Source organism: Eikenella sp., from assembly GCF_057315495.1.
Genome location: NZ_DBHKXY010000002.1, coordinates 1 through 56983 on the forward strand (window position 1 = coordinate 1; position 56983 = coordinate 56983).

The following is a 56983-nucleotide window of genomic DNA, read 5'->3' on the forward strand; positions in this document are numbered from 1 at the left end:
CCTTGCAGGATAAGGCTTGCGGGGGGGCTTTAGCACCTTTTTTGTTACTTATGCCAACCATTCCATAAAATATATCCTGAGATGTTTTAGTCCAACAAAGATCTAAACTTAGTTCGGCTAGGCTAGCACCGTAATCCGTTGCCCCTTATGTTTTCAGGTAGCCGTTGAGGCTACCTGAAAATGGATAATGCAGATTTATATGCGGTTCAACTCGGTATGCTTAATGGCTGCAGCCGCAGTTGTGGCCATGTTCGTGCCCGTGGTGTTCTTGTTCGGGCTGGTTCTCGCCGCCGTGTTCGTTTTGGAAGAATTGGTGCGCTTGGCGGGCAGCTTGGCTGCCGAGATCTTCGATCATGAGGGAGACGTATTCGGGGAAGAGGTAGCGGCCGCCGAGTTTGGCGCATGCGGCGTCGGTTTCGGGGGCGAGGCTGGGGATGGGAGTGGAGAGGTCGACTTGGCCGTCCCATTCGATGGCGAAGCGTTTGTCGGCAAAGCGGATGGGGGTGAGCTCGGCTTCTTTGTGGCGGTGCATCAGGCACAGGGCTTGGCGGCTGAATACGTCGTAGAGCCAGGCGTCGCCTTGGTCGGTGTTGAACAGGAGGTAGGCGCTGGGGGTGGCAGTATCAAAGCCGGTGGCGGTTACGTAGTCTTGGCCGGCACGGGTGTGCTCGACTACGGTGTGGCATTCTTCGGTGAGCGGGGTGCGGCCGAAGCGTTCGCCGGCCTGGTGGCAGATTTCGGCGTGGCGCCAGCTTTGGTATTTGGCTTCTTGGGCGGCGCGGTTGAGCAGCTCGGCGATTTTGCCGCCTTGTTTGTTTTGGCGTTTTTTGGCCTGCTGGCGGAGGTGTTCGAGGGTGTCGGCGGTGGTGTGGATGTATTTCATGCTGGATCTCTTTTTAATTTGATGTGAGGCTACCTGAAAATGTTTTCAGGTAGCCTTTCGGGTTTATTGAGCTGCGCCGGAGGCTTCGCTGGCGGCCGGAGTTTCGGCAGCGTCGGCGGGGTTTTTCAGCCAAGCGGCGGTATCTTTTGCAATGGTGTCGGTTACGCGTTCGAGCACGGAGCAGGAGCTTTTAAACATGCCGCCCATGCCGCCGAGGGAGCGGCGGGAGAGCTCGGTGGTGGCGGTTTGCTGGCCATTTTCGTAGCGGGTGAGGCGGATGTGCATGGATTTGTAGTGGCCGGTGAAGGCGCTGCCGTAGCTGCGGGCGTCGGTAATCTGCACTTCGAGGCGGTTGGGCTGCCCGGCGAGGTTGTCGGCACCGGTGGCCTGCAGTTCGATGCCGTCGGCTTTGGCTTGCTCGATGATTTTGCGGCTGAGGTTTGCGCCTAAATCGGTGCATTCTTGGCGGATGCGGTCGGCCACTTTGGCTTCGGGGGCGTAGGGGATGGTGTCGGCGATAAAGCTTTGGGCGTAGGTTTGGCCGGCGATGAGGAGGGCGGCGATGGCGGTTAGGCGGCGGAGCATGGGAGTCCTTTTCAGGTTGGATGTGGGTTGGGAAACTCGGGGTAATGATTGTGTAGCGGGTTTTAAGTTTTCAGGTAGCCTCTGCAAGCAAAGGCTACCTGAAAATTTTACTCTGCTTTACGCATCAATGTTTTGTGCAATCAGGGCGTTGGTTTCGATGAACTCGCGGCGGGGTTCGACTTCGTCACCCATGAGGGTAACGAATACTTTGTCGGCGGCGATGGTATCTTCGATGCGCACTTTTAAGAGTCGGCGCACTTCCGGATCCATGGTGGTTTCCCACAGCTGTTCGGCGTTCATCTCACCCAGCCCTTTGTAGCGCTGGATGGCCATGCCTTTTTGCGCACCGGCGAGCAGGATGTCGATGGCCTGCTCGAAGCTGTTGACGGGTTGCGGCTCGGCTTCGCCTTTGTGGAGCAGGGCGCCGGGCTCAACCAGGCCTTGGAGCTGTTCGGCGGTGCGGCTGATGGTTTGGTAGGCTTTGCTGTCGATGAATTTCTGATCGAGATAGGAAACCATCACGTTGCCGTGCAGCTGGCGGGTGATTTTGATGAAATGGCCGCCTTCGTGGCCGTCGAGGCGTTCCAGCGCCACTTCTTCTTTGGCCAACAGGGGGGTGAGGGCGGCGATGGCGGCATCGGTGCTTTCGGCGCTTTCGAGCGAAATGGGCGTGGTGTCGAGCAGGGCACGCAGCACGAGGCCGTCGATGATGCGGCTTTCCTGTTCGATGGTGCTGCGGGCGCGGAGGAACTGCTTGGCGGAGCGCTCCAGCTCGGCGCCTTCCAGCGTGCGGCCGCCGGAAACGATTTTGGCTTTATCTACGGCGAGACCGAGCAGGAATTCGTCTTTTTCCGAGTCGTCTTTCAGGTAGCGTTCCTGCTTGCCGTATTTGGCCTTATAAAGCGGGGGTTGGGCGATATAAATGTAGCCGCGTTCCACCAGCTCGGGCATTTGGCGGTAGAAGAAGGTGAGTAATAATGTCCGGATATGCGCGCCGTCCACATCGGCATCGGTCATGATGATGATGCGGTGGTAGCGAAGTTTTTCCAGATTGAATTCTTCTTTGCCGATGGAGGTGCCCAGCGCGGTAATCAGGGTGGCCACTTCTTGGCTGGCGAGCATTTTTTCGAAGCGGGCTTTTTCCACGTTGAGAATTTTGCCCTTCAGCGGCAGGATAGCTTGGAATTTGCGGTCGCGGCCTTGTTTGGCAGAGCCGCCGGCAGAGTCGCCCTCCACCAGATACAGCTCGGATAGGGCCGGGTCTTTTTCTTGGCAGTCGGCCAGTTTGCCGGGCAACCCTAAGCCGTCCATCACGCCTTTGCGGCGGGTGATTTCACGCGCTTTGCGGGCAGCTTCGCGGGCGCGGGCGGCATCTACGATTTTGCTGCAAATGATTTTGGCATCTTGCGGATTTTCTTCCAAAAATTCGTGCAGCGCCTGGCTGAGTACTTCGTTCACCACGGGGGCGATTTCGCTGGAAACCAGTTTGTCTTTGGTTTGGGAGGAGAATTTCGGGTCGGGCAGCTTCACGGAAAGCACGCACACCAGGCCTTCGCGCATATCGTCGCCGCTGGTGTCCACCTTGGCTTTCTTAGCGATTTCGTTGGCTTCGATATATTGGTTGATGGTGCGCGTCATGGCGGCGCGCAGGGCGGTGAGGTGGGTGCCGCCGTCGCGCTGCGGGATATTGTTGGTGAAGCATTGCACGGATTCTTGGTAGCTGTCGTTCCACTGCATGGCGCATTCCACCGTCATGCCGTCTCTTTCGCCGAGGGTGTAGAAGATTTTGTCGTGCAAGGGTTTTTTACCGCCGGTGGTGTAGCGCACAAAACCGGCCACGCCGCCGGATTCGGCGAAGTTTTCGTGTTTGCCGTCGCGTTTGTCAAACAGTTCGATTTTCACGCCGTTGTTCAGAAAGGATAATTCGCGGATGCGTTTGGCCAGGGTTTCAAATTTGTATTGCACCAAGCCGAAGGTTTCTTCGCTGGCCATGAATTGCACGCGCGTGCCGTGTTTGTCGGCCGGGCAATCGGCTACGGCTTTGAGCGGGGCAACGGTTTCGCCACGGCGGAATTCGACAAAATGCTCTTTGCCTTCGCGCCAGATGGTGAGTTTCAGCCAGTCGGAAAGCGCGTTCACTACGCTCACACCTACGCCGTGCAGGCCGCCGGAGACTTTATAGCTGTTGTTGTCGAACTTGCCGCCCGCGTGCAGGATGGTCATGATGACTTCGGCGGCGGAGCGGCCTTCTTTGGGGTGGATGCCGGTGGGGATGCCGCGCCCGTTGTCTTCGATGGTGATGGATTCGTCGGCGTTGATGGACACGGTGATGTTGTCGCAGTGGCCGGCCAGCGCTTCGTCAATGGCGTTGTCGAGCACTTCGAACACCATGTGGTGCAGGCCGGAGCCGTCCTGCGTGTCGCCGATATACATGCCGGGGCGTTTGCGCACGGCCTCTAAACCTTCGAGGACTTGGATGCTGTCTGCGCCGTATTCTTGTTGGGTTGGTTCTGTCATGGTTGTTTTGTTGTGATGAGAATGAGTTTGAGGCTACCTGAAAAAATGGCAGCGCAAATTAGGATGTTTAACCGGCAGCCGATTAGGCCAGTAGGGAGGCCTGGCCGACGATTTCGCCAGCGGGTGTGCCGTGCACCACCACGGCAGTTTCCAGTCTAGCCATGAGTGCGGCGAATAATTCATCTGCCTCAACGCGAGGCAGCCAAAGCCGGCGGAAGGCTTCGGCCTTGATGCCGCCGATGATAGTGATCATCAAAAGTTTGGCCTCTTGGCAGGGCATCAAAAGCTGGCTGAAAACGGCCTGCTGCACTTCGGGCACGAATGCCTCTGCTTCTGCTTCGTTGTTGATATTGCAGGCGATAAATAGGGCTGGGGTTTCTTGGCCGTTTTCGTTTTCCAGGATTTTGTAGCTGATGTCGGCGATTTCGTTTGGCATGGGGTGGTGATGAAAGGTATTGTTATATTGGGAAATGATGTGTGCTCAATGCGATTTCAGGCTACCTGAAACCTAACGCGCGATTATAACACATTACCTAAGTCATTTTGGCCTGAGAAAGAACAGGCTTCCGTTTAGGAAGCCTGGTTTTCATTTGATTGAAGCAGATAATTTTCAGGTAGCCTGTTCTGCCTTTTCGCGGCGCATGGTTTGGATGCCGTGATACAGCATCACGATGATGCTCGCCCAAATCAGGCTGTGGCTTACCATGGCCACCCAGTCCAAATGTTCGCCCAGCACAAACACCGAAAGCAGAAACAACAGTGCCGGCTCCAGATAGCTCAGCATGCCGAACAGCACCACCGGCAAAAGCTCGTTGGCTGTGAGGTTTACCTGCATTGATACTGCGCCGTTAAGCCCCAAGAGCACGGCAAACAAAAGTAGAATCGGCTTGGCTTCGATCATGGCTGGGCTGGGTGAGTACATCACCAAATACCAAATCACAAAAGGCAGCGCCAAAATCAAATCCAGCAAGAGCCCGAGCAGCGGCGGCACGCCTTGCCAGCGGCGCATGATGTAATAAATCGGGAAGGTGGCGAACACGGCAATGGTTACCCAGGAAAACGTGCCGCTGTTCCAGATTTCCAGCGCCACCGCCGCCGAAGCCAGCAGCACGGCAATCAGCTGCAAGCGATCAAGCCGCTCGCGGAACACCATCACCCCGCCCAGCATCATCGCAAGCGGGAATAGGAAGTAGCCCATCGATACGTCCACCCCCTTGCCGTTTACCGGCGCCCACATATAGAGCCAAATCTGCCCGATCATAATCGGCGCGGGCAGCAGCACCAGTGCCCAGCGGCGAAGATTGCCGCCGATTTCGCTCAGGAATCTGGCCGCATCGCGTTTGGCCGAAGTGAGCAGCATAATAGAGAGCGCGCAGGTAAACGTGCCCACGATACGCCAGGCAAACACATCTGTGCCACTCATCGGCCGCATCCACGGGCCAAACATAAACAGCGAGCCGAACAGAATATTGGAGACCACGGCCGCAATAATCCCCTTGGCCATTCTCGACATATACAGCCTTTCGGAATTAAAGATATTTAACATTATAAACGTCTTCTCGCTGCTTGGCACGTTTTGGCAGCTTTTGCCCAAATAGCCGTGGGTAAAGAGAAACAGGACAATGATTTGCTTATTTGCGCCGTGGGTAAAGGCTACCTGAAAGATTCCGGCGGTGGTTTGTGTGAAGTTGGGTTAATTAAGATGGAAAGGATTTGGGTTGCGTGGGTAAGACGATTTTTCAGGTAGCCTTCTGCGCACTCAAAGGCTACCTGAAAAATATCGCGGCGCCTCAGGTAGCCTCTCTTGTTGATTAAACATTGCCCGGTTTGTCTTTCTCTTGTACTCTGCTGCCTCCCTGCAATCTTGTTTTAAGGAAGCTGAGATGTCTGTTTATGCTAAAGCCCTTCTGCTGCTGCTGTTGGCCGCCTTGTGTGCCTGTCGTGTGGATGTGGGCCACCATGATGGCGAGGCTGCCAGCCAGGCCGCTGCCGCTGCGCCTGTTTTGCAAAGCGTGGAAGTGGGTAAAACCACGCTAGAACAGGCGTTGACACTATATCCCGATTTACAGCAGTTTAATAACGGGTTCATCAGTTTCGGTAATCGGATACTTACCAGTGATTCTGGAATGATTGAAGTGTATGGACGTGAAATCTTGAACAAATCCCCTCAACAAATCTTAATCTTCGATAGTGACAGTAAAGTACTACAAATGGTAGTGTTGTCACGTGTGGATAAGGATGTTACCCCGTTTGTGCGAGAGCTGGAAATTATTGGATTTACGTCGTATCCACAGCTTACGGAACAGGAGTTTGCTATTTTAAACAGCGGGGTGTTCGTTACTGCCGAGGAACGGCAAAAGGTTTTGGGTGCGCTAGGCGTGCAGCAATTTAAGCGCGGTGATGTGTTTGCCATGATCGTGCCGGCCAGAGAGGATAATGGTACTGCTTTACTAGTTGTAACAAACCTTGCCTACGAGCCGGAACACCGCGCCAAATGGCAGCGGCAGGAGGCCGCCAAACAGCAGGCGGGGCAGCAATAGCCCGCCGCAATTGGGTTTTATGCAAACTTTTTAATATGCGTTTTCAGGTAGCCTTCTTGTGTGAAAGGGGCTACCTGAAAAACAATGGGGCGGCATTTGTGCCGAGTTGCGCGGGGGCGGTCTGAAAATCGGTTTTCAGGTAGCCTAAACCGTGCAAACGGTCTAAACTTCCCGCCTTGTTTATTTCCAACCCGAATTCCCATGCCCGAACTGCCTGAAGTTGAAACCACCCGCCGCGGCATCCAGCCTTATATGCAGGGCAAAACCGTGGCCGGGGTGGTGGTGCGCCAGCCGAAATTGCGCTGGCCGGTGCCGCCGGATTTGGCGCGGCAGCTGGTCGGCAGCCGTATTGTGCACATCCGCCGCCGCGCCAAGTATTTGCTGTTTGAATTTGCCCACGGCGTGATGCTGCTGCATTTGGGCATGTCCGGCAGCCTGCGCGTGTATCCCGACGGCAGCGCGCCGCCGCCGGAAAAGCACGACCACCTCGACATCGTTACAGACGGCCAAACCGTGCTGCGCCTGCGCGACCCGCGCCGTTTCGGCGCTGTGCTGTGGTTTGCCGGGCCGGCAGAGCAGCACCCGTTGTTGCAGCATCTGGGCCCCGAGCCGCTGCAGGACGAATTTACCGCAGGCTACCTGAAAACCGCGTTCTCGCGTCGCAAAAGCGCCGTCAAAACCGCGCTGATGGACAACAAAATCGTGGTGGGCGTGGGCAATATTTATGCCAACGAGGCGTTGTTTGCCGCCGGCATCCTGCCCACCCGCCGCACCGACCGCGTATCCGCCGAAGAGTGCCGCCGCCTGGTGGCGGAAATCCGCAGCGTGTTGCAGCGTGCCTTGAAGGCGGGCGGCAGCAGCCTGCGCGATTTTCTGCACAGCGACGGGCAAAGCGGCTATTTCCAGCAGCAATATCAGGTATATGGCCGCGAGGGCGAACCCTGCCGCCAGTGCGGCACGCCGATTGCGCGGCAGACCATCGGCCAGCGCAGCAGTTTCTACTGCCCGCAATGCCAGCGTTGAGACCGTTTCCGGCAGCCTTTGGTTTTTCAGGTAGCCTTTTAAAATCCGACCAATAAACGAAACAAACACATGAACACACCATCCACCTCCGTCTTCACCCGCCTCTTCCGCATCCTGCACCTGCTGTTTTGGTTTTTCATCACCGCCTACCGCCTATTCCGCCTGCGAGAATACAACCAGCACAGCAAAGACGTGATGCAGAACTTGGCTCGCAGTATGTTGAAAGTATTGCACATCCGTATCGAAGCCAATCCGAACAACCCGCCTTTCCCGCCCGTGTTCCTCGGCGCGGCGAACCACGTTTCCTGGCTCGATCCGATGATTCTGATGGCCATGTACCCCACGGTGTTTATTGCCAAGCGCGAAATCCGTTCCTGGCCGGTGTTGGGTGCGGTGGTGGCACGCACCGGTGCGGTGTTCATTAACCGCAACAGCCGTAATGACGTGGCACCTGTAAACGAAGCCATTGTGCGCTCGATGAGTGCGGGGCACGGCGTGTCGTTCTTCCCTGAATCCAAAGCCTCAGATGGGATGGCGTTGCTGCCGTTTAAAGCCGCGCTGTTCCAATCCGCGCTGGACAGCGGCCTACCTGTAGTGGCCGTGGCGCTGCGCTATTGCGACCGCTCCGGCCGACGCAGCACAGCCCCCGCCTATGCAGGTAATACCAGCCTCCTTACCGCGCTGTGGCGCATCGTATCGATGCCCGAAATCATCGTCCGCGCCGACTGCTCCGAGCCGCTAACTCTAAACACAGAGGAAGCTGCTGATGCTTCTGCCCGCTTTTTGCTCAAAGATAAGGCGGAAGCTTTTGTTGGCGCGATTATAAACGGTGAGGATAAAGGCTGATTGCTGCTGTAGGAATTAATAGAGGCTACCTGAAAAGTTTCAGGTAGCCTCTATTAGTAGTTGGGAGGCTGTTGTTTTTTTGTGAATGATCTGTTTGTGTACCGGATGCACCGTTTTATTCTTAGTCCACCTTGGCAAGTATTTTCAGCTTGAAGCCCGTCAGTAGCGGATTTTTGTCTATTTGTAGCTTGCTGTGTTGGTGATAGAGCCTTCATGCTAAAAAATAGATGGCAAGTTTTCAGGTAGCCTCTGCCTATATGGTGAATAGTTTTTTACATTTACCATATTGATGGTATTGAGTATAATGTAAGATTTCTTGCCATGAGCCAACCTAGCTGTGTAGATTTTATAGAGTGCACAGTGAAACAAGGCATTTAGTTTTTTGGTTTTGCAACAATCCGCAAAACCAGCAACAGATAAGGAATATCACAATGAACAAAACGTACAAAACTGTTTACAACGCCGTGAGCGGCACTTGGGCGGCCGTTTCCGAGCTGGCCAAATCACAAGGCAAAAACACCACACGCGCTGCCGCCGCTTTGGTGCTGCTGGCGGTTTCCCCCGCTTGGGGCGCGCAAAACACCGGCACAACCACTTCCGGCGGCAATACCGTGCCCGCTGGTGCAGACTACAAATCCTGCTACTATGATGATACTAGTAAAAACGTAGTCTGTGGCGATGCCACCACGACGGCTGCCGATGTTGTAGACAGCAAGCCCGGTAAATCTGTTGCGATTGGTATGTCTTCTACGGCTGCCGGTGAGAGCAATATAGCTTTGGGTTCGAGTGCTTCAGCTTCCAGCACCTCCGGTTTGGCAATTGGTTCAAACAGCAAAGCACACCATAATCAAACTGTGGCCATTGGCGAGCGTGCCAGTGCGCTGGGTGAGACGGATATCGCCATCGGCAAAGCGGCGGGTGAAAACGCAACCAGCACAGGGCGCAATATTGCCGTGGGCGAGTATGCGGTGAAAGATGCGGTGGCGGCCAATAATGTGATCGGTATCGGTACCAACGCAGCTAAGGGAATTAGCGGTTCGCACGTTATTGCCATCGGTACAGATGCCAACCAAGGTGTGTCCGGTGTGAACCAAGTAGTGGCTATCGGCTATAAAAGCTCCGCTGAAACATCGCAATCGGTTGCCATCGGCACATCGGCTTCCGCCAAGCAAATTGGTGCTTTGGCTTTGGGCAACAACAGCAATGCTGTTACCGAGAGTTCCGTAGCGGTGGGTCGATTCGCTCAAGCTTCTGGTCCGAATTCGATTGCTGTTGGCGGCGGCCGCAGCGCTGCGGAGTCGGCACAGGCCGGCGGTGTGTATTCCATCGCTGTCGGCGCCGGTGCAGAAGCGACAGGTCCAGGATCGACCGCCATGGGCCGGAGTGCTGTTTCGAAATCTATCGGTACCGTGGCAGTGGGTAGTACGGCACAGGCTTCAAACTTGTTTGCGATTGCCATCGGTAACAAAGCAGAGGCATCGGGTAATAAATCTGTTGCGATCGGTTCGAACGAAGATGCCAAAAATATTATTGCCAGAGCCACCGGCGCGCAGTCTGTAGCGATTGGCTGGACAGCGCAGGCAACCGGTGCTACCCAATCGGTGGCCATCGGCCCGGATACACAGGCATTGGGCGCACAATCCACTGCCATCGGTAACAACACCCGCGCCAAAGGCGATTCCTCCATCGCTATCGGTGGCGATGATTGGAATGTAGCCAGAGCACACGTGAACGCGGATTACCAACGCCTGACCGGCACGGCGATGAGCACTGGTTTTCAAGGCACAGAAGCGGCTGAGGCCGCGATTGCCGTCGGTGTGAAGGCCATGGCCACAGGCGTGCTTTCCACAGCTTTCGGCTCGGGGACACGAGCCACTGAAGTCGGCGCATCTGCATTCGGCGTGGGCGCGGAAGCAAACAAAAGAAAAGCCGTAGCCATCGGCGCAGGTTCGCGCACAAGTACCAATGCAACGGCAGAAACCAGCGCTACCGTGAACGGCGTGACCTACGGCAGTTTTGCCGGTGTCGACCATATTACGGATGGTTCGCAGGTTTCCATCGGTACGGCAGGCTACGAGCGCCAAATCAAACATGTTGCCCCAGGTGCAATTTCTGCCACCTCCACCGATGCCATCAACGGCAGCCAGCTTTATCACGTTGCCGCCCAAGCCGCCAATCCGCTCAAGTTTGACGGCGACAGTGGCACCACTGTGGAACGTCCACTCGGCACCACGCTCAACGTGAAAGGCGGCGCCACCGGCACGCTTACCGACAACAACATCGGCGTGGTGGCCGACAAGGCCAGCAACACATTGCGTGTGAAGCTTGCCCAAAACGTGGATTTGGGTAATGCAGGCAGCCTGAAAACCGGCAACACCACCGTGAACAACAGCGGCCTGACCATTGCCAACGGCCCGAGCGTGACCAACACTGGTGTTGACGCAGGCAACAAACAAATTACCAACGTGGCCAGCGGCGGCAACATCGACAGCAACGCCGCCAATATCGGCGATGTGAAACGCATAACTAACCAACTTTCCACCAATATCCAAGCGGCGAAAACCGAAGTGGTGGCGGGTGACAATATTCAGGTGACCTCGTCTCAAGGCGGGAATGGTCAAACCGTCTACACCGTTAAAACCGTTGCCAACCCGACGTTTACCAGCGTGACTGCCGGCGGCAACACACTGGACAACACGCCGATGACGGTGAACGGCAACACGGTAACCAACGTGAGCAACGCCATCAACCAAACCGCTGCCCAAGCCTTCAGCCCGCTCACGTTCACCGGTAACAAAAACAGCGATACCGGCAACGACGGCAGCCAGCAGAAACTGGGAAGCAGCCTGCACATTGGTGGCGGCTTGGCGAACACCGCAGCGGCCAGCAACAGCAATATCCGCACCGAAGTGACGGACGGCAAAGTGGATATTCAATTTGCCAATGCGCCCACCTTCGCCGGCACAGTGACTGCGCCTACCTTCAAAGCAGGCAGCAACACGCTGGACAACACGCCGATGACGGTGAACGGCAGCCCGGTAACCAGCGTGAATAACGCCATCAACCAAACCGCCGCCCAAGCCTTCAATCCGCTCAAGTTTGACGGCGACAGCGGCACCACCGTTGAGCGCAAGCTCGGCACCACGCTCAACATAAAAGGCGGCGCCACCGGCACGCTCACCGACAACAACATCGGCGTAGTGGCCGATAACGCCAGCAACACATTGCGCCTCAAACTTGCGCAAAACGTGGATTTGGGCAATGCAGGCAGCCTGAAAACCGGCAATACCACCGTAAACAACAGCGGTCTGACCATCAATAACGGCCCGAGCGTGACCAACAACGGCATTAACGCAGGCAACAAGCAGATTAGTAATGTGGCCGACGGCACCAACCCCACCGATGCCGTGAACGTGCGCCAACTGCAGGCAGCCATGAATGGTGGCAGCAATACCAACCAAAACCTGATCCAGCAGGTAAACAACAACCTGAATCAGCGTATCGACAAGCTGGAGGACAACAGCAATGCCGGCATCGCAGGCGGTATCGCGCAAAGCTCCATTCCGCAGGTAACCCGCGCCGGCGCATCCGGCATCGGTGTAGGCACTGGCTACTATGGCGGCCAATCGGCGATTGCCGTGGGCGTGTCGTCTATCAGTGATGGCGGCAACTGGATTGTGAAAGGCTCGTTCTCCGTCAATTCCCAAGGCCGTACCGGCGTTGGCGCGGGCGCGCTGTATCAGTGGTAATACCATAGACAGTTCGCTGAGGCTCAAAAAAGCCGCCTGCACTTTAATGTTCAAAGTGCAGGCGGCTTTTTTATTTTTCAGGTAGCCTGAATGGGCTATAAGGTTCGAAGGCTGCATACATGGAATCACACTTGGCCACGAGCTACGTCGGCCAATATGGCTGCTTTATGCTTGATTCGCCAGTTCGATAATTTTCTGAAAGGTTCTGCCGTTGCGTATTGTCAGGCTTTTATAGAAGGCAGAGCCTATCAGTTTTTTATGGTAGTTTGAGCGCAGATAGTCGGCTTGGTTGTGATTGCTGTAAAAGAAGGCGGTTTCGCCAAAATGCAAATGCTCTTTTTCATCTACCCACGAAAGTGTTTCGGCTTTGATTTGCTCTCGGTCTGCTTCCGGCAGATAAAAGAGAGCATCGCGCCGATAGGCGGTTTCGTCTCGCCACCAGTCCAGCAGTTTGTCTGCTTCTTGTTGCAGGATATCGGCACGGATTAGGGTGAAAGGCAGGGGGAAGTCGTAGGTGTTGTCGAAATGGGCGGTTAGCAGTTCTCTAATTTTCTGTTCCGGCGCTGGGCTGTTGAAGAAAAGATTGCCGCTGTTGATATAGGAAACGGGATGTTCAAAACCCATTTCGGTTAACCTTTTCTTTAAGTCAGCCATCACAACCTTATTATTCTTGCCGACATTGATGCCCCGCAGTAACAGCACATAGCGCATTTTTGTTTCCTTTTGATCAATATAAGGCTACCTGAAAGCCCTGTTTCAGGTAGCCTTTTTGTTCTCAAAACCGTGATATCAAACATCTCCCTCTGCCGGTTTGGCCTTGCGCTTGCCAAAGTAGAGGAAGCCGATTAGGCCGCAGGCGATCATGGGGAGGCTGAGCCACTGGCCCATGGAGAAGTTCAAATAGAGCAGGCCGAGGAATTCGTCGGGCTCGCGGGCAAATTCGGCAATGAAGCGGGCAGTGCCGTAGCCGATCAGAAACAGGCTGACCACCTGTCCGGCCGGGCGTGGTTTTTTGGAAAACCACCACAGCAGCACAAACAGCAAAATGCCTTCCAAGGCAAATTGGTAGAGCTGGGAAGGGTGGCGCGGCAGCATGCCGTATTGCTGGAAAATTGCGCCCCATAGCTGCGGCTGTTCGGTGGCCAGTGTTAAGTCTTCGCTGTGTGCTTGGGGAAAGCCCATGGCCCAGAAGGCGTCCGGCCGGGTGACGCGCCCCCAGAGTTCGCCGTTCACAAAGTTGCCGCCCAGGCGCACGGCAGCAAAGCCTAAGGGCGTGAGCGGAGCGATGGAGTCGGCCAGCTTGAGCGGGTTGATTTTATGTTTGTAGGCAAACAGGAGGCCGGCGGTTACCACGCCGAGGAAGCCGCCGTGAAACGACATGCCGCCCTGCCATACTTTGAAAATTTCCAGCGGATTGGCAAAATAGTAGGCGTGCTGGTAAAACAGCACATAGCCCAGCCGCCCGCCCACAATCACGCCGATGATGCCCCAGGTGAGGAAGTCGTCTAGGGTTTGCGTGGTGAACACGCTGTTGCCTTGGCGGATGCGCCGCCGTCCGAGCCACATAAATAGGGCGAAGCCGACGAGGTAGCTGACGGCATACCAGCGGATGGCGAGCGGGCCGAGCTTGAGCATAACGGGATTGAAAGCGGGATGGATCAACATAGGGAAAATGCGGCTGAAACAAAAGGGCGCATTATAGCGCATCTGGCTATTGGCCGATAACGGGTAGAGGCGTAAAGAAAACCCGGTTTGGGTTGGATTTTGCCGGGTTGTGTTGCGGTTTTGTTGGGAAGGAGGGATTTCAGGTAGCCTGGGTGGAGGGGGAGGCTACCTGAAAAAGGCGATTGGGCTTATCAAGCTTAAGAGGTCTGCTGGAAACGGAAGCATCTTGCCGTATGGCATGGCTATGCTGATTTTTCAGGTAGCCTGTGCCGGGAAGGCTACCTGAAAGTTGAAACGCGGCTTTAACTTGCGGCGGGGATTGGGTATGATAGCCCGCTTTGAAAGCATCGGCGGAGGCCGTGATGGCTGTATTGAAATTCACCAAAATGCACGGTTTGGGCAACGATTTTATGGTTATCGACGGCATCGGCCAGCATTTTGATCCGGCGGCTGCGCCGATTACCGAATTGGCAGACCGCCACCGGGGCATCGGTTTCGACCAGCTGTTGCTGGTGGAGGCGCCGCCGCTGCCCGAAGCCGAGTTCGGCTACCGTATTTTCAATGCAGACGGCAGCGAGGTGGAGCAGTGCGGCAACGGCGCGCGCTGTTTTGCTCGTTTTGTGCACGAAAAAGGCCTGAGCCGAAACCGCCGCATCAAGGTGGCTACGGCCAAAGGGCTGATTGTGTTGAATTTGCAGGAAAACGGCCTGGTTACGGTGGATATGGGCGAGCCGCGTTTGGCGGCGGCGGATATTCCGTTTGCGCCCGCGCCGGGCGAGGCAGCCGATGCCTTGTGGCACGAGATTGGTTTGGATGGCGCAAGTGCGCGGTTTTCCTGTGTGAATATGGGCAATCCGCACGCCGTGCTGGTAGTGGACGATGTGCACCGAGCGCCGGTGGCCGAATGGGGCGCGCGCCTGGAGCGGCATCCGCAGTTTCCCGAGCGGGTGAACGTGGGCTTTATGCAGGTGCTGGATGCGCACCATATCCGGCTGCGCGTGTTTGAACGCGGCACGGGTGAAACTCAGGCCTGCGGCACGGGCGCGTGTGCGGCGGCGGTGGCCGGCATGCGGGCGGGGCTGTTGGCGCGGCAGGGTTCGGTGTGCGTGAGCCTGCCGGGCGGTGATTTACAGATTGAGTGGGCGGCGGATAACCATGTGTTGATGTCAGGGCCGGCGGCTACGGTGTTTGAAGGAACGGTAACTTACTGATGAACGAAAAGAAAATATTAGCTTATTTGCAGGAGCACCCGGAATTTCTGTTGAACCATGCCGCTGATTTGGGCGTGCGTCCGGCCGAGGGGCGGGTGCAGTCGTTTGCACAGGCGCAATGGCTGGCACAGCAGAAAAAGGCGGCCAAAATGGCCGGGCAGCTGGCGCAAATCATGCAGGATGCCGACAGCAACCACCAAACGCTGAGCCGGATGCTCGGCTTCGTGCGTCGATTGCTGGCGGCCAATACGCTGCTGCAGGTGTTGCGTGCGGCAGAAGCGGGCTGGCAGGAAGATTTCGCGCTGCCGTCCGGCCGGGTGTGGCTGTTGGCCGAACCGCCGAAAAAAGGCGCGGTTTCCGGCAGCTACAGGCTACCTGAAAACCATGCCGCCCATGCTGCCTTGTCTGCCCTGAAAGAACCGGTGTGCGGCAACCGCATCGCGCCAGTGCTGATGAAGGCGCTGCCGCAGGAGGGTAGGGGGCTGGAGAGCTTCCTGATGCTGCCTTTGCGCGTGAACGGGCAAACCGTAGCGGTGATGGTGGCGGGCGATGCCGATGAAACGCGCTTTACGCCCGATTTGCCGCTGGATTGGATGCGCGAGCTGGCTGCCTGCACGTCGGCGGCGCTGGCCAGAGCCGGCGGGTGGTAATGATGGCTTGGCAAAGCCCGACTTTGTGGGTGCTATCGGTGTATATCGCCGTATTTCTAACTTTGGCGTTTCAGCGGCAGCAGTTTTCCTGGCTGTGGGGCAGCATGATGCTGTGGCTGGGCTTCGGCATCCTCAGCGCGCGGATTATGCCCGGCGTGCTGGGGATTACCCATGTGGCCAACCTTTATCCGGTGTACGGCTATTTTGCGCTGGGCAGCCTGTTTCTGTTTGCCAACGGCTGGCGTTACGATGCGCGGCAGATGGGCTGGCGGCTGGACGGCGGCGGGGTGTTTCTGGCTTATTTCGCCGTGGCCGGCGCGGTGCAGCACATAACGTTTTTGTTTTTGCTCTTGCTGGCGGGCTGGCAGTATCCGCAAGGGATGTCGGTGCCGCTGCTCACCGGCCTGATGTCGCTGTATCTGCTCAAACCGCTGCTGTGGATCGCCGGGCAGGCGCTGCTGATGCTGCTGATGTGGCTGCACCGGCGCTATTTGAGCCGAGACGACGTACTGCTGTTCAGCCCTTTGCAGCTTCAGGGCGTGTTGCTGATTAGTTTGCTTTTTCAGGTAGCCTGTTTGTTGGCGGGCGAAAAAATCCTGCTGATTGCCCTGCTACGCGCGCTGTGGATGCTGTTTTATGGGTAGGGATGGGGCAAGATTTTGCCAAAGTGATTTATAGTGAATTAAATTTAAACCAGTACAGCGTTGGCTCGCCTTGCCGTAACGTGTGTACTGTCTGCGGCTCGCCGCCTTGTCCTGATTTAAATTTAATCCACTATAATTTGAAGCGCTATGCGAAAAACAAAAACCAGCCTAAGTGATTGCTTAGTCTGGTTTTGTTTTGGTGGGTCGTGAGCGGCTCGAACGCTCGACCTACGGATTAAGAGTCCGCTGCTCTACCAACTGAGCTAACGACCCATGTGACATTGTGTATTGTAAAAATGCTTTAACAAACTGTCAAGCATGGTTGGCATGGCGGGAGAGGAAAGGCTACCTGAAAACTGATTTTCAGGTAGCCTTTTGTCGCATAGACAGGCCTGCCTACACCACCAGCCAAGCGTTTTTATGCTGATACATCAAATAGTCGGCGATTTCCCCGTCTTCATATGCTAGGCTGGGTTCTTTGTTGGGATTGGGTGGAATACGTTCGTCTTGGCGTACGAATTCCAGCAAATGGGTTTGGCCGTCTTTTTGCAGTAAACGCAGGTATCGGATACTTGGTATTTATACCCAAATTTCAGATTCGAGAATTTGGCCTACAACTGCTGCCCGAAACTGAAAACCGTGTGCATTCCGTATACATTCTGCTCATGTGGGTTGCGCTTATTTATAAAGTGATTTACTGATTTCTAAATTTAGTACAATAATGGATATGTAGAAAAATAAGAAATATACATAGAGTATGAATGAACATTAATATACCTGTAAAAATGATTGATGATAAACTCATTTCATTATTAGTATCATACAAAAAGATAAGTAATGATAAGATATATAACAGGTATATACTTCTTGTTCCAGATAATCCTCTCGTTAGGATTTGCTCCCATTCTAATGGGAATAAATCGTTAAAGAAGTTTCTTTTGCTTTGATTGTCTAGTTTTGAAAAATCTACAATAAAAATATAATATTGTAATATTGAGATGCCGATAGGTATAAGCAATATTAGGCTTTTATATATAAATAATGAGATAATTAATTTTTTATAAAAAGATATTAATATAGCAAAAATGGGAAATATTGCCATATAGGATTTGACTTGAATGGTAATACATTTATCTAGATTATATCTATAAAATAACCCTGCTAGGTTAGTCATTTCCATTGCTCCTAAAATTTTATGTATCTTATTCAGTAAATAGCAAGCAAGCGTTAGATTCAAAAGCCCGACCGAGGACTGCCGCGACTCGATACTGTGTATGTATAGCTAACATATTTTGAAATAGATACATTTGTAGGGTAGGCTTCAGCCCACCATTGTGAGGCATATGAGGATTGATGGGTGGAGACCCATCCTATCCGTGTATCAACTCTTTCGTATGCTGGCTATAGAAATCATTATTTCGGTTATATGCGCTTTCAGGCTACCTGAAAAAAGGTGGGCAACGAATGCCCACCTTTTTTGCTGCGGATATTTTAGCTTCGTTGAAGCTGACGCTTTCAGGTAGCCTCAACCGGCTTAGGCGTAATCCCGCTCTTCGCCTTTGCCGTCCACATTCTCGGCGCAGCGGGCGCACAGGGTGGGGTGGGCGGCAATGCTGCCTACGCTGTCCACATAGTGCCAGCAGCGTTCGCATTTGGCCTCAGTGCTGGGGCGGACTTCGGCGGTGAGTTCGTCGCCTTTTTGCAGCTCGATTTTAGACACGAGCATGGCGAAGCGCAGTTCGCTGCCGAGTGCTTTCAGGTAGCCGTATTGCGGTTCGGGTGCAGTGAGGACGACTTCGGCCTGCAAGGACGAGCCGACAGTTTTGTCAGCACGCAGCGGCTCGATGGCGGCGTTTACAACGGCGCGGGCTTCGCGAATGTACGCCCATTTTTCCGTGAGCGCGGCTTCGCCGGCGGCGGGGATGGGCGGGAAGTCGTGCAGGGTGTGGTAGAGCACGCTGTCTTCTTCGCCGCCGCCGATGATGTCCCACGCTTCTTCGGCGGTGAAGCAGAGGATGGGCGACATCAAAAGTACGAGGCTGCGTGTGATGTGGTAGAGCGCGGTTTGCGCGCTGCGGCGGACGTGGCCGTCTTTTTTGGTGGTGTAGAGTCGGTCTTTCAGAATATCCAGATAGAACGCGCCGAGGTCTTCGGAGCAGAACTGTACGATGTCCTGCACGGCGAAGTGGAAGGCGTAGCGCGGATAGTGGCTACCTGAAACTTTTTCCTGCAACTGGCGCGCCAGCACGAGGGCGTAGCGGTCGATTTCCACCATGTCGGCCTGCGGTACGGCGTCTTCAATCGGGTTGAAGTCTTTGAGGTTGGCAAACAGGAAGCTGAGCGTGTTGCGGATGCGGCGGTAGCTTTCGGTTACGCGTTTGAGGATTTCTTTGGAAATCGCCAATTCGCCGCTGTAATCGGTGGCGGCCGCCCACAGGCGCAGGATGTCGGCGCCGAATTCGTTATACACCTCCTGCGGGGCAACCACGTTGCCGATGGATTTGGACATTTTGCGCCCGTTCTGATCGACCACGAAGCCGTGGGTGAGCAGTTGCTTGTATGGTGCACGGCCGAGGGTGGCGCAGCCGGTGAGCATGGAGGATTGGAACCAGCCGCGGTGCTGGTCGCTACCTTCAAGGTACAAATCGGCCGGCCAGGCGAGCTCGGGGCGCTGTTTCAGCACGGAGAAGTGGGTGCTGCCTGAATCGAACCACACGTCCATGGTGTCGGGCAGTTTGTCGTATTGTTCGCAATCTTCGGGCGACAAGAGCTCGGCTTTATCCAGTTCAAACCAGGCGTTGATGCCTTTTTTCTCAATGAGCAGGGCAACTTTTTCCAACAGCGCGGCGGAATCGGGGTGCAGCTCGCCGGTTTCTTTGTGGGCGAAGAAGGTCATCGGTGTGCCCCAGAAACGCTGGCGGCTCACCACCCAGTCGGGGCGGCCTTCAATCATGGCTTCGAGGCGGGCGCGGCCCCAGGCGGGGAAGAATTCGGTGTCGTCCACGGCTTTCATGGCTTTGTCGCGCAGGGTTTTGCCGTCTGTGCCGGCTTTGTCCATGCCGATGAACCATTGGCCGGTGGCGCGGTAAATCAGCGGGGTTTTGTGCCGCCAACAGTGGGCGTAGCTGTGTTCGATTTTGCCGTGGGCGAGCAGGCGGTTGTTTTCCTGCAGCCAGGCAATAATCGGCTGGTTGGCTTCCCACACGGTCATGCCGGCCAGGCGCGGGGTGTCGGCGGCATAGCGGCCTTGCGCGTTCACGGGGTTGATGAGCGCGATGCCGTATTGGTTGCAGACGAAATAGTCTTCCAAACCGTGCGCGGGTGCGGTATGCACGAGGCCGGTACCGGCTTCGGTGGTGACGTGGTCGCCGTTTAAAACTGGGATATCGCGTTCGATAAAGGGATGTTCGGCGTGCAGGTTTTCCAAATCCGCGCCGGTGCATTCGGCAAGGACGGGGCTGCCTGAAAAACCGTAGCGTTCCAGTGCGGCTTCGGCCAAATCTTTGGCCAGCACCAGTTTGCCGTGCGGCGTGTCGATGAGTTGGTACACGATGTCTGCGCCGGCGGAAATGGCTTGGCTGGCAGGCAGCGTCCACGGCGTGGTAGTCCAAATCACGGCAAAGGCTTCGCCGGAAATTTCAGGTAGCCTGAAAGCCTTGGCCAGCGCGGCGGTGTCTTGGAAGCGATAGGCCACGTCAATCGCGGGCGATACCTTGTCTTTGTATTCCACTTCGGCCTCGGCCAGCGACGAGCCGCAGTCCAAGCAGAACTGCACGGGCTTGGCGCCGCGATACAGGTAGCCTGCTTTATAAATCTCGCCCAGCGTACGCACCGTGTCGGCTTCGGTTTGGTAGTCCATGGTCAGATAAGGGTCTTCCCAATCGCCAATCACGCCCAAGCGGATAAAGTCTTTTTTCTGACGCAGAATCTGCTCGCCAGCATATTGGCGGCAGAGCTCGCGGAACTTGCTGGGCGGCATTTCCTTGCCGTGCAGTTTTTCCACCATCACTTCAATCGGCAGGCCGTGGCAGTCCCAGCCCGGCACATAGGGCGCGTCGAAGCCCGCCAGCGTTTTGCTGCGGATGATGATGTCTTTCAAAATTTTATTGACCGCATGACCGATGTGGATGTCGCCGTTGGCATAGGGTGGGCCGTCGTGCAGGATGAATTTGGGGCGGCCGGCCGCGATTTGGCGCAGCTTCTGATAACGTTTTTCGTCCTGCCACTGCTTCACCCATGCAGGCTCGCGCTTGGCAAGGTTGCCGCGCATGGGGAAGGGGGATTCGTAGAGGTTTACGGTTTTGGCGTAGTCGGTCATGGTGGTCTCGGAATGGTTTGAGTACGGCTGTGCGGCGGGCAGTTGTAGCTTGCCGGCCGTGCCGGGGTAAATAAAAAAACAAGTTGGCGATTTTATAAGGATTTGGCACAAAAGGCTACCTGAAAGCGGGGTTGCAGCTGAGTAATCCGTGATAAACCGGGCGGAGGTGTTTTCAGGTAGCCTTGAATGTTGTAGCGGCTGGCTCAGCCTTAAGCTTATTTTGCATTGGCTACACACTTGAAAAAGGCTACCTGGAACTTAAGTGCAGCAGAGTTTCTGTGCAGCTAGAGTTTCAGGTAGCCTTAGTTGGTTCTATTGGCTTGGGCAGCGGTTTACTGCTGCGGCTGGGTGCGCTCTTTTTCTTCGGTAACGAAGCCGACTTTGCTCAGGCCGGCATCGCGTACGGCGCTGAGGGCTTTTTCTACGTAGTCGAACTGGGCGTTTTTATCGGCGGCGATGGCAATCACTTGGTCGGGATTGGTTTTGGCCAGCTGTTGCAGCTGGCTTTCCAAAGCCTGTAGGGTAATCGGCTCGCCTTCGGCTAAATGATAGCTGCCGTCGGCGGAAATGGAAATGCGCAGCGGGTCTTTGGGCTGGGCGGCGTTTTCCGCCACCTGTTTGGCCGAGGCGGTGGGCAGTTCCAGCGGGATGGAGTGGGTCATCACCGGCATGGTGATCATGAATACAATCAGCAGCACGAGCATCACGTCTACTAGTGGGGTAACGTTGATGTCGGCCATGGGCGAATCGTCGTCGCTGTTCATCGAACCGAAGGCCATGCTTTTACTCCTTATTGTTCATAATCTTAACGTGCAAATCGTAGGCGTAGGCGTCCATGTCCTGCACCACTTGCTTATTGCCGAACACGATAAAGTTGTAGGCCAGCACGGCGGGGATGGCGGCAAACAGGCCGACGGCGGTGGCCACCAGCGCTTCGCCGATAGGGCCGGCTACGGTGGCGATGTTTACTTGGCCTTGCAGGCTGATGTTTTCCAGCGCGTGGTAAATGCCCCACACCGTGCCGAACAGACCGATAAACGGAGCGGTAGCGCCTACGGAGGCGAGAATGGTGAGGCCGCCGTTGAGGCCGCGTTTGGCAATATTCATTTTATGGCGGATGTGTTGCACCAAATAGTCGCCCAAGGGAATGCTGGTGAGCTGGCTGGCGGGGTTGGCGCGGTATTGGCGCGCGGCCTGAATGGCTGATTCGGTAAGGTCGGCCAGCGGGGAGGGGTGGGCTTTGGCCAGGCGCAGCATATCATCGAGCGAGGCTACGGTGGCTACAGACTCAATCGTGCCCCGATTGGCGTGGCGCACTTGGTGCAGGCGGAAGCTGCGCATGATGATGATCCACCAGGTGAGGACGCTCATCAGCAACAGCAGCAGAAATACGGTAATCAATACAATGTCGCCTTGGGCGAAAACGTGTCCTAAATTCATGATATTCCTAATATAAGGTAATGAGATTGGGTAATTAGTTTAGTTGGGTTTTTAAGGGGCTTTAAAACGCAGGGTAAAAGTATAGCTTTGGCGCACAGGCTGGCCGTTGCGTTTGGCCGGAACGAAGGTATAACTCTGGCGCACGGTGTCGGCTGCCGATCTGCCGAACAGCGGATGGGAGGCGGAAACGATTTCCACGCTGGAAGGTTTGCCGTTGGCTTCCACCATCACGCGCAATTTTACTGTGCCGCTGATGCCTTCTTCTTCCAGTTGCTTCGGATAGGGCGGTTTCGGGTTATTCAGGTAGCCGCCAAGGTGGGTGGGCGCGCTGTCGCCGCCACCACCGCCGCCGCCGCCAGGGCCTTGGCCGTTGCCGACACCGCCGCCTTCGCCGCCGCCACGGCCACCGCCTTTGCCGGGGCCTTCTCCATCGCCTTCACCTTGGCCATGACCGATACCACGGCCGCCGCCGCGGCCACCGCCTTCTCCGGCGGAAGGCGTACCTTTGCCGCCGCCACCGCCTGCGTTGGCATTATGGCCTGCATTCGGGTTGGCAGGGGCAATCGGCTGCTCAGGCTGCGCCTGCGGCTGGGGTTCGGGGCGGGATTGCGCTTGAGCTTGAGGCTGCGGTTTGGGCTCGGCAGGTTTGGGCTGAACGATATCGGCAGGTTTGTCTTGCCGTTCCACCGGTTTGATTTGCGCGCGCTGTTCCGGCACGGGCTTGGCCGGCTGCGGTTTGGGCTGTTCAGGTTTGGGCGCTTCGGGCAGGGTTTGCTCCGGTGGCCCGGCGGGCGGCTCGTCTTCGGATATGGTGTCGCCACCCGTACCGCCGCCACCCCCGCCGCCGCCAATCTCGCCGAGATCAACAAAGCTCAGCCCGGGCGGTTCGGGCGGCAGTTCCGGCGGCTTAATCGAGGTCAGCAGCCAATACAGCAGGGCATGGGCAGCAACCACGAATAAGAGCGCAATCGGGGATAAAAGACGGTTTTCGTTTTGCATGATAGGGCGGCATATTAGTGCGAACTATTTTTGTTTGCAAGTAGTTTTTATTTGCTTGCTGAAAGTGGCAGGTACTTCAGGCGAAAGAATGTTTGGCCAGAATGAGATGAGAGGGCGGGCGATTTAACTGCTAGATTTAAGGCTACCTGAAAATGCGGAATGGTTTTCAGGTAGCCTTATTGTTGGTTTAATTGTGCGGTACGAACAATTGGCCGTTGAAGCGGTATTTAAGGCGTCGGTTGGTGGGGGTGTGGGTATGGCTGCTGATTTGCGGCTGGCTGATGGTGTGGCTGCCGGGTTCGTAGAAGAAATAGTTGTTGGCGTGTTGGCCGCTGTAGGCGATGCTGAGTCGGTGGGTGGGCTCGGCGGCGGTGGCGGTTTGGATGAGGGGCAGGGCTTGGAGCTGCTCTGCGGCGAATTGGAGGAGGACGAGGGATTTTTCGGTGTGGTCGCCATCGGTGTGTTCGGTGAACAGGAGGTAGGCGTGTCCGTAGCCGCTGAGGCGGATGGTGTGCAGGCGTTCGATGTGGCCGGGCAGGGTTTGCACGCTGGTGTGTCCGCCGGGGCTGCGGGCTTGGAGCAGGCTGCTGGGGCTGTGCGGCGGGGTGAAGCTGCGCACACGGCCGTCGGCGCTGCTGTGGATCATCAGGCCGGCGGCGCGGGTTTGGCTAAAACGGCAGGCCCAGGATTCGGTAGTTTTCAGGTAGCCTTCGAGCTGCTCGGCGAAGGGCATGGCGGGCGGGTTGCCGTTATGCCGCAGGGCGGCGGCGAGGGCGGTGTCAGTTTTGGCGGCATGGCGGGCATGCAGCGGGGTGGCGAAGAGGGTTTGCAGGGCGATGAGGGCGTGGCGGAGCATGGCGGCGGGTTTCAGGTAGCCTTGGAGGCTACCTGAAAAGTGTCGGGTGGGTTGGATGGTGTTTTGGCGGGTTTAATTCAAGCGGACAAACTGTTCGCCGTTGAAACGGTAGCGGATGCGGCGGGTGCTGACACGTGCCGCACCATATGCGGCATCCAGGAGAGATGTTATTTGCTGGCATATGCGGCGGTTTTCAAGGCAGGCTACCTGAAAATGGATGTTTGCCCATCAGCCGGTTTGAGGTTTACCGGATACCGCCTTCCCGGTTGTATTCGATCATGTCGTTTACCGCTTGGGCGAGCCATGCCCAGCAATCGGGGAATTCTTGACGTTGCTCCCAGCCGGGGTCGGCAAAGTCGTGGATTAGTTGGACTTTGCCGCCTTTGCCGATTTCGAAGCAGGCAGTGTCATCGCAATCGCTGCGTTTGGCGAAGGGAATCAGTTTTCTATTGGGATAGCGCGTTTGCAAGCCTCGGTATAGTTCGGCTGCCCAATGACTATAGAGCAGATGCCAAATATCGAAATCGACTAAATTCAGTTCGACGATTTTTTCAAATGATTTTGGATATTCAAAGTCGGAAATATCGAGCGTATAACTTTTCATCGGTTGATTCCTAGTTTGAGGCTACCTGAAAAATAAAACTGGGTGTATGCGTTTCAGACGGCCTTTGCCACGCCTCACTCAATCTTCACCCGTTTCAAGCGCAAGGCATTGCTCAATACCGAAACCGAGCTTGCCGCCATTGCCGCACCTGCGATGACGGGGTTTAAGAAGCCGAGTGCGGCGAGCGGGATGCCCAAGATATTGTAGAAGAAGGCGAAAAACAGGTTTTGTTTGATGTTTTTCAACGTCGCCTGCGACACCAGCAGGGCATCGGCGAGCTGGTTGACCGAATGCTGCATCAGCGTGGCGGACGCGGTGTGTTCGGCAACGTCCGCGCCGCCTTTCATTGCGAAGCTGACGTTGGCGGCGGCGAGTGCGGGCGCGTCGTTGATACCGTCGCCGACCATCGCCACGGTTTTGCCGGCGGCTTTGAGCTTCTGCACTTCGGCGGCTTTGTCGCGCGGACTCATGTTGCCGAAGGCGTGTGCGATACCCAGTTGTTGGGCGACGTATTCGACCGTGCCTTGGTTGTCGCCGCTCATAATATAGACATCGATATTGTGTTTTTTCAGACGGCCTATGGCTTCGGCGGTATCGGCTTTCAATGCGTCAGCAAGTGCGAATGCGCCGATAGGTTTGTTATCGACTGAGACTGCAACAATGCTTGCAATGTCCCAAACGCCGTCTGAAAACTTCGGCAAGGTCAGTTCGGCAAATTCGGCTTTGCCTGCTTTCACCAAGCCCACGCCTTCCACTTCGGCGGTAATGCCTGCGCCGACAACGGTTTGCGCGTTTTGTGCGGTGGGAATGTCCAAACCGCGCGCTTGGGCGGTGGAAACGATGGCTCGGGCGAGCGGGTGGGCGGCGTTTTGTTCGACGGCGGCGGCGATGCGGTACAAAGCGTCTTCGTCAAAGCCGCTGTCGGGAACACAATAAACGGCGGCAACTTGCGGCTTGCCTTCTGTCAGCGTGCCGGTTTTGTCCAACACGACGGCATCGACGTGGGCGGCTTCTTCCATTGCCGCCGCATCTTTAAACCAAATGCCGTGTTTCACTGCTTTGCCCATGCCGACCATAATCGCGGCAGGGGTTGCCAGACCGAGCGCGCACGGGCAGGCAATCACCAAAACGGCAACGGCGTGCATCAGCGCAACCGTCCAATCGCCTTTCACCAGCCAAGTGGCGATAAAAGTCAAAAGCGCGATGCCCACAACGGCAGGCACGAACACCGCCGCCGCCTTATCCGCCACGCGCGCAATCGGCGCCTTGCTGCCTTGCGCTTCGGACAGCGCGTTCATCATGTCGCCGAGCAGGGTTTGGCTGCCGAGCTGTGTGGCGCGGTACACCACGCTGCCTTCGGTCATTAGCGCACCGGCCAACACTTTGCCTCCTGCCTTTTTCTCTTCGGGGTTGGATTCGCCGGTAAGATGGCTCTCATCCGCCCAACCGCTGCCGCTTTCAATGATGCCGTCGGCGGCAATACGTTCGCCGTGGTTGGCGCGGATCAGGTCGCCGATTTGCACTTGGTCGATGGGCAGTTGTTTCCATTCGCCATCGCGTTGCACGTTAACTTGGGTCGGCGTAAGTTTGAGCAGCAAGCCCAAGCTGTTTAGGCTGGATTTTTTGGTGCGGTGTTCCAAAAATTTGCCCAGCGATACAAAACCAATCACCATTACGCCCGCTTCAAAATACACATGCGCCATGCCGTGCGCCGCGTGCGGACTGAAAAACAGCATATAGACGGAATACAGGTAAATTGACACCGTGCCGATGGTAACGAGTACGTCCATATTCGCCAGCCCGCCTTTAATACTCGCCCACGCGCTTTTGTAAAACGGCACCGCGAGCCAAAGCTGCACCACACTCGCCAATGCAAACTGCCATACCGGCGGCAGCATCCAATCGTGCCGACCAATCATCATGCCTGCCATACCAATAAGGAACGGGATATTGATTGCCAGCAAAAGCCACAACCGCCAGCTTACATGCGCGGTTTCTTCGGGCTGCGGCAGCGCGTCTTCCGTCTTTTCCTTCGCGCCATAGCCGGTTTTCTCGATGATTTTGGCGATGTCGGCGGCGGAGATTTGGCTGTCGTCAAACACCACCTGCGCCTCCTCGCTGGCGAAGTTCACCCCAGCCGATTCGACAAAATCTTTTTTGTTCAACACTTTTTCAATGCGCGAAGCACAGGCCTGACAGGTCATGCCTTCGATTTGGAAACGGACTTTTTGTTGCATGGTTTCTTCCTTCTGAATGTGGTTGGGCTACCTGAAAAAAGCGGAGCAGGGTTTTCAGGTAGCCTTTGGGGTGTTGCAGTCGATTTGTTGCGATTCGATTTACAAAGCCGCATCAAAGCCGCCGTCTTCCACCGCTTCTATCAGCGCGGCGGGGTTGGTTTGGGCGGGGTCGAATTCCACGACGGCATTCTTGTTTTCCAGGCTCACTTCGGCCTTGTCCACGCCGTTTACGCCTTCGAGGATGCTGGTTACGCTTTTCACGCAGCCGCCGCAGGTCATGCCTTCGATGTTTAATGTGATGGTTTGCATAGGGTTTCCTTTCTGTTGGAATGAGGCTGAGGTTTTAAAGCCCGTTGCAGCCAAAGCTTTCAGGTAACCTGAAATGATGGGTCTGCTCTTGCTTTCCCGCTAAGTGCCGCCACTATAAAGCTTCACCCGAAGTAAAGGTCAAGCATCATGATAAACATCAGCCAGGCCGCAGCCGAAAGCGGCCTTTCCGCCAAACAAATCCGCGACTACGAAAAGCACGGCCTAATCGCCCCGGCCGCGCGCAGCGAAGCGGGCTACCGCCGCTACGGACAGGCCGACCTTGTCCGGTTGCGCTTTATCCGCCATGCGCGGGAAGTGGGCTTTTCGCTGCCGCAGATCGGGCAGCTTTTGAGCCTGCAACACAACCCGCAGCGCACCAGCCGCGAAGTGAAAACGCTCACCGCGCAACATATCGCCGAGCTGGAAGCCAAAATCGAACGCCTGCAGGGCATGGTGGCCGAGCTGCAACGCTGGCACGACGCCTGCGCGGGAGACGATTGCCCGGATTGCGCGATTTTGGCCGGGCTGGAGGAGCGTTAGGCGGCATTGGCGGAATAGAAACAGGCTACCTGAAAAGTTTCAGGTAGCCTTCATTTTGGGATCAATTGGCTATCACGGAAATTCAAGCATATTGCTCCATCAGTTCTATAATTTCTTTAAAGCCTTCTCGTTCGGAACGATAGTGCTTGGTAAAAGCCAATAGTTCCATCCCGCTATTGGCATTCGGATAGTGCACATCGCCGCCGTTTTCCAGCATCTTTTTCAACACATCCAGCCGATGCGGCATGGCGCCCATCATGCCTAAGGGAATCACATTGTCCCGATTGGGTATATTCGGGTTGGCGCCTGCGTCCAATAGGGCTAGGGCGGCATCGCCGTTTTTAGCTTGCATGGCGTAATGCAGCGGGGTCATGCCGTAGCAGTCTTGAGCGTTTACCTCTACGCCTTTTTCCAAATAGAAAAGGACGGTAGAGAGAGGGGCTGGTTTATGGGCGTTCATATTAACTCTATGTAGATAATTCCATTTTTCAGAATCAGTAATATAAAGTGGATCAAATTTACCTGTAGCACTCATTTCTTTTAAAAAAGCTATGTTACCTTCTCGGTTTGCACGGGCGATCTGCATCCCAATATCGTTTTCATACGGATCTGTCATCATTTTTTCCTGCTCTCAAAAAGGTCTCATCTTGTCTTAAATTATACAACGCAGTTATTTCTAATATTTATATTCTATGATGGCTACCTGAAAACGCAGCGCAGTGAAGCTTCTGCGAAGCTAAAATCTTCAGGTAGCCTATTTTACTATTTAGTTGCCGCTTCGGCTGCTTCGGGCTGTGTGCCTTCTTCCTGCCAGCCGCTGCCAATGGCTTTGTAGAGGTTTAGCAGGTTGAGGCCGGAGGCGAGTTGGTTGTCGAGCAGGTTTTGGCTGAAGCTGTGGGCGCTGAGCTGGGATTGCAGGGCGGTGTCGAGGGTTTTGCGGCCGTAGCGGAAGAGTTGGCGGTCGTTGCGCACTTGCTGCTGCGCGGTGCGTTCGGCCTGCTGCAATTCTTGCTGCTGGGTGTTGAGGGCGTGTTGGGCCTGGTAGGCGTTGTCTACGTCGGCGAGGGCTTGCAGCAGGGTTTGGTCGTATTGCAGCAGGGCGGTTTGCAGGCGGGCGTCGGCGGCTCGGATGTTGGCGCGGATGCGGCCGGCGGTGAAGAGGGGGAGCTGTATGCCGATGCTGAAGAGGCCGCCGTTGCCGCTGCGGGCGCGGTTGAAGGGGGCGAGGTCGCTGTTGAGCTCGATGCGGCCGGTTTGCCAGAGGAATTGGATGTCGAATCGGGGGAGGAGGTCGGCTTTGGCGCTGGCGAGCTGGGCGCTGCGGGCTTGGATTTCGGCGGCGCGGGCACGCAGGTCGGGGCGTTGGTTGAGGAGGTTGCCGGGCCGGATGCCTTGCGGCAGGCTGGGCAGGTGTTGCAGCAGGGCGGCTTGGCGCATGGCATCGCTATCGAGGCGGAAGCTTTGCGGGGTTTGGCCGATGAGCACGGCGATGCTGCGCTGCTGGGCATCGAACTGGGCTTGGAGGGTGCTTTGGCGGGCTTGCAGGGCTTGGATTTGGGCGGTAATGGCGGTGGTGTCGTGGGCGGTGGCGAGGCCGGTGTTGAAGCGGCCGGCGGCATAGCGCGCCAGTTCGTGCAGGGTGGAGAGCTGTTGGGAAACGAGGGCTTGCTGCTGCTGGATGTGGGCGGCGCGCAGGTAGTGTTCGGCGATTTGGGCGGAGACGAGCAGGCGGCTGCCGTGGAGCTGCTCTTGGCTGCCGAGGGCGGCGGCACGGGCGGCATCGGCATCGCTGCGTTTCTGGCCGAAGATGTCGGGCTCCCAGGCGGCGCGGAAGCTGGCGGAGGTGAGGTTGCCGCCGTTGCCGAGGTAGGGATCGCGGCGGTGGTTGCGGTAGCCTTTGGCATCGGCGGCGAGGCCGGCGCTGGGCAGGAGGTCGGCTTCGGCCAGGCGGGAGGTGGCGCGGGCTTCTTCTAGGCGGCTGCGGGCAATGGCGATGCTGTGGTTGTGTTGCAGGCCTTGTTCGATGAGGCGGCCGAGCTGGGGATCTGGCCATTGCTGCCACCAGCGGGCTAAATTAGGGGCGGAATCGGCCTGGCTGGTGTGTTGGAAGTTTTCAGGTAGCGTGATGTTGGATTGGCGGTCGATTTGGGTAGTGGTGCAGGCGGTGAGGAGGAGGGCTAGGGCGATGGGGAGGAGTTTGGGGGTGGGCATGGTGGGGTTTCCTTGGTGTGGGGCTACCTGAAAATGTACGGGTGGTTTTTCAGGTAGCCTTTGGGGTTATCTGTAGGGCTACCTGAAAAGATAGGTGCCGTTTTCAGGTAGCCTTTTTTAATTCTGCTGTGCCAGCATCCGGCGGAAGCGGATCACGGCGATGGCGGTGAAAAGAAAGCCGGACACGGCGGTGATGGCTACGCGGTGGCGGATTACGCTCCAGCCGGCGCCCCGGAAAATAATGTCTTTGGAGAGGGCGGTGAATTGGGTCATGGGCGAGAGCTCGGAAAGGCTGCGCAGCCAGGGAGGCAGGTTTTCGATGGGCGAGGTGCTGCCGGAGAGTAGGAACACGGCGATATACACGATGATGCACAGCAGGCTGAACTGCGGCATGGTTGGCGCCTGGGTGGCGAGCAGCACGCCGAGCCCGGCCATGGCAAACAGATACACGGCCTCGCAGAACACGAATAGCGCCAGCGAGCCGTTAATCGGCACGCCCACGGCGCGGTGCACCACCAACAGCAGCGAGAGCACGGAGGAAACCAGGATAATCAGGCCGTTGGCCAAGATTTTGGCCATCACGATTTCGTTTGCGTCCACCGGCATCACCAACAAATGCTCAATCGTGCCGTGTTCGCGCTCACGGATCACGGCCGCGCCCACCAGTAGGATGGTGAGCAGGGTGGCGTTGCCCACCAGTTGGTTGAGCGGCATAAACCATCCGCTGCGCAGGTTTTCGTTGAACAGCACGTTCACCACCGGCTCGAAGGGTGCGGCGTTGCCGTGCTGCCCCAGGTAGGCCGATGTTTCGCGATGTACGATTTGGCCGATGTACACCGAGCCCACGCCGGCCTGCGACATGGCGGTGGCGTCCACCAATAATTGCAGCTCGGGGCGTTTGCCGGCCAGGAGGTCGGCGGTGTAGTTGGGCGGGATAACCAGCACGAAGCTGTATTCGCCCAGATCCATGGCTCGGTCGATGCGGTTGCCATCGATGTCGTCTACCTGTTTGAACTGTGGGGCGATCATGGCATCGCGGATGCGGTAGGTGAGCGCGCTGCGGTCTTGGTCGTAGACGGCCAGCGCGGCGTTTTTTACTTCGGTGGTTACGTTTTGCGACACGGAATACACGGAAAAGCTGAACATAAACACCAACAGCGCAAACAGCGCGTAATCGGTGAAGAAACTGCGGATTTCCTTGCCGCCCAGATGCCAAACGTTGCTGATCCATTGGCGCATCTTATTTCTCCTGCTTTTTCAAAAGCAGCCCGGCGGCGAGCCAATAGGCTGCGAAAAACAGCAACAGCGTGCCGCACAGCGTATCCACATCGCGCCAGCCCAGGCCTTTGGTGATAACGCCCAGGCTGATGGTTTGAAACCAGCTGGTTGGGCTGAAAATGCCAATCCACTTGCCAGCGCCGCTCAAGGTGGATGCCGGATAAATCATGCCGGAGAAATCCAGCGCCGGAATCATGGCCAGAATCGCTGCCGCAAAAATCGCCGCCACCTGCGTGCGCACGAAGGTAGACACCAACAGCCCGAAGCCGGTGGAGGCGAACACGAAGCACAGCACGCCTGCCGTGAGCGCGATAAACGAGCCTTTCAGCGGCACGCCCAGCCCGAACACCACCACGCCGAGCAGCACCAGATAACTCAAGAACGAGAGTAGCACATAGGGCAGCTGCTTGCCTAAAAGATATTGGAAGGAGGAAGCGGGCGAGCTGTAGAGGTTCATGATGGAGCCGATTTCTTTTTCGCGTACCACGGATAGGGCGGTGAGCATGGCCGGAATCATCATCAGCGAAAGCATTAAAAAGCCCGGCGTGAGCGCGTTGATGCTTTTGAAGGTGGGGTTGTAGATAAAGCGGGTTTGCAGGCTGCCGCCGCTGTTGATGCGGATGCCGCGTTCTCTGTAGAGCTCGGCCATATAGCGGTTGAGGATGCCTTGGGCATAGCCGTGGAGGTTTTCGCCCACAAACGGCCACGAGCCGTCGAAATAGAGAGCCAACTGCGGGTGACGGCCGAGGGTGAGGTCTTTACCAAAGCCGGGCGGGATTTCAATCACCATGCGCGCGCTGCCATTAGTGAGCACAGCGTTGATGTCGGCGCGGGATGTGAGGCTGGCTTTTTGGCGGAAATAGGCCGAGCCGTCAAACTCATGCGTCAGCTGGCGGCTGTAGTGGCTTTGATCTTGGTCGAGCACGGCAAAGTCCATTTCGTTTACGTCAAACGACACGCCGAGGCTACCTGAAATCAGATACACCAAGGGGCCCAGCAGGGCAAACATCAGGCGGATACGGTCGCGCAGCAGCTCTTTGCCCTCGCGGCGGGTGAAGGTGAATACGGCGGAAAGCCAATAGAGCAGGCCGGATGGGGCGGCATGGTTTTCAGGTAGCCTGTCTTGGGCAGATTCTGTAACAGAGTTTTTGCTTTGTGAAAGCTCACTTTGGGCGCTTTCAGGTAGCCTTTCTGCCGCTTCGGCGGCTTCGTCTTGCTCCAAATAGCGGATAAACGATTCTTCCAGCGTATCGGCGTGTTGGCGGCGGCGCAGTTCTTCCGGTTCGCCCACCGCCAACACGCGGCCGCGGTGCATCAGCGAGATGCGATCGCAGCGGGCGGCTTCGTTCATGAAGTGGGTGGAGACGAAAATGGTTACACGCTCTTCCCGTGCCATGCGGAACAGATATTGCCAAAACATATCGCGCGCGGCGGGATCGACGCCGGAAGTGGGCTCGTCCAAAATCAACACTTGCGGGCGGTGCAGGCAGGCGGCGGCCAGTTGCAGGCGCTGGCGCACGCCCAATGGCAGGGCGGCGGGGGTGGCATCGGCCAGGTCGGCCAGCTCGAATTGCTGCAACACGGCATCGATGGCGGCGCGGCTGTTTGCGCCGAGCTGGTAGAGCTGGGCATGCAACACTAAGTTTTGCCGCACACTCAGCTCTTCATATAGCGAAAACGCCTGCGACATATAACCCACGCGCTGGCGCACGGCAGTGCTGCCTGCGTCTATCGGCTCGCCCAAGAGTGTGGCCTCGCCTTCGCTGGCATCTAAGAGGCCGGTGAGCATTTTCATGGTGGTGCTTTTGCCGCAGCCGTTGGAGCCGAGGAAACCGAAAATTTCGCCTTGGCGGATGCGGAAGCTGACTTTGTTTACCGCGGTGAAATCGCCGAAGCGTTTGCTCAGGTTGTGCGCCTCCATTGCGGGCGGCAGGGAATCGTCGGGGATAAAGGGCGGCAGTTGGGAGTCGTCCCAATGGGTTTGCTTGCCTTCGAGCAGCATTTTGATATAGGCCTGCTCCAGCGTGGCGCAGCCGCTTTGCGCGAGGATTTCCTGCGTGCGGCCGTGGGCAAGGATTTGGCCGTCGTCCATGGCTAGGAGATAGTCGAACTGTTCGGCTTCGTCGATGTAGGCGGTGGCCACCAGCACAGTCATGCCGGGATTTTCGGCGCGCAATTCGCGCACCAATGTCCAGAATTGGCGGCGGGAAAGCGGATCGACGCCGGTGGTGGGTTCGTCCAGAATCAGCAGGTCGGGGTTATGCACCAGGGCGCAGCACAGGCTGAGCTTTTGCTTCATGCCGCCGGAGAGCTTGCCGGCGGCGCGGCCGGCAAAGGGTGCCAGGCCGGTGGAGAGCATCAGGCGCTCGATATGCTGCTTGCGCTGGTGTTTGTTCAGGCCGAACAGGCGGGCGTGGAAATCGATGTTTTCATACACGGAAAGCGTCGGGTAGAGGTTTTTGCCCAGGCCTTGCGGCATAAAGGCGATGCGCGGCAGCAGCGCTTCGCGCTCGGCCTTGTGCGCCACATTATGCCCGAGCACGCGCACTTCGCCGCTCTGGAGCGTGCGAACGCCGGCAATCAGCGAAAGCAGGGTGGATTTGCCCACGCCGTCGGGGCCGATCAAGCCGACGGTGGCGCCGCGCCCGATGGCGAGCGACACGCCGCGCAAGGCCTGCACTTTGCCGTAGGCGTGCGAGAGTTGGCTGATTTCGATGGCGTTCGGCATGGCCTTATCCTATTGCGGTAGGCGGGTTTGCAAATCGGCCGGCCAGGCGAGCTTGGAGTCGGTGCGCACGAAGCCGGTGGCCGTCATGCCGCCTTTCAGGTAGCCTTGGTATTTGGCTGCCACATCGGCCGGAATCTGCAGCTTCACCCGAAACATCAGCTTGGTGCGCTCTTCGGCGGTTTCCACAAATTTGGGCGTGAACTGCGCCTCTGAGGCAATATAGGTAACTTTGGCGGGGAACACCGCATCCAGCCCGTCCATCTTAATCCGTGCCTCGCTGCCCAACGGGATTTGGTTTACCGTGGGCGCAGGCAGAAACAGGCTGATGCTCGCGTCGTTCAGATTTAACAGGCTTACCACCTTGCCGCCGGCCGGCAGAACGTTGCCCGGCTCGGCCAGCCGGTATTCCACCCGCCCGGCCTGCGGCGCGCGCACCGACAAATCGCCGATAACGGAGGACACCTGCGCCATTTTCGCCCGCGCCTGCCCCACGCCGGCCTGCGCTTCGTTGCGTGCCGCTTCGGCCGCCTGTACTGCCGCCCGTGCTGCATCGCGCTGTGCCAAGCGGGTGTTGAGTTCGGCCTGCGAGATTAAGTTGTCGCGGAATAGCTGGCGGGCGTTGTCTGCCTCCATCTGCGCGGTTCGCAGTTGCTGGCGTTGCGCCTCGATTTGCGCTTGTGCGCGGCGCACTGTCTGCTCCAGCTGCGCCTTGCCCGCCTGTGCTTCGGAAAGCTGTGCTTCGGCGGCTTGCGAAGAAATCCGCGCCAGCACCGTGCCCGCCTCCACATACTGCCCTTCGCTCACCGTTATTTCTTCCACCCGCCCGGCATACAGGCTGGCCACATCCATACGGGTAAACTCCAGCCGCCCGTTGGCATGCGCGATGCCCGCCAGCGGGTCGGGCGCAGAATATTGGCGGAACGCAAAGAAGCCGATGCCGATAAGGGCAGCAAGCGGCAGCAGGAAAAGCAGGGGTTTGGGCAGGCGTTTCATCACGAATACCTCGGCAATAAGAATGATTTGAGTGTAAGTCTCCAATACAGAGCTGCATACCATTAAAAAGCAATTCCGCGTATCATTAAGCATACGAAATTAGTAAAAAAGTTGCTTAAGCATACGTAAAACCGCAAAATGCCTTGGCCGAGACCCAAAATGGAAGCGCAAACATGAGCGAAAACGAAAGCTATACCGACCCCCGCATCATCAAAACCCACCGTGCCATCCGCGAGGCCTTTGTGGATTTGCTGCACGAAAAACCCTTCGCCCAAATCGCCGTACAAGATATTCTCGACCGCGCCCCGGTAAACCGTTCCACCTTTTACAAATACTACTCCGGCAAAAGTGACTTGGCCGGCAAGATGATTGCCGACTTCAAAGCCGAATACAGCCGATACATCCTTACCCGTTTCCAGGCAGGTAGTTTTGATGTGTTCCTCAACATGATGCCCGAAGCCTCCGACTGGATACACAGCCGCCGCCGCCTCATCCTCGCCCTGTGGAAAGTGGACACCCGCCGCCACCATCTCTACCGCGATATGCACAAGCTGATTAAACAGCAATTCCTCCATTTCGCCCACACCCTGCCCAACGCCGCCCCCATCAAAGATTGGGACTACCAGGCCGACATGCTCGCCACCCTCATTCTCGGCAGCATGAGCTACTTTTTCAGCCGCGACCTGCCGCTGCGTCTACCCGAAGTCCGCCAAGCCTGGGCGGAAATGAGCCAGCTGCTGCTGACGTGAGGCGGAACGGAATACTGGGTTGGACGCTAGAGCCCGCCATAATGCAAAAGGCTACCTGAAATTCATTTTTCAGGTAGCCTTTCAGCATGAGGTGTATGCCGCAGGAGTGCATGCCGTTACCAGTTACTCCAAAGCCTCGTGCGTGCATTTCGCACGCATCCTACATAGCCTGCGACGGAAAAGGCTACCTGAAATTTTAGCTACGCAGAAACTTCGCTGCGCTACGTTTTCAGGTAGCTTTTTGTGTGTCTGCCAAACAGCCGTATCGTTCAACGAAGCGGGCGGATGCCTACGGCGTCGCGCACTTGGTCGAGCAGTTCGCGGGCTTGCTTGCGAGCTTTGGCGGCACCGGCCTGCAGGATGTCTTCGATTTGCGCGGGCTGGGCGGTGAGCTCGTGGAAACGTTCGCGCTTGGGGGCGAGCTCTTCATTCAGCTTGGCGCCGAGCAGTTTTTTGGCTTCTCCCCAGGAGAGGCCGTCGGCGAGCATTTGGGTGAATTCGGCGGTTTCGGCGGGGGTGGCGAAAGCTTTATAGATGTCGAACAGCGGGCTTTCGTCGGGAGTTTTCGGCTCGCCGGGCTCTTTGAGGTTGGTGATGATTTTGTTCACGGCTTTTTGCAGCTTTTTCTCGCTCTCAAACAGCGGGATGGTGTTGCCGTAGCTTTTGCTCATCTTGCGCCCGTCGAGGCCAACGAGGAGTTCAACGTTGTCGTCCACTTTGGCTTCGGGCAGCACAAACAGCTCTTTGAAGCGGTGGTTGAAACGCTGGGCGATGTCGCGGGTCATTTCTACGTGCTGTATTTGGTCGCGGCCTACCGGCACTTCGTGAGCATTGAACATGAGGATGTCGGCACTCATGAGGATGGGGTAGCTGTAGAGGCCCATTTCCACGCCGTGGTCTTGGTCGGTTTGGCCGGCATCGAGGTTGGCCTGCACGGCGGCTTTGTAGGCGTGGGCACGATTCATCAGGCCTTTGGCGGTGATGCAGGTGAGTATCCAGTTGAGCTCGGGCACTTCGGGGATGTCGCTTTGGCGGTAAAACGTGGTGCGCTCGGGATTGAGGCCGCAGGCGAGCCAGGTGGCGGCCACGGCTTGGGTGGAGGCGTGGATGAGCTCGGGGTCGTGGCATTTGATGATGCCGTGGTAGTCGGCCAAAAAGAGGAAGGATTCGGCAGCGGGGTCGGCTGCGGCGGCAATGGCGGGGCGGATGGCGCCAACGTAGTTGCCTAAATGCGGGATGCCGGTGGTGGTTACGCCGGTGAGGACTCGTTTTTTCATGGATGGCTTTCTGTGATTTGGCGGAAATAGGGAGGCGGCGCTGGGGCTACCTGAAAAATGGCAGATTATAGAGCAAGGGCGGGGAGTCGGTCATGCCTGCGGCGAAGTGGCGGGGAAATTTTAGTTTTACAGAAACTCCACTCTGCTAAGGGTTCAGGTAGCCTTTGGGGGGGGATAAAGGCTACCTGAAAAATGGGAAAATATCGCAGATTTAATAAGTTATCTTATTTTGCTCAACAAGGCTACCTGAAACTAATTTAGTTTCGTCTAGACATTGTTTTTAGGTAGCCTCTTTAAGCATCCATATTATCGGGATTGCTCAAATTGCTCTTGTGCCCAGCGTTGGCGGTTGTCGGGGGTGTCGGCAGGTTGAGCTTGCCCTTGCCGCCAGTTGCGGTAGGCTTCGGCATCGAAGGCGATTACCCGACCGCCCATGGCGGCGACTTCTCCGGCCACGCTTTGGCTGATGCGCCAGGAGGCTAGGTCGGGGCAGGCCTTCGGCTCGGGATACCACAGCACCACCACGGCATCACCGCCCTGCATTTTGGCTTCAATTTGCTCGGCGTATTGGTCGATGGCTTGGTATTTCTGGTTGAGGCGGGTTTCCACGGCACGAACCACGTGCAGGGGGATGGGGGCGGCGCCGTTTTCCCATTGCGCCCATTCTTCGGCGGAAGCGCCGTGGGGAAAATCGACATTGGCAGCAAGAGCTTGGCCGGCTTCGGCTTGGGTGAGGCCGAGGTTGCGGCGCAGGGCTTTGAGTTCGATGGGGAACATGGTTTTCCTTTTGGGTTGGTTATTTAACTTGCGCGGCCAAGTGTTCTATCGCTGCCTGTGCGCAAAACAGGCCGAAGGCGGCGGTAACCAGCATGCTCGCGCCGTAGCCTGCGCAAGACAATCCTTGCGGTGCGGCATCGGTTTCGCAGGCGGCGCCGGTTTGCGGCGGGGTGACGTTTTCTTCGGAATAGATGCAGCTTACTTTCATGCGCTCTTTCGGATCGCGCGGAAAGCCGTGGCGGCGGCGCAGGGTGTAGCGCAGGTTGGAGAGCAGCGGGTCGTGGGTGGTGCGGGCGAGGTCGGCGCGGCGGATGAGGGCGGGGTCGCGCTGGCCGCCTGCGCCGCCGGACACCACAAAGGCCTGCTTCTGCGCCACAAAATGGGCGGCCATGGCGGCTTTTACGCGCATTTGGTCGATGGCGTCGATCACAAAATCAAACGGCTCGGCAAAAAGCGTGCCCACGTTTTCCGCATCCACAAAATCTTCGATTTCATGCACGGTGCAGGCGGGGTTGATTTGCAGGATGCGTCGGTGCAGCGCGGTTACTTTGGGCAGGCCGAAATTGTCGGTAAGCGCGTGGAGCTGGCGGTTGGTGTTGGATTCGGCCACGTTGTCCAAATCAATCAGCGTGAGCCGGCCGATACCGCTGCGCGCCAGCGCCTCCACCGCCCAAGAGCCTACGCCGCCCACGCCCACCACGCAAACATGGGCTTGGGCAAAGCGTTGCAGGGCGGCATGGCCGTAGAGTCGGGAAATGCCGCCGAAGCGGCGCTCGTTTGGGGCGGGAGTAATCATCGGGATAAGTCAAAAAACAGGTAGAAAAAATGGCACATTCGGTGCATCGGTATTATACTGTAAACGTATCAGGAAGAGACCCGTCCGGCGGCTGTAGCCTCTGCGCGGAAGCATCGGAATAACGTTCACTAGGAGAAAGCTTATGTATCAACATATCGTGATTGCAGTAGACGGCAGCCGCACCTCCCAACATGCGCTCAAACAGGCCTGCGGCCTGGCTCAGGCCACTGGCGCGGCGCTCACATTGGTGCACGTGGCCAACCCTGCCGAATACGTGGCCACCGTTGCCCCCGAGTTTTTGCAGTATGAAAACTACGAAACTGCTGCCACCGAACAAGGCAACGCCATTTTGGACGCCGCCATCAAACAGGCGCGTACCACTTTGGGCGAAGATGCAAAACTCGGCCGCCACCTGCTCGTGATCAGCAAAAACGCACGCGATATGGCCAAAAGCCTGGTGGATTATGCCACCGAGCAGAAAGCCGACCTGCTGGTGCTGGGCACCCACGGCCGCACCGGCCTGATGCACCTCCTGATGGGCAGCTTCGCCGAAACCGTGATGCGTGAAACCCGCCTGCCGTTGTTGATTATCCGCCGTGAAGCATAAGGCTGAAGATTGAGGCAGGATTAGAGGCTACCTGAAAGTTTCAGGTAGCCTTTTGCCAATGGGGAAGGCAATGGAACGGAAACTTTATTACAGTTGGTGGCACTCCCTGGAGCTGCTGTTTTACGGCGGCTTTTCCGGGCTGTTTTGCGTGTGTTTGATTTGTTTTGCGCTGTGGGCCGATCGGGCTGTTTTGTCCGATATCAGCTATTGGTTTTTGCTGCTTCTCTCCCTGTTTTGCTGGCTGTTTTATTGGCTGCAATATGCCGTGGTGCTGCTGATGTTGTTGTTGCGCAAGCCGGTGGTGCGTATGGACGAACAGGGTATTGCAGTGCACGATGCGCTGAATTTTTTCAACAAGTATCGCAAATGGTCGGCCAAGTGGGGCAATATACAGGCGGTGGGCGTTGGCACGGAGGCATTAAAAAAGAACCACCCCTACCTCGGCAAGTTTTTACGCCCGCGTATCGGAGCCATGATTCAGCGGCGTCATGTTGCCTATGGGGAAGAGCATCATTATGTTGTGGTGTCCAGCGGGATGATGCCAGGGCAGGAAAAAGGCGTAAGCGAGGCCATATTGGCCGCGTGGCGGCAATATAAGGCGGGTATATTGAATAAAATTCCCTATACTGCCCAGTCACTCTATCGGATGAAGCAGGATGATTTTGCCAATTTGATTCAGTTTCTCGATGAAGAGGCGCCGTTTGCCATGTTGGATTTGGAAAAGGGCGTGCCCACCAAGCACGACTTGGTTTATCTTTATCAATTCAAAAAGGTATTTGGCAGCGAAAAGATTAAAATCCACTACAATAAAATACAAAGGCAGCTAAAAATCACGCAAGAAGACGGCATCAGCCCGCCACGCCATTTACCTGCTGTGGAAGCGGAGCTGTTGCGTGTGGTGAATCTGCATTTGTATGACTGATGGACTGGATTGATTGTGAGGCTACCTGAAAGTTTCAGGTAGCCTTCTTGGTGGCTTTGCATGTTATTTGGCCTAGGGCAATTTATTGCTGCCGACATGCTGAAAAAGAGATAAGTTTGGGGTTTGGCTCACTTATGGGGCTGGAAACCAAAAATGGTTTTAACTTCGTTGAAGCTCACACTTTCAGGTAGCCTTTGCAAGGGCGGATCGGACTTACAAAAACAGTTGCAGCAAATCGTTCAGGTAGCGCTGGCCGCGTTCGGTGGGGCGCAGGAGGGTGGGGTCGGGGTCGATGAGGCCGAGCCGGGTGGCTTCCTGCAGGGGGCGGGCGATGGCGGCGAGGCTGTGGCCGGTGCGCTCTTGGAACAGGCGGGCGGGTACGCCGTTGGTGAGGCGCATGGCGTTGAGCATGAATTCGAAGGGCAGCTCGCTTGAGGCTACCTGAAAGCGTTCGACGGCATCGGCGGGGTTGCCTTGCATGGCGGCGAGGTAGCTGCGCGGGTGGCGGGCGCGGGTGGTGCGCGTGATGCCGCGGTGGCTGCTGATTTTGCCGTGGGCGCCGGCGCCGATACCGATGTAGTCGCCGAATTGCCAGTAGTTGAGGTTGTGGCGGCATTGCTGGCTGTTTTTGGCGAAGGCGCTGGTTTCGTAGCGTTCGAAGCCGGCATCAAGCAGGGTGTGGTGCACGGCTTGTTCGATGGTGTAGGCGGTGTCTTCTTCGGGGATGCCGGGGGGCGGGGTGCGGCCGAAGGGGGTGTTGGGCTCCATGGTGAGGTGGTAGGCGCTGATGTGGGTTACGCCGAAGGAGAGGGCGGTTTCGGCGTCGCGCCGGGCTTCTTCGGGGGTTTGGTGCGGCAGGGCATACATGAGGTCGGTGTTCACGCGGGGGAAGATGGCGAGCGCGGCTTCGATGGCGGCGCGGGCTTCGTCGCCGTTGTGGATGCGGCCGAGGGCGTGCAGTTTGGCGTTGTCGAAACTTTGGATGCCGAGCGACAGGCGGGTGATGCCGGCTTCGGCGTAGCCTTGGAAGCGGGCTTGTTCGAAAGTGCCGGGGTTGGCTTCGAGGGTGATTTCGGCTTCGGGCTGCAGGCGCACCAGGGCGCGCACGCCGCTGAGCAGGCGGTGAATGGATTCGGCGGAAAACACGCTGGGGGTACCGCCGCCGATGAAGATGGTGTCCACCAGCCGTCCCCAGACATGGGGCAGTTCGTGTTGCAGGTCGGTGAGCAGGGCGTTGATGTAGGCGGCTTCGTCGGTATCGGGCTTGAGGCGGTGGGAGTTGAAGTCGCAATAGGGGCATTTTTGAATGCACCAGGGAATGTGGATATAGAGCGAGAGCGGGGGCAGGGCACTTAGGCCGGAGCCGGGGGCTTGCAGTAGGGGCATGGTGTGGCGATTGGTTTTTAAAATAACGGGTTATTCGGCTTGGAAGGCTACCTGAAAAACCTGGCTGCCGATGCGGATGTCTGCCAGGTAGCCGTCGCGGCGGTCGGTGCACACGGGCAGGCGGATTTGGGCGGCGAGCCAGGAGCCGTCGGCCTGGCGCTGAAGCGGGAAACGGTTGAAGCCCATGTCCATGCCGTCCATGCTGAAGCTCACTTCGGCCTGCTGCACTTGGGGCGGCACGTTTTCCAGCGTGATATCGAAGGGGCGGTGGCGCGCGGCAGCAAAGCGGATGCGGCTGCCGTTGGGCAGGGTACAACCTTGGCGCGGGTCGCAATCGGTTTGAACCACCGTTTCGGCAGCGGGCTGTTGCCCGGCACGCCATTGGCGTACGGCGAAGTGGCCGCCGGCCAGCAGCAACAGCGCGGCGAGGGCAAGCAAGATTTTGGTGCGGGAGGAGAGGGGGTTCGGCATAAGAGGCTACCTGAAAAAGTTTGGGCGAGTTATCTAAACTCGAAAAACATGATTACAAAATCATCAGCAAAGGCTACCTGAAAACATCTTCATCACCTTTGCACCACCGCATGCGCCCCTGCCGCGAGCCAGCGTTCGGCATAGCGCGCTGCTATATCGGCATTGGCAGGCAGCAGCACCAATGGCAGCGGCACGCCTTCGGCCAGTGCGGCGCAGGCTTGTTCTGCTGCGGTTGAGTTATCTGCCGGCCACACGGCGGCTTCGGCTTGGGCAGCGGCTGCGGCGGCAATGTCGTCGGCTGAGTGCACCAGCGGCCAGCGGCATACATCGCCCGGCAGATCGGCGGCTAAATCGGCTAAGTTCGCCAGCAGGCGGCTGCCCGGCAGCGGGTTGGCGGCATGAAGTGGCAGCACGCAAAAACCGTCTGCCGCGTGCAAACCCTCATTCAGGCTACCTGAAAACTGTGTGGGCAAAGCCAGCGCTGCCAGCAGCGCGGCATTGGCCGGCAGCATGGGTGACACATCATAACGCCCCGGCTGCTGCCAGCGCCATTGCTGGCCTTCACGTGCCTGCAATTCGCCGCACCAGCCGTCGGCCGGCACGCGGAAAAAACGCAATCGCACATGGGCATGTTCGTAGCTGTGGGTTTTGGTGAGCCACGGCACGGCGCTGTGGATTTGGATGCCCAGCTCTTCGGCAAATTCGCGGCGCAATGCCGCCAACTCGCTCTCGCCCGCCTCCACCTTGCCGCCGGCAAATTCCCAATAGCCCGCATAGGCTTTGCCTGCGGGGCGCGAACTGAGCAGCACCTCGCTGCGATCGTTATATACAATGCCGGCCACCACTTGCAGCAGCGGGCGGGGGTCGACCTCGGCCGGGGCGATGCGGGTGTGGTAAAGCCAGTCGATGCACTCCTGCAACAGGGCGGGCAGGCGGCTGATTTCGCGGGTGTATTCCTTGCGCAGCGGATGTTCCCAATCTTGGTTTTCCACCAGCATCACGCCAAACTGCCCGCGCGGGCCGAAGCCATACCAGCCCGCATCGAGCAGGTACTGCCCGCCGCAAAAGCTGATTTGCAGCAGGTCTTCGCCTAAAAGCAGGTCGGCCGGGTTGCTGTCAGCGTGTTCCAGCAGCCAGAAGAAATTGTCATAGGTGATGGTTCCGTTACGGAGGTTGAGGGTTTGGGGCATGGTGTGGCGGTGGGAGGGATAAACGCGGGCAGTTTACTGGAGCGGGCGGGCTCGGGCAACGGCGGCGTTTCAGGTAGCCTGCAATGGGCTGGCTGGTGCTGGCTTAGACGTTGTTAGACGATAAATGTACAATTAGACAAAATACAGTACAATAATGGCTAATCCCACACCAAGGTATCCCGTATGGAAGACCCTCTCTATTTTCCCAGAACCGAATTGGCTGCCGCCCTGCTCAGTAGCCTGAAAAGCGGCTTATCCAACGCATTCACGCTGTTTGCCCCGCGCCGCATGGGCAAAACTCAATTTCTCACCAACGATATTGCCCCGGCCGCCGAAAAAAACGGCTTTAATGTGTTTTACTTCTCTTTCATGGACAACAAAGACAGCGCCAGCACCGCGCAGTTTTTCCATGAAGCCCTACACCGTTTTGCCTTGGAAACCCGCACCGGCAACGGCGTGAAAACCTTTTTCGGCAGCCTAACCAAGATAGACGTGTTGGGCGTGGGCCTGGAGCGCGAAACGCCGCCGCGCGACCTGCCGGGCATCAGCGAAATCATCGCCTATATCGCCGCCGACAGCCGCCCCACCTTGCTGCTGCTAGATGAAGCGCAAGAATTGGCGCGGCTGCCGAATACCGAAGGCATGATACGCAGCTTACGAACTGGCCTGGACATCAACCAAAGCCGCGTGAAAACCCTGTTTACCGGCAGCAGCACCAACGGCCTGCGCTCCATGTTCAACGACATCAAAGCCCCTTTCTTCCACTTTTCCCACGCGCTGGATTTCCCCACCTTGGGGCAGGATTTCATCGATTTTTTGGCCGGCGTTTATCACGACCGAACCGGGCAGCAGCTGGATGCGGAGAAGTTTTACGCCATTTTCGAGCAGTTCAACAAAAGCCCGATGTATATCCGCGCCGTGATTCAAGACATGATCATCAATCCCGCGCTCAGCCTGGAGGCCGCCGCACAAGTGCGGCTCGGGCAGATGCAGGAAAACAGCAATATCCCGATGCAGTGGAAAGCATTAAGCGCTATCGAGCGGCTGCTGCTGCAATCGATGGCGCAGGGGGAGGTGAGCCCGTATGGCGCGGAGTTTAGAGAACAGGCCGCCCGGATATTGGGCGTGGAAAGCGTGAAAGTGAGCACCGTGCAAAGCGCCATCAGAAAGCTGCAACGCAAAGACATGATCAGCAAATTCGGCAATAGCGCGTTTCAAATCAACAATCCTTTGCTGCAAACGTGGCTGAAAGAGAATATGGAATAGCGGTAGGCTGGGTATGAATCATACCTAGCATCGGATTGAGGCTACCTGAAAATCTGCCAACCGCTTGGTATGGATTGCGGCTGAGTTGGAGCGGATATTTTCAGGTAGCCTTTGCTATTGCTGCGGGTGGGTGCTAACCATGTCCGCTGTTCTATTACAGGCTACCTGAAAATCGGAAGCAGCCGCTAGAGCCAGTATGCGGTTCGCGCGTATTGGTTTTCAGGTAGCCTGCCTTCAGCTGCCGATACGTTCCAGCAGCAGCCGTTCGAGTTTGAGCTGGAAGGCGGTGTCGGCCAGTTGCGGATGGCGGATTAGGAAGCTGTCTTCCACGCGTTCGTCGAAGGTGGCGATGGCGGCGTAGCTGAGGCTGATGTTGAGCTGGGCAAACACGTCGGCGATGTCGGCCAGCAGGAAGGCGCGGTTGGCGGCGATGATTTCCAGGGTGTAGGCGCCGGCGGTTTCTTCGGCGGTGAGGGTGATGCGCGGCGCAATGGGCAGGTGGCGCAGGCGGCGGCTCAGCCGGTGGGGGGGGGAGCTGGGTTCGACGGCGCCCGGCGGGTGGCGCACGAATTGGTCTAAGGCTTGCTGCAAGCGGGTGCTGATGCGCTCGATGTCGTCGGGCAGGCAGTTGGCGGGCAGTTGCAGCACGAAGGTGTCGAGGATGTATTGGTGGTCGGTAACGTAGGCGTGGGCGGCGAGGATGCCGAGCTGGTGGCGGCCGAACAGGCGGCACAGGCCGGCAAACAGGCGGTCGCGGTTGGGCATAAACACCATCACTTGCAGGCCATTAGTTGCGCTCAGGGGGCGGATGTGGGCTTGGGGCGTTTCGGCGTTGGCGGCCAGCAGGGGCAGGTGCCACAGGATGATGTCGGCGCTGTGGCGCACGAAATAGGCCTGCCCGAGCTGCTGCCACAGCGCCCGGCTTTGCGCTTCGCCCACGCCCGCTTCGGCCAAGGCCTGGCGGGCTTTTTGCTGGCGGCGGCTCACGGCCATGTCGCGGCTGGTGGTTTTGCCGCCGAAGTATTGCAGGGCGGAGCGGAACAGGGTTTCGAGCAGGCTGGCTTTCCAAGCGTTCCAGATTTTGGGGTTGGTGCCGCGCATATCGGCCACGGTGAGCAGATAAAGCGCGGTGAGCCGCTCGGGCGTTTGCACGCGGCGGCAGAAGGCGGCCACCACGGCCGGGTCTTGGATGTCTTCTTTCTGCGCGGTGAGCGACATTAAAAGATGGTTGCCCACCAGCCACACGAGCAGGTCGGTTTCGTATTGGCTCAGGAAATGGTTGGCAGCGAAGCGGCGGGCGTCTTCCATGCCCAGCTCGGCATGGTCGCCGCCGCGCCCTTTGGCGATGTCGTGAAACAGGGCGGCCAAATACAGCACGGGTTTGCGCTCGAAAGCGTGCATCAGGGCGCTGGCAAAAGGCAGCTCGTGGCTGTGCGCTTCCAGAGCCAGCCGGCGCATATTGCGCACCACCATCAGGATGTGGTCGTCCACGGGGTAAACGTGGAACAGGTCGTGCTGTAGCAGGCCGACAATTTTGCCCCACTCGGGCAAGTAATGCGAAAGCGCGCCGTAGAGGTTTAGGAAGCGCAGCAGGTGGGTGAGCCCGCCGCCGTGGCGGAAGAAGCCCATGAAGCGGCGTCGGTTGGCCGGGTCGGCATAAAAACGGGCGTCGGTTTTCTGCACCGCCTGCCACCAGGCGCGCAGGGTTTCGGGGGCGAGGCCGGAGAGGTGGCTGTATTGCTGCCACAGCTCCAGCACCTTGAAAATATGCTGCGGCTCGCGGCGGAATAAGGTTTTATCGCGCACGGCGATGAGGTTGTTTACTTGGAAATAGTGTTCGTCTAAATCCAGCGCCACGCGCGGCAGCGGCGAGGAAATGCGCCCGCGCAGCATCGGCAGCAGGATGCCGCTCAGCTGCTTCACGGTTTTCACTGCGCGGTAGAGCGTGTGCATCAGCCGCTCGCTGCGCACTTGTTTGCTGTCATCGGTGTAGCCCAGTGCGTAGGCCACCTGCGGCTGCAAGTCGAAACGCAGCTGCTCCTGCGGCTTGCCGGCGGCCAGGTGCAGCTCGATGCGGATGCGCGCCAGACTGCGGTGGCTGCGGCGCAGCATGGCCGCTTCGGTACGGGTGAGGATGCCTTGGCGGGCGAGGCGGTGCAGCTGCGGCGAAATGCCCTGCACCCGCGCCAGCCAGAGCATGGTGTGGATATCGCGCAGGCCGCCGGGGCAGGTTTTCAGGTTCGGCTCCAGGCTGCTGCCCGCTTGCGCTTTCAGATGCCGCTGTTGCAACTCCAGCAGTTTGCCCTCGGCAAAGGCCGTCAGGTCGCGCTGCACATCCAAATCACGGCGCAGGCGGGCAAACAGTTCCCGGCTGCCGTGGAGCAGACGGGCTTCGAGGAGCGAGGTGTCGCCGGTTAAATCTTCTGCTGCTCCGGTGCACAGTTCGGCCACGCTGCCGGTTTTCAGCGAGGGATTCAGCCCCATGTCCCACAAAGTTTGCAGCCAAGTTTCAATTTGCTGCTGTTGCGTTTCATTCAGGGCATCGGCCGCCACAATGCCCAAATCCACATCGGAATGCGGATACATCTCGCCGCGCCCGAAGCCGCCTAATGCCAGCAGCGCCAGCTCTCCTTCCAGCTGCATCTGCCGCCACAGCGTGGTAACGGTGTGCGAGAGCAGGGCGCTGTAGGCAGCAAAAAAACGCTGCGGGCTGCGGCGGCGGCGGTAGTCGGCAACGATTTGCCGTTTGTGCTCGGCCAGCTCCTGCGCCAAAAGCTGCGGGGATTGCGGCATGGTGGGGTTCCTTGAATGGGGTGGGGCGATTGTGGTCTTGGGATGGGCATGGGAAGGCTACCTGAAAATGCTTGGTTGAGTTTTCAGGTAGCCTTAATTTGTGTCAAACCGTGTGTCTACAGCCTGCTCACGCCGGTTACGCCTTTCACGTTGGCGAGGCTGGCGAGCACGTGCGGCAGGTCGTCCACCTGATGTACTTCCAGCGTGAAGCGCAGGCTGGCTTGCAGGTTGCGCGATTGGGTTTGCACGGCGGTAACGTTGAGTTTGTGTCGCGCCAGTGCTTCGGAAATATCGCGCAACAGGCCGTTGCGGTCTTGGGCGGATACTTCGATATCCACAGCAAACACTTGCCCGGCAGGCACACCGGCCCAGCAGGCCGGCACAACTTTTTCAGCCGCTTCGGCGGCGAGCTTCTGGAAGGAGGCGCAGCCGATGCGGTGGATGGAAATGCCGCGCCCGCGCGTTACGAAGCCGGCGATTTCGTCGGGCGGGGCGGGTTTGCAGCATTTGGCCAGCGTGGTGAGCAGGCCGGATTCGCCGTCCACCAAGATACCGCCTTTGCCGCCGGTTTCTTTGATGCGCGACTGTTTGACGATGCTCTCGGTGCTCACGGGCGCGGCGGGCGGCTCGGCCAGCAGGCCGCAGGCTTTCTGCACGGCGCGGGGCATGATTTCGCCGTGTGCCACGGCGGTGTAGAGCTCGTCCGGTTTTTTGAAGCCGAGTTTTTCGGCCAAAGCCTGCATATTGGGCTTGGGTAGCACTTTGAGCAGGGTTTTTTCCAGCTGCAGCCGGCCTTGTTCGCGCACGCTTTCGGCGTTTTGGCGGCGGATGTGGGCGCGGATTTTGGCGGCGGCTTTGTTGCTTTTCACCCAGCCTTCATACAGCCAGTTTACCGATGGCTCGCCTTCTTTGGCAGCGATGATTTCCACGCGCTGGCCATTTTCCAGCGGGGTGGAGAGCGGCACGATTTGGCCGTCTACCTTGGCGCCGCGGCAGCGGTCGCCCAGGCTGCTGTGCAGGGCGTAGGCGAAATCGATGGGGGTGGCACCCACGGGCAGGGAGAGCACTTTGCCGTGCGGGGTGAGCACATAAATGGTGTCGTTAAACAGCTCGGTTTGGAAGGCGGCGGCGAGATCGGCTTTGCCGCTTTCGGCCATGTTTTCGCGCCAATCCAAGAGCTGGCGCAGCCAGGCGATTTTCTGTTCGTATGCGGAATCACCTTTGCCGCCTTCTTTATAACGCCAGTGGGCGGCCACGCCGAATTCGTTGAATTGGTGCATTTCTTTGGTGCGGATTTGCACCTCGATGCCTTTGTCTTCCGGTCCGACAATCACGGTGTGCAGGCTTTTGTAGCCGTTGCCTTTGGGGTTGGCGATGTAGTCGTCGAATTCGCCGGGGATGGGCTGCCACAGGCTGTGCACGATGCCCAGCACGGTGTAGCACTCGGGTACGCTGTTCACCAGCACGCGCACGGCGCGGATATCGTAGAGCCCTTCGAAATCGAGCTTTTTCTTCACCATCTTGCGGTAGATGGAGTAGATGTGTTTGGGGCGGCCGGCCACGTCGTAATCGCGGATGCCGTATTTGGCCAGCTCGGCTTTGAGGATGCCGAGGAAGTGGTCGATATAGTGCTGCCGCTCGGGGCGTTTTTCGTCGAGCAGGTGGGCGATGCGGCGGTATTCTTCGGGGTTTTGATGGCGGAAGCCGAGGTCTTCGAGCTGCCATTTGAGCTGCCACACGCCCAAGCGGTTGGCCAGCGGGGCGAAAATATCCAGCGTTTCTTTGGCAATGCTGCGTTTTTCCGGGCTGTCGGGGCAGCCGCCGAGGTATTGCATGGTGCGGGTGCGCAGGGCGAGCTTGATTAGCACCACGCGGATGTCGGACACCATGGCCAACAGCATTTTGCGCATGGTTTCGGCCTGTGCGGCACGCTCTTCAGGCGTGGCCAAGCCGTCCACGCGGGCAAAGTGGGTGAGCTTCTGCACTTGGTCGATACCCTGCACCAGGCTGCATACGGTTTGGCCACATTGCTCGGCTACCTGAAGCTGCCAATCCCCGCCCTGCTTGGACATGCCCGACAATATGGTGGCGGCCACGGCTTCGGGCAGCAAATCGAGCTGCGCCACCATTTGCGCCGCGCCCACAGTGTGCGGCAGCAGCGGCTCGCCGGCGTGGGTTTGCGCGTCGGCGGGGTAGTGCGCCTCGGCCAGTGCGAGCGCCTGCTGCAAGAGTGTGCGGTCGGCCTCGTTTTGCTGCGCGGCATAGCCTTTCAGCCAGGCTATGCATTCTTGCAGGTTGGTTACATGCGTGTCGGAATAGCCGGTCTCCATGGTTCCCCTTTTTTGCGGTATGAATTTTTGCGGTATAGAAGTTGATTGTAACCAAAAATCCAACGGGTGGGGCCTGGTTGGTGCAGGGAGTTTGATGCAGGTGCAATTTTGTGTGGGGAAGTGGTAAGATTCGCGTTTCGCACAGGCTACCTGAAAGATACCGCTATGCTGTTCCATCCCGAAGTCATGACCGTTGAAATGCTGGCGCAGAAAATCCGTAAAATTCCCAACTGGCCGCAGGAAGGCGTGCTGTTTCACGACATCACCCCCGTGCTGCAAAGCCCGGAATATTTCCGCCTGCTGGTAGATTTGCTCACCTACCGCTACATGACGCAAGACATCGACGTGGTGGCCGGGCTGGATGCGCGCGGCTTCATCATCGGCGCCGCGCTGGCCTACCAGCTCAACGTGGGTTTTGTGCCCATTCGTAAGAAAGGCAAGCTGCCCTTCACCACCGTTTCCGAAAGCTACGCGCTCGAATACGGCGAAGCTACTGTGGAAATCCATACCGACGCCATTAAAGACAACGCCCGCGTGTTGCTGGTGGACGACCTCGTGGCCACCGGCGGCACCATGCATGCCGGCATCAAGCTCATCCGCAAGCTTGGCGGGAATGTGGTGGAAGCCGCCGCCATCCTTGAATTTACCGACCTGCCCGGCGGCGACCGCGTCCGCAACGAAGGCGTGCCCCTGTTTACCCTGTATCAAAACAGCGGCGCGGTAAACGAAGAGCATACGGCACCGCAGGCCGGCTAAAAACCGCCCATGCCACTATCCTGCTTTCAGGCTACCTGAAAGCCGGATGGTTTTTGATACAGCAGCATTTGATGCTGCCGGGTAAAACAGCGCCGTATCGGCAGTATCAAAAGGCAGGGCAGTTCGCTATAATCGCCCACGCAGTATTTACCCGTGTTTTGATAAGGACCATGCTATGAAACTGTATCTTCCCCTGATTGCCGCCGCCCTGGCGCTGGCTGCCTGCGGCGGCGAAACCGCCCCCAGCGCGCCCGCTTCCGAAGCCCATCACGACCACGCCGCTTCGGCCGCCTCCGCCGCTTCCCAAGCCGCGCCGGCCTCTGAAGCCGCCTCTGCTCCCGCCGCCGCTGCCGAAGGCTGCTCGAAATTGGTGGAAACCGGCGACAGCATGCAGTACAACACCGCCGAAATCAGCGTGCCCAAAGGCTGTACCGACTTCACCGTTACCCTCAAACACACCGGCAGCTCGCCCAAAACCGCGATGGGGCATAACATTGTAATTACTGCCGAGGGCGATGTGAACGGCGTAAACAACGACGGCGTGGGTGCAGGCCCGGACAACGATTATGTGAAACCCGGCGACGAGCGCGTGATTGCCCACACCAAAATTATCGGCGGCGGCGAAGAATCCTCCGTTACCTTCCCCGTGGCCAAACTGGCTGCCGGCACCAACTACAAATTCTTCTGCTCCTTCCCCGGCCATGCCGGCGTGATGAACGGCGTGGTGAAACTGGCGGATTAATTGCCAACGGTTTGCCCAAACAGGCAAAAGGCTACCTGAAAATTCAGGTAGCCTTTTTTGCTGGTTGGATATGGATGCCGGAAGGCCGGTATGCCTGTTTTATAGTGAATTAACAAAAACCAGTACAGCGTTGGCTCGCCTTGCCGTAACGTGTGTACTGTCTGCGGCTCGCCGCCTTGTCTGATTTAAATTTAATCCACTCTAACTTCGTTGAAGCTCATGCTTTCAGGTAGCCTTGGCTGAAAGGCCGCGCCCGCTTACTCCGGCAGCACTTCTTCCGCTGCTTCCTGCACCAAGGCCGAAGCTGTTTCGATAACGGTTTGTTCGCCATTCGCTTCCAGCGGCAAACGAGCCAAAATGGTTTCGCTGGCACGCACTTTTTCGCCGATGGCCACCAGCGGCACGGCATCGGTGGGCAGATACACATCCACCCGCGAGCCGAAACGGATAAAGCCGTAGCGTTGGCCGCGCGTGATTTTTTCGCCCGGCTGCACGTAGCACAGAATACGCCGCGCCACCAAACCGGCCACCTGCACAAAGGTCAGCTCGCGCCCGCTTTTCGTGGTGGCAAACACCGCATTGCGCTCGTTTTCCGTGCTGGCCTTATCCAGCGCGGCGTTAACGAATTGGCCGGGGAAGTAGTCCACCTGCGTTACCGTGCCGTCAACCGGCGCGCGCTGCGAATGCACGTTGAACACGTTCATAAACACGCTGATTTTCAGCGCGGGCACTTTGCGGAACGGGTCTTCGGCGCGTTCCACCACCACAATACGCCCGTCGGCCGGGCAAAGCACGGCTTCCGGATCGGCAGGGATATCGCGCGCCGGATCGCGGAAAAACTGCACCGCAAACACGGTGAACACCCAAAACGGCAGCGACCACCAGCCGCAGCAGATGCTCACCAGCACGCTCAGCAGCAGCCCGCCCAAAATAAACGGCCAGCCTTCCCGCGCAATCAGCGGGTGGGGGTAGAAACGGTTCACGGTATGATCCTTTTAAAATTGAGTTGGAATAGGGCGCGATTATACAAGATACGGGGTAGGGCGGAAGCGGCTTGCGCCAAATCGCTGAGGCTACCTGAAAGCATGAACTTCAACGAAGTTAAAACAGCGCCGTCTGTATTTTCAGGTAGCCTCATCGGTTTCCCTCACCACTGCTCGCCGCGTTCGCCTGTACGGTCGCCCCAAGTTTCGTCTTGCTCGTAGGGCAGCACCATCATGGCCGAGAACCAGCCGCCGACCGCAAACAGCGCGGGCAGCACATACCACGGCGGCGTGGACATCAGCTGGCTGAACATGCCGTCGGGCACGGGCAGCATGCCCTCCAAAGTATTGGCAATCAGCTGGTTGAGCCCCGGCACCACATCCATGCCCGCCAGCTGCGGCAGGGCATATAAAACCGCCGTCAGCCCCGTCCAGGCCAAAGTGGCCATTGCCCGTCCCGGCAGATTGTTTTGCCAAGCCAAGCGGCCGGCCAGCCAGCCCGTGAGCAGGGCGGGCAGCGCGAGCAGCCACAGGCAGTGGATGGCCGAGGTCAGCACGATGCTCAAGCCGTTGAATCCCGCCAGGCGCAGCAGCATGGCCTGCGGCGACTGCCAGCCGCCTTTCCACAACACGGTTAGCGCGCCGTAGAGCAGGCCGCAGGAAATGCCGGCATACAGCACATACCAAATCATTTGCCGACGCGGCAGATTTTGCCGATTACCCATGGCTTGTTCCTTGATTTCACCAAAGGCACACAGGCTACCTGAAAGCGCCATGCGCGTAAACCGGGCTGGCTTTAACTTCGTTGAGCCCACGCTTTCAGGTAGCCTGCTTCGGCTGGACAAGTTCATGCGTTTAGGCACACAATCCCAGCCTTCAACCATCTTGCCAAACAAAGGAGCATCATGAGCCAGAGCAACGCCACCATTCTGCAAACCCTGCCTGTCGGTCAAAAAGTCGGCATCGCCTTCTCCGGCGGTCTTGATACCTCTGCCGCACTACTGTGGATGAAACTCAAAGGCGCGCTGCCTTACGCCTACACCGCCAACCTCGGCCAACCTGACGAAGACGATTACAACGCCATTCCTAAAAAAGCGATGGAATACGGCGCAGAAAACGCCCGCCTGATCGACTGCCGCGCGCAGTTGGCACACGAAGGCATCGCCGCCATCCAATGCGGCGCGTTCCACGTTTCCACCGGCGGCATCGCCTATTTCAACACCACGCCTCTGGGCCGCGCCGTGACCGGCACCATGCTCGTTTCCGCCATGAAAGAAGACGATGTTAACATCTGGGGCGACGGCAGCACCTACAAAGGCAACGACATCGAGCGTTTCTACCGCTACGGCCTATTGACCAATCCCGCGTTGAAAATCTACAAACCTTGGCTCGACCAACAATTTATCGACGAACTCGGCGGCCGTCATGAAATGAGCGAATTTCTGATTGCCAACGGCTTCAACTACAAAATGTCGGTTGAAAAAGCCTACTCTACCGACTCCAACATGCTGGGTGCCACCCACGAAGCGAAAGACTTGGAATTCCTCAACAGCGGCATCAAAATCGTTAAGCCCATCATGGGCGTTGCCTTCTGGGACGAAAGCGTCGAAGTCAAACCCGAAGAAGTCAGCGTACGCTTTGAAGAAGGCGTACCGGTTGCATTAAACGGCAAAGAATACGCCGCCCCCGTCGAACTCTTCCTCGAAGCCAACCGCATCGGCGGCCGTCACGGCTTGGGCATGAGCGACCAAATCGAAAACCGCATCATCGAAGCCAAATCGCGCGGCATCTACGAAGCCCCCGGCATGGCGCTGCTGCACATTGCCTACGAGCGCCTGCTCACCGGTATCCACAACGAAGACACCATCGAGCAATACCGCATCAACGGCCTGCGCCTCGGCCGCCTGCTGTATCAAGGCCGCTGGTTCGACAGCCAAGCCCTGATGCTGCGCGAAACCGCCCAACGCTGGGTGGCCAAAGCCATTACTGGCGAAGTCACCCTCGAACTGCGCCGCGGCAACGACTATTCGATTCTGAACACCGAATCGCCCAATCTCACCTACGCGCCCGAACGCCTGAGCATGGAAAAAGTGGAAAATGCCGCCTTCACCCCGCTTGACCGCATCGGCCAGCTCACCATGCGCAACCTCGACATTACCGACACCCGCGCCAAACTCGGCATCTACGCCGACAGCGGCCTGCTCTTGCTGGGCGAAGGCTCGGTGTTGCCGAAACTGGGCAGCGGCAAGTAAGCCCGGGCGGTATAAAAAGGCTACCTGAAACGAAACTGCCGAAGGCAGCCGAGTTTCTGCGAAGCCAAGATTTTCAGGTAGCCTCATCAATAAAGGCTACCTGAAATTGCTTTCGAGCAGCCGCCTGCCCATGCGCTATAATGCCGCATCTTCAATCCATTCCGCCTGATGCCATGCCACGCCGCCCCCCATTCCAGCCCGATAAATCCCTCAGCCGCCCCGAGCGCGTATTGCTGGTGGGCGTGATGCTGTCCGACAGTTTCTCCGGCAGCAACGAGCAGCGCGCCCACGCTTTTCAAAATGTGCTGGATGAAGCCGCCGAGCTGGTGCGTGCCGGCGGCGGGGAGTTGGTGCACGTTTCCACCGCCCGCCGCGACCGCCCCAGCGGCGCATTGTTTGTGGGCAGCGGCAAAGCCGAGGAGCTGGCGGCCGAAGTGCAGGCGCACAATATCGAATTGGCCGTGTTCAACCACGAGCTCACGCCCACGCAGGAGCGCAACCTCGAAGCCAAGCTGCAATGCCGCGTGCTCGACCGAGTGGGGCTCATCCTTGCCATTTTCGCCCAGCGCGCGCAAAGCCAGGAAGGCCGCCTGCAAGTGGAGCTGGCGCAGCTCACCCACCTTTCCGGCCGCCTGGTGCGCGGCTACGGCCACCTGCAAAGCCAAAAAGGCGGCATCGGCCTCAAAGGCCCGGGCGAAACCCAGCTCGAAACCGACCGCCGCCTGATCGCCCAAAAAATCACCACCCTGAAAAAACGACTTGCCGACGTGCGCCGCCAGCGTGCCACCCGCCGCAAGGCCCGCCAGCAGGGCAGCCTGCCTACTTTCGCCCTGGTGGGCTACACCAACACCGGCAAATCCAGTCTGTTCAACCGCCTCACCAAAGCCGACGTGTTGGCCAAAGACCAGCTCTTCGCCACGCTCGACACCACCGCCCGCCGCCTGTATCTCGACCGTGAGCACAGCATCATCCTCACCGACACCGTCGGCTTCGTGCGCGACCTGCCGCACCGCCTGGTGGCCGCCTTTTCCGCCACGCTGGAGGAAACCGCCCAAGCCGACGTATTGCTCCATGTGGCCGACGTTTCCCAGCCCGACTACGAGCAGCGCATGGAAGACGTCAACCGCGTGCTGGCCGAAATCGGCGCGGCCGATGTGCCGCAGCTCTTGCTGTATAACAAAATCGACCTCCTGCCCGCCGAGCAGCAACAGCCCGGCATCCTGCGCAGCAAAAGCAGCCAAATCGCCGCCGTGCGCCTTTCCGTTACCCAAAGCCTGGGCTTAGAAGACTTGCGCCAGGCATTGATTGAATGGGCGGATACGCATAGCAAGGCATCAGGCGGCAAAGAGGCTAGCTGAAAAGCATAAGCATCTGATTTAATTATTCTAATAATTTACACTTAATATGTTTTCAAATTTAGAACTCACCGGTCGCACCCGCAATCATGTCGTGCAATACGATTCCCCACGGTTTGCTGCCCATCCTCAGGCGGCGGAAGCGTTTATGGCTATGCGTGCCGCCGCGCGGAAAGACGGCATCGATATGCAGCCGTTCAGCACGTTCCGAGATTTTAAAACCCAGCTTCGTATTTGGAACCACAAGTTTGCAGGCAAAAAGCCGCTGTATGACGAATACGGCAATGTACGCGATCGCAGCGCAATGTCGGAAGAGCAGATTATTCGGCATATTTTAGATTGGTCGGCATTGCCGGGAGGTAGCAGACATCATTGGGGAACGGAAATTGACGTAGTGGACGCTGCTGCTATGCCGCCGGGCTATCAGCCGAAGTTATTGCCGGTTGAGGTGGGGGAGGGCGGTATTTTCCGGCCGCTGCACCAATGGTTGGACGAGAATCTACACCGCTTTGGTTTTTTCCGGCCGTATCAACAGCAGCAGGGAGGGATGTTTCCCGAGCCTTGGCATTTGAGCTATGCGCCCTTGTCGGCTCGGGCTATAGAGCAAATGTCGGTGGAGTTGTTGGCAGAGACTTTGCGGGATGTGGAAATATCGGGCAAAGAAACCGTACTGGCCTTGCTGCCGGAAATTTATCAAAACCATATTTTGAATATCGCAGCCATGCCGGAGGGATGGACTTAAAGGCATGTTACCCATGCGGTTTTGCTGGTTGTTTATTGCTTGGAAAGGCTACCTGAAAGTGAAGCTAAAAATTTCAGGTAGCCTTTTTAATTTGAATTGTCTGGTATTTACACATGGCGGATTCCAAGGTGGAAAGGCTACCTGAAAAACCAAAAGCCGGGCATGAGCCCGGCTGGTTTCATTTTTACTATCCGTACCTTTATCAAAACTGTTTTCAGGTAGCCTCTGTCTGCTAAACCAGCTGCTCGCCCCAATGCAGTTTCTGGCGCAGGGTTTTGTAGTATTGGTAGTTGGTGGGATGCAGCACACGCAGGGTGTTGCGGTAGCGGCGGATGGTGAGCCGGTTCATGCTGTGCAGGTCGATGTGGGATTGGCCGTCGCAATGTACGCGGGCGTTGTCGGCTTTGGTGATGAGGATTTCGATTTCGCAGCTGTCGGGCACCACGATGGGGCGGTTGGTCATGGATTGCGGGCAGATGGGTACGAGGGTGAGGGCGCGCAGGGTGGATTGCAGAATCGGCCCGCCGGCAGCCAGGGCGTAGGCGGTGGAGCCGGTGGGGGTGGACACAATCAACCCGTCGGAGCGCTGGGTGTAGACAAATTCTTGGTTGATAAATACTTCGAATTCAATCATCTGCCCCAAGCCGCCACGGCTGATGACGACTTCGTTGAGGGCCAGTGCGGTGCAGTCGGATTCGTCGTGGCGCTGCACGGTGCATTCGAGCATGATGCGCTCTTCGGGCAGGTATTGGCCGGCGAGCAT

49 protein-coding genes, 1 tRNA gene and 1 pseudogene (1 of these 51 cut by a window edge) are annotated in these 56983 nt (G+C 57.5%); 17 read left to right on the forward strand and 34 right to left on the reverse strand.

Annotated elements, in window-relative coordinates; genetic code table 11:
* Positions 1-220: 220 nt before the first annotated feature.
* From ACO6EE_RS00090 to rarD, 5 genes are all read right to left on the reverse strand, one after another.
* Positions 221-883, reverse strand: a complete 663-nt coding sequence (locus tag ACO6EE_RS00090) for a hypothetical protein (protein ID WP_485958516.1) — start codon at positions 881-883, stop codon at positions 221-223.
* A gap of 63 nt (positions 884-946) precedes the next feature.
* On the reverse strand, positions 947-1468 hold the full coding sequence (locus tag ACO6EE_RS00095) for a hypothetical protein (protein WP_485958517.1): 522 nt from the start codon (positions 1466-1468) through the stop codon (positions 947-949).
* Positions 1469-1585: 117 nt separating this feature from the next.
* Positions 1586-3985: a DNA topoisomerase (ATP-hydrolyzing) subunit B gene (gyrB, locus tag ACO6EE_RS00100; protein WP_485958518.1), complete on the reverse strand. Its 2400-nt coding sequence runs from the start codon at positions 3983-3985 to the stop codon at positions 1586-1588.
* 82 nt (positions 3986-4067) lie between these two features.
* The gene (locus ACO6EE_RS00105) at positions 4068-4421 is read right to left on the reverse strand and encodes a hypothetical protein (RefSeq protein ID WP_485958519.1); all 354 of its coding nucleotides are present in this window, start codon (positions 4419-4421) and stop codon (positions 4068-4070) included.
* 174 nt (positions 4422-4595) lie between these two features.
* Complete coding sequence (gene rarD, locus ACO6EE_RS00110; RefSeq protein WP_485958520.1) at positions 4596-5531, reverse strand: EamA family transporter RarD; 936 nt, start codon at positions 5529-5531, stop codon at positions 4596-4598.
* Between the two features lie 337 nt (positions 5532-5868).
* Here rarD and ACO6EE_RS00115 point away from each other — a divergent pair, with 337 nt between their 5' ends.
* The 4 genes from ACO6EE_RS00115 (at position 5869) to ACO6EE_RS00130 (ending at position 12143) form a co-directional block, all read left to right on the forward strand.
* A complete protein-coding gene (locus ACO6EE_RS00115) occupies positions 5869-6525 on the forward strand; it encodes a hypothetical protein (protein ID WP_485958521.1) in 657 nt (218 codons plus the stop codon).
* A gap of 201 nt (positions 6526-6726) precedes the next feature.
* Positions 6727-7548: a bifunctional DNA-formamidopyrimidine glycosylase/DNA-(apurinic or apyrimidinic site) lyase gene (gene mutM, locus ACO6EE_RS00120; RefSeq protein ID WP_485958522.1), complete on the forward strand. Its 822-nt coding sequence runs from the start codon at positions 6727-6729 to the stop codon at positions 7546-7548.
* Between the two features lie 69 nt (positions 7549-7617).
* Positions 7618-8394: a 1-acyl-sn-glycerol-3-phosphate acyltransferase gene (locus ACO6EE_RS00125; protein ID WP_485958523.1), complete on the forward strand. Its 777-nt coding sequence runs from the start codon at positions 7618-7620 to the stop codon at positions 8392-8394.
* Positions 8395-8825: 431 nt separating this feature from the next.
* On the forward strand, positions 8826-12143 hold the full coding sequence (locus ACO6EE_RS00130; protein ID WP_485958524.1) for a YadA-like family protein: 3318 nt from the start codon (positions 8826-8828) through the stop codon (positions 12141-12143).
* A 165-nt stretch (positions 12144-12308) separates the two neighbouring features.
* Here ACO6EE_RS00130 and ACO6EE_RS00135 read toward each other — a convergent pair whose 3' ends face one another.
* Together ACO6EE_RS00135 and lgt are read right to left on the reverse strand one after the other, a co-directional pair.
* On the reverse strand, positions 12309-12854 hold the full coding sequence (locus ACO6EE_RS00135; protein ID WP_485958525.1) for a DUF1697 domain-containing protein: 546 nt from the start codon (positions 12852-12854) through the stop codon (positions 12309-12311).
* A 78-nt stretch (positions 12855-12932) separates the two neighbouring features.
* Positions 12933-13808 carry a prolipoprotein diacylglyceryl transferase gene (gene lgt / locus ACO6EE_RS00140; RefSeq protein WP_485958526.1) on the reverse strand — a complete coding sequence of 292 codons (876 nt, stop codon included), beginning with the start codon at positions 13806-13808 and terminating at the stop codon, positions 12933-12935.
* Between the two features lie 362 nt (positions 13809-14170).
* Here lgt and dapF point away from each other — a divergent pair, with 362 nt between their 5' ends.
* Genes dapF through ACO6EE_RS00155 form a run of 3 tightly spaced genes read left to right on the forward strand, consistent with a single transcriptional unit; the run spans position 14171 to position 16313 of the window.
* Entirely contained in the window at positions 14171-15019 is an 849-nt protein-coding gene (gene dapF, locus ACO6EE_RS00145) for a diaminopimelate epimerase (protein WP_485958527.1), read from the forward strand.
* A complete protein-coding gene (locus tag ACO6EE_RS00150) occupies positions 15019-15669 on the forward strand; it encodes a DUF484 family protein (RefSeq protein ID WP_485958528.1) in 651 nt (216 codons plus the stop codon). The genes dapF and ACO6EE_RS00150 overlap by 1 nt, the downstream gene beginning before the upstream one ends.
* A complete protein-coding gene (locus ACO6EE_RS00155; RefSeq protein WP_485958529.1) occupies positions 15669-16313 on the forward strand; it encodes a hypothetical protein in 645 nt (214 codons plus the stop codon). The genes ACO6EE_RS00150 and ACO6EE_RS00155 overlap by 1 nt, the downstream gene beginning before the upstream one ends.
* 31 nt (positions 16314-16344) lie before the next feature.
* On the opposite strand, the pseudogene ACO6EE_RS00160 reads toward ACO6EE_RS00155, so the two are convergent.
* The 11 genes and pseudogenes from ACO6EE_RS00160 to ACO6EE_RS00210 form a co-directional block, all read right to left on the reverse strand.
* Positions 16345-16460 (reverse strand): annotated as a pseudogene (locus ACO6EE_RS00160) (IS5/IS1182 family transposase); the annotation flags it as partial.
* 50 nt (positions 16461-16510) lie between these two features.
* Positions 16511-16586: transfer RNA gene (locus ACO6EE_RS00165), tRNA-Lys, on the reverse strand.
* Positions 16587-16709: 123 nt separating this feature from the next.
* A complete protein-coding gene (locus ACO6EE_RS00170) occupies positions 16710-16841 on the reverse strand; it encodes a hypothetical protein (protein ID WP_485958530.1) in 132 nt (43 codons plus the stop codon).
* 1006 nt (positions 16842-17847) lie between these two features.
* Positions 17848-20631: an isoleucine--tRNA ligase gene (ileS, locus tag ACO6EE_RS00175; RefSeq protein ID WP_485958531.1), complete on the reverse strand. Its 2784-nt coding sequence runs from the start codon at positions 20629-20631 to the stop codon at positions 17848-17850.
* A 332-nt stretch (positions 20632-20963) separates the two neighbouring features.
* On the reverse strand, positions 20964-21410 hold the full coding sequence (locus tag ACO6EE_RS00180) for an ExbD/TolR family protein (protein WP_485958532.1): 447 nt from the start codon (positions 21408-21410) through the stop codon (positions 20964-20966).
* Between the two features lie 4 nt (positions 21411-21414).
* The gene (locus ACO6EE_RS00185; protein ID WP_485958533.1) at positions 21415-22071 is read right to left on the reverse strand and encodes a MotA/TolQ/ExbB proton channel family protein; all 657 of its coding nucleotides are present in this window, start codon (positions 22069-22071) and stop codon (positions 21415-21417) included.
* Positions 22072-22122: 51 nt separating this feature from the next.
* Positions 22123-23070, reverse strand: a complete 948-nt coding sequence (locus ACO6EE_RS00190; protein WP_485958534.1) for an energy transducer TonB — start codon at positions 23068-23070, stop codon at positions 22123-22125.
* Positions 23071-23257: 187 nt separating this feature from the next.
* Positions 23258-23926, reverse strand: a complete 669-nt coding sequence (locus tag ACO6EE_RS00195) for a hypothetical protein (RefSeq protein WP_485958535.1) — start codon at positions 23924-23926, stop codon at positions 23258-23260.
* 244 nt (positions 23927-24170) lie between these two features.
* On the reverse strand, positions 24171-24530 hold the full coding sequence (locus ACO6EE_RS00200) for a hypothetical protein (protein WP_485958536.1): 360 nt from the start codon (positions 24528-24530) through the stop codon (positions 24171-24173).
* 74 nt (positions 24531-24604) lie between these two features.
* Positions 24605-26767 (reverse strand): heavy metal translocating P-type ATPase, encoded by a 2163-nt coding sequence (locus ACO6EE_RS00205; protein WP_485958537.1) that lies wholly within the window; start codon positions 26765-26767, stop codon positions 24605-24607.
* Positions 26768-26866: 99 nt separating this feature from the next.
* Positions 26867-27076, reverse strand: a complete 210-nt coding sequence (locus ACO6EE_RS00210) for a heavy-metal-associated domain-containing protein (RefSeq protein WP_003674677.1) — start codon at positions 27074-27076, stop codon at positions 26867-26869.
* Positions 27077-27223: 147 nt separating this feature from the next.
* Here ACO6EE_RS00210 and cueR point away from each other — a divergent pair, with 147 nt between their 5' ends.
* Positions 27224-27616, forward strand: coding sequence for a Cu(I)-responsive transcriptional regulator (gene cueR / locus ACO6EE_RS00215; RefSeq protein ID WP_485958538.1), 393 nt, complete (start codon positions 27224-27226; stop codon positions 27614-27616).
* Positions 27617-27698: 82 nt separating this feature from the next.
* Here cueR and ACO6EE_RS00220 read toward each other — a convergent pair whose 3' ends face one another.
* From ACO6EE_RS00220 to ACO6EE_RS00240, 5 genes are all read right to left on the reverse strand, one after another.
* Positions 27699-28235, reverse strand: coding sequence for an ankyrin repeat domain-containing protein (locus ACO6EE_RS00220; protein ID WP_485958539.1), 537 nt, complete (start codon positions 28233-28235; stop codon positions 27699-27701).
* Between the two features lie 143 nt (positions 28236-28378).
* A complete protein-coding gene (locus ACO6EE_RS00225; RefSeq protein WP_485958540.1) occupies positions 28379-29827 on the reverse strand; it encodes an efflux transporter outer membrane subunit in 1449 nt (482 codons plus the stop codon).
* A 117-nt stretch (positions 29828-29944) separates the two neighbouring features.
* Positions 29945-31066, reverse strand: coding sequence for an ABC transporter permease (locus ACO6EE_RS00230; protein ID WP_485958541.1), 1122 nt, complete (start codon positions 31064-31066; stop codon positions 29945-29947).
* Between the two features lies 1 nt (position 31067).
* Entirely contained in the window at positions 31068-33833 is a 2766-nt protein-coding gene (rbbA, locus tag ACO6EE_RS00235) for a ribosome-associated ATPase/putative transporter RbbA (RefSeq protein WP_485958542.1), read from the reverse strand.
* A 9-nt stretch (positions 33834-33842) separates the two neighbouring features.
* Positions 33843-34871, reverse strand: a complete 1029-nt coding sequence (locus ACO6EE_RS00240; RefSeq protein ID WP_485958543.1) for an HlyD family secretion protein — start codon at positions 34869-34871, stop codon at positions 33843-33845.
* Positions 34872-34999: 128 nt separating this feature from the next.
* Here ACO6EE_RS00240 and ACO6EE_RS00245 point away from each other — a divergent pair, with 128 nt between their 5' ends.
* Entirely contained in the window at positions 35000-35575 is a 576-nt protein-coding gene (locus tag ACO6EE_RS00245) for a TetR/AcrR family transcriptional regulator (RefSeq protein WP_485958544.1), read from the forward strand.
* 269 nt (positions 35576-35844) lie between these two features.
* On the opposite strand, the gene trpS is transcribed toward ACO6EE_RS00245, so the two are convergent.
* The 3 genes from trpS to ACO6EE_RS00260 all read right to left on the reverse strand — a co-directional run bounded on the left by trpS (position 35845) and on the right by ACO6EE_RS00260 (position 38425).
* Positions 35845-36852, reverse strand: coding sequence for a tryptophan--tRNA ligase (gene trpS, locus ACO6EE_RS00250; RefSeq protein WP_485958545.1), 1008 nt, complete (start codon positions 36850-36852; stop codon positions 35845-35847).
* Positions 36853-37158: 306 nt separating this feature from the next.
* The gene (locus ACO6EE_RS00255) at positions 37159-37629 is read right to left on the reverse strand and encodes an Aca2/YdiL-like domain-containing protein (protein ID WP_070631493.1); all 471 of its coding nucleotides are present in this window, start codon (positions 37627-37629) and stop codon (positions 37159-37161) included.
* 19 nt (positions 37630-37648) lie between these two features.
* Complete coding sequence (locus ACO6EE_RS00260) at positions 37649-38425, reverse strand: tRNA threonylcarbamoyladenosine dehydratase (RefSeq protein WP_070631491.1); 777 nt, start codon at positions 38423-38425, stop codon at positions 37649-37651.
* Between the two features lie 142 nt (positions 38426-38567).
* Here ACO6EE_RS00260 and ACO6EE_RS00265 point away from each other — a divergent pair, with 142 nt between their 5' ends.
* Both ACO6EE_RS00265 and ACO6EE_RS00270 read left to right on the forward strand, forming a co-directional pair.
* A complete protein-coding gene (locus ACO6EE_RS00265; RefSeq protein ID WP_003822375.1) occupies positions 38568-39032 on the forward strand; it encodes a universal stress protein in 465 nt (154 codons plus the stop codon).
* Between the two features lie 265 nt (positions 39033-39297).
* Positions 39298-39954, forward strand: a complete 657-nt coding sequence (locus ACO6EE_RS00270) for a hypothetical protein (protein WP_485958546.1) — start codon at positions 39298-39300, stop codon at positions 39952-39954.
* A gap of 213 nt (positions 39955-40167) precedes the next feature.
* Here ACO6EE_RS00270 and hemW read toward each other — a convergent pair whose 3' ends face one another.
* The 3 genes from hemW to ACO6EE_RS00285 form a co-directional block, all read right to left on the reverse strand.
* Positions 40168-41340 carry a radical SAM family heme chaperone HemW gene (gene hemW, locus ACO6EE_RS00275; protein WP_485958547.1) on the reverse strand — a complete coding sequence of 391 codons (1173 nt, stop codon included), beginning with the start codon at positions 41338-41340 and terminating at the stop codon, positions 40168-40170.
* Between the two features lie 30 nt (positions 41341-41370).
* Positions 41371-41811 (reverse strand): hypothetical protein, encoded by a 441-nt coding sequence (locus ACO6EE_RS00280; protein ID WP_485958548.1) that lies wholly within the window; start codon positions 41809-41811, stop codon positions 41371-41373.
* Positions 41812-41903: 92 nt separating this feature from the next.
* Entirely contained in the window at positions 41904-43001 is a 1098-nt protein-coding gene (locus ACO6EE_RS00285; protein ID WP_485958549.1) for an NUDIX domain-containing protein, read from the reverse strand.
* Between the two features lie 183 nt (positions 43002-43184).
* Here ACO6EE_RS00285 and ACO6EE_RS00290 point away from each other — a divergent pair, with 183 nt between their 5' ends.
* A complete protein-coding gene (locus ACO6EE_RS00290) occupies positions 43185-44267 on the forward strand; it encodes an ATP-binding protein (protein WP_485958550.1) in 1083 nt (360 codons plus the stop codon).
* A 234-nt stretch (positions 44268-44501) separates the two neighbouring features.
* Here the strand turns inward: ACO6EE_RS00290 and glnD are convergent, their stop codons facing one another.
* Both glnD and ACO6EE_RS00300 read right to left on the reverse strand, forming a co-directional pair.
* A complete protein-coding gene (gene glnD, locus ACO6EE_RS00295) occupies positions 44502-47060 on the reverse strand; it encodes a [protein-PII] uridylyltransferase (protein ID WP_485958551.1) in 2559 nt (852 codons plus the stop codon).
* 116 nt (positions 47061-47176) lie between these two features.
* Complete coding sequence (locus tag ACO6EE_RS00300; protein WP_485958552.1) at positions 47177-49390, reverse strand: RelA/SpoT family protein; 2214 nt, start codon at positions 49388-49390, stop codon at positions 47177-47179.
* Between the two features lie 165 nt (positions 49391-49555).
* Between ACO6EE_RS00300 and ACO6EE_RS00305 the strand changes: the two genes are divergently transcribed.
* Both ACO6EE_RS00305 and azu read left to right on the forward strand, forming a co-directional pair.
* Positions 49556-50146: an adenine phosphoribosyltransferase gene (locus tag ACO6EE_RS00305; RefSeq protein ID WP_485958553.1), complete on the forward strand. Its 591-nt coding sequence runs from the start codon at positions 49556-49558 to the stop codon at positions 50144-50146.
* 175 nt (positions 50147-50321) lie between these two features.
* Positions 50322-50888 carry an azurin gene (gene azu, locus ACO6EE_RS00310; RefSeq protein WP_485958554.1) on the forward strand — a complete coding sequence of 189 codons (567 nt, stop codon included), beginning with the start codon at positions 50322-50324 and terminating at the stop codon, positions 50886-50888.
* A gap of 257 nt (positions 50889-51145) precedes the next feature.
* Here the strand turns inward: azu and ACO6EE_RS00315 are convergent, their stop codons facing one another.
* Positions 51146-51871, reverse strand: coding sequence for a phosphatidylserine decarboxylase (locus tag ACO6EE_RS00315; RefSeq protein WP_049259183.1), 726 nt, complete (start codon positions 51869-51871; stop codon positions 51146-51148).
* Positions 51872-52035: 164 nt separating this feature from the next.
* Complete coding sequence (locus tag ACO6EE_RS00320; protein ID WP_485958555.1) at positions 52036-52734, reverse strand: hypothetical protein; 699 nt, start codon at positions 52732-52734, stop codon at positions 52036-52038.
* A gap of 42 nt (positions 52735-52776) precedes the next feature.
* Here ACO6EE_RS00320 and argG point away from each other — a divergent pair, with 42 nt between their 5' ends.
* From argG to ACO6EE_RS00335, 3 genes are all read left to right on the forward strand, one after another.
* The gene (gene argG / locus ACO6EE_RS00325; RefSeq protein ID WP_485958556.1) at positions 52777-54123 is read left to right on the forward strand and encodes an argininosuccinate synthase; all 1347 of its coding nucleotides are present in this window, start codon (positions 52777-52779) and stop codon (positions 54121-54123) included.
* 173 nt (positions 54124-54296) lie between these two features.
* The gene (gene hflX, locus ACO6EE_RS00330; protein ID WP_485958560.1) at positions 54297-55481 is read left to right on the forward strand and encodes a GTPase HflX; all 1185 of its coding nucleotides are present in this window, start codon (positions 54297-54299) and stop codon (positions 55479-55481) included.
* A 46-nt stretch (positions 55482-55527) separates the two neighbouring features.
* Complete coding sequence (locus tag ACO6EE_RS00335; protein WP_485958557.1) at positions 55528-56220, forward strand: M15 family metallopeptidase; 693 nt, start codon at positions 55528-55530, stop codon at positions 56218-56220.
* Between the two features lie 232 nt (positions 56221-56452).
* Here ACO6EE_RS00335 and ACO6EE_RS00340 read toward each other — a convergent pair whose 3' ends face one another.
* Positions 56453-56983 carry the 3' portion of an NAD(+) kinase gene (locus tag ACO6EE_RS00340; protein WP_485958558.1) on the reverse strand. 360 nt of this gene lie beyond the right edge of the window, so 531 of the gene's 891 nt are visible here — the last part of the coding sequence; its start codon lies off the right edge, out of view; the stop codon is at positions 56453-56455.

Excerpts from the sequence above, each read along its gene's own strand:
- ACO6EE_RS00090 (WP_485958516.1), bottom strand. The coding sequence starts at position 883 with ATGAAATACATCCACACCACCGCCGACACCCTCGAACACCTCCGCCAG.
- ACO6EE_RS00095 (WP_485958517.1), bottom strand. The coding sequence starts at position 1,468 with ATGCTCCGCCGCCTAACCGCCATCGCCGCCCTCCTCATCGCCGGCCAA.
- gyrB (WP_485958518.1), bottom strand. The coding sequence starts at position 3,985 with ATGACAGAACCAACCCAACAAGAATACGGCGCAGACAGCATCCAAGTC.
- ACO6EE_RS00105 (WP_485958519.1), bottom strand. The coding sequence starts at position 4,421 with ATGCCAAACGAAATCGCCGACATCAGCTACAAAATCCTGGAAAACGAA.
- rarD (WP_485958520.1), bottom strand. The coding sequence starts at position 5,531 with ATGTTAAATATCTTTAATTCCGAAAGGCTGTATATGTCGAGAATGGCC.
- ACO6EE_RS00115 (WP_485958521.1), top strand. The coding sequence starts at position 5,869 with ATGTCTGTTTATGCTAAAGCCCTTCTGCTGCTGCTGTTGGCCGCCTTG.
- mutM (WP_485958522.1), top strand. The coding sequence starts at position 6,727 with ATGCCCGAACTGCCTGAAGTTGAAACCACCCGCCGCGGCATCCAGCCT.
- ACO6EE_RS00125 (WP_485958523.1), top strand. The coding sequence starts at position 7,618 with ATGAACACACCATCCACCTCCGTCTTCACCCGCCTCTTCCGCATCCTG.
- ACO6EE_RS00130 (WP_485958524.1), top strand. The coding sequence starts at position 8,826 with ATGAACAAAACGTACAAAACTGTTTACAACGCCGTGAGCGGCACTTGG.
- ACO6EE_RS00135 (WP_485958525.1), bottom strand. The coding sequence starts at position 12,854 with ATGCGCTATGTGCTGTTACTGCGGGGCATCAATGTCGGCAAGAATAAT.
- lgt (WP_485958526.1), bottom strand. The coding sequence starts at position 13,808 with ATGTTGATCCATCCCGCTTTCAATCCCGTTATGCTCAAGCTCGGCCCG.
- dapF (WP_485958527.1), top strand. The coding sequence starts at position 14,171 with ATGGCTGTATTGAAATTCACCAAAATGCACGGTTTGGGCAACGATTTT.
- ACO6EE_RS00150 (WP_485958528.1), top strand. The coding sequence starts at position 15,019 with ATGAACGAAAAGAAAATATTAGCTTATTTGCAGGAGCACCCGGAATTT.
- ACO6EE_RS00155 (WP_485958529.1), top strand. The coding sequence starts at position 15,669 with ATGATGGCTTGGCAAAGCCCGACTTTGTGGGTGCTATCGGTGTATATC.
- ileS (WP_485958531.1), bottom strand. The coding sequence starts at position 20,631 with ATGACCGACTACGCCAAAACCGTAAACCTCTACGAATCCCCCTTCCCC.
- ACO6EE_RS00180 (WP_485958532.1), bottom strand. The coding sequence starts at position 21,410 with ATGGCCTTCGGTTCGATGAACAGCGACGACGATTCGCCCATGGCCGAC.
- ACO6EE_RS00185 (WP_485958533.1), bottom strand. The coding sequence starts at position 22,071 with ATGAATTTAGGACACGTTTTCGCCCAAGGCGACATTGTATTGATTACC.
- ACO6EE_RS00190 (WP_485958534.1), bottom strand. The coding sequence starts at position 23,070 with ATGCAAAACGAAAACCGTCTTTTATCCCCGATTGCGCTCTTATTCGTG.
- ACO6EE_RS00195 (WP_485958535.1), bottom strand. The coding sequence starts at position 23,926 with ATGCTCCGCCACGCCCTCATCGCCCTGCAAACCCTCTTCGCCACCCCG.
- ACO6EE_RS00200 (WP_485958536.1), bottom strand. The coding sequence starts at position 24,530 with ATGAAAAGTTATACGCTCGATATTTCCGACTTTGAATATCCAAAATCA.
- ACO6EE_RS00205 (WP_485958537.1), bottom strand. The coding sequence starts at position 26,767 with ATGCAACAAAAAGTCCGTTTCCAAATCGAAGGCATGACCTGTCAGGCC.
- ACO6EE_RS00210 (WP_003674677.1), bottom strand. The coding sequence starts at position 27,076 with ATGCAAACCATCACATTAAACATCGAAGGCATGACCTGCGGCGGCTGC.
- cueR (WP_485958538.1), top strand. The coding sequence starts at position 27,224 with ATGATAAACATCAGCCAGGCCGCAGCCGAAAGCGGCCTTTCCGCCAAA.
- ACO6EE_RS00220 (WP_485958539.1), bottom strand. The coding sequence starts at position 28,235 with ATGATGACAGATCCGTATGAAAACGATATTGGGATGCAGATCGCCCGT.
- ACO6EE_RS00225 (WP_485958540.1), bottom strand. The coding sequence starts at position 29,827 with ATGCCCACCCCCAAACTCCTCCCCATCGCCCTAGCCCTCCTCCTCACC.
- ACO6EE_RS00230 (WP_485958541.1), bottom strand. The coding sequence starts at position 31,066 with ATGCGCCAATGGATCAGCAACGTTTGGCATCTGGGCGGCAAGGAAATC.
- rbbA (WP_485958542.1), bottom strand. The coding sequence starts at position 33,833 with ATGCCGAACGCCATCGAAATCAGCCAACTCTCGCACGCCTACGGCAAA.
- ACO6EE_RS00245 (WP_485958544.1), top strand. The coding sequence starts at position 35,000 with ATGAGCGAAAACGAAAGCTATACCGACCCCCGCATCATCAAAACCCAC.
- trpS (WP_485958545.1), bottom strand. The coding sequence starts at position 36,852 with ATGAAAAAACGAGTCCTCACCGGCGTAACCACCACCGGCATCCCGCAT.
- ACO6EE_RS00255 (WP_070631493.1), bottom strand. The coding sequence starts at position 37,629 with ATGTTCCCCATCGAACTCAAAGCCCTGCGCCGCAACCTCGGCCTCACC.
- ACO6EE_RS00260 (WP_070631491.1), bottom strand. The coding sequence starts at position 38,425 with ATGATTACTCCCGCCCCAAACGAGCGCCGCTTCGGCGGCATTTCCCGA.
- ACO6EE_RS00265 (WP_003822375.1), top strand. The coding sequence starts at position 38,568 with ATGTATCAACATATCGTGATTGCAGTAGACGGCAGCCGCACCTCCCAA.
- hemW (WP_485958547.1), bottom strand. The coding sequence starts at position 41,340 with ATGCCCCTACTGCAAGCCCCCGGCTCCGGCCTAAGTGCCCTGCCCCCG.
- ACO6EE_RS00280 (WP_485958548.1), bottom strand. The coding sequence starts at position 41,811 with ATGCCGAACCCCCTCTCCTCCCGCACCAAAATCTTGCTTGCCCTCGCC.
- ACO6EE_RS00285 (WP_485958549.1), bottom strand. The coding sequence starts at position 43,001 with ATGCCCCAAACCCTCAACCTCCGTAACGGAACCATCACCTATGACAAT.
- ACO6EE_RS00290 (WP_485958550.1), top strand. The coding sequence starts at position 43,185 with ATGGAAGACCCTCTCTATTTTCCCAGAACCGAATTGGCTGCCGCCCTG.
- glnD (WP_485958551.1), bottom strand. The coding sequence starts at position 47,060 with ATGCCGCAATCCCCGCAGCTTTTGGCGCAGGAGCTGGCCGAGCACAAA.
- ACO6EE_RS00300 (WP_485958552.1), bottom strand. The coding sequence starts at position 49,390 with ATGGAGACCGGCTATTCCGACACGCATGTAACCAACCTGCAAGAATGC.
- ACO6EE_RS00305 (WP_485958553.1), top strand. The coding sequence starts at position 49,556 with ATGCTGTTCCATCCCGAAGTCATGACCGTTGAAATGCTGGCGCAGAAA.
- azu (WP_485958554.1), top strand. The coding sequence starts at position 50,322 with ATGAAACTGTATCTTCCCCTGATTGCCGCCGCCCTGGCGCTGGCTGCC.
- argG (WP_485958556.1), top strand. The coding sequence starts at position 52,777 with ATGAGCCAGAGCAACGCCACCATTCTGCAAACCCTGCCTGTCGGTCAA.
- hflX (WP_485958560.1), top strand. The coding sequence starts at position 54,297 with ATGCCACGCCGCCCCCCATTCCAGCCCGATAAATCCCTCAGCCGCCCC.
- ACO6EE_RS00335 (WP_485958557.1), top strand. The coding sequence starts at position 55,528 with ATGTTTTCAAATTTAGAACTCACCGGTCGCACCCGCAATCATGTCGTG.